Origin of the sequence: Siphonobacter sp. BAB-5385 (genome assembly GCF_002261125.1) — a bacterium.
Classification (GTDB): Bacteria; Bacteroidota; Bacteroidia; order Cytophagales; family Spirosomataceae; genus Siphonobacter.
This window is the reverse complement of sequence record NZ_NMPS01000021.1, coordinates 1-57,671: the sequence shown is the minus strand read 5'-3', so window position 1 is coordinate 57,671 and position 57,671 is coordinate 1. Positions and strand designations below refer to the sequence as shown.

Sequence of the window (57,671 nt, the reverse complement as noted above, 5' to 3'; positions counted from 1 at the left end):
CAGGGTGTGCTTGCCCGCGTAGCCACAGAAAATTTTATGTTCGAACAAGAGGGTGTCCCGGATTTTATCGACGGGCTGTTCAAATTCGATACCGATCATCAAACCGCGACCGCGTAACTCCTTGATCCCGCTGATACCTTTGAGTTGCTCAAACAGGTAGGCTCCCTGCTTTTCGGCGTTTTCGATCAGGTTCTCGTTTTTCATAATGTCGAGCACCGCAACCGCCGCCGCACAGGCCAGGTGGTTACCTCCAAAGGTTGTACCCAGCATACCGAATTTGGCGTGGAATTTGGGTGAAATCAGTACGCTGCCAATCGGAAAGCCGTTACCCATTCCTTTTGCCGTGGTAATCAGATCAGGTTCTACACCCGTAAACTGGTGGGAGAAGAACTTACCCGTCCGCCCGTACCCGCACTGTACGGAATCCAGGATGAGTACGGAACCGAACTGATCGCATAACTGGCGAGCAGCCTGCAGGAATTCCGTGGAAGTCACGTGAATACCACCGACGCCCTGAATGCCTTCCACAATTACCGCACAGATTTCTTCGCTCATGTTGGCTTTCAAAGCCTCCACATTATTGAAGGGGATGAACGTAACGTGCGAATTATCGTTAATGGGAGCGACAATGGAAGGGTTATCTGTAACCGCTACAGCTCCGGACGTACGACCATGGAAAGCCGCTTTAAAAGCGATTACTTTCTTACGTCCGTTGTAGAAAGAAGCCAGTTTCAGAGCATTTTCGTTGGCCTCAGCCCCCGAATTCACCAGAAACAGGGAATAATCCGGGTAACCGGAAAGGGCCCCCAGCTTCTCGCCTAATTCCTTTTGTAAGGGAATCTGTACGGAATTGGAGTAAAATCCAATTTGTGAAAGCTGACGCTTCAGGGCTTCTACGTAATACGGATGTGAATGACCCACCGAAATGACGGCGTGGCCGCCGTACAAATCCAGGTACTGATCCCCTTTTTTATCCCACAAATAACTACCCTGAGCTTTCACAGGCTCGATGTCGTAGAGCGGGTAAACATTGAATGGATTCATGCTTTGTTATTTTTATGGTTTCAGGTTTGAGAAAGTTCGAGGTTTGAGACATTTCAAATCTGATACTGATCTGTATCTAATCCTTAACCTTATTCAAACTTTATACGTATTCAAACCTGAAACTCTTCAAACACTTTCAAACTTCCTAAAAACCGACTGATTTCAGATTCAGACCGGCTTTTTCATCCAGTCCAAACATCAGATTCATATTTTGTACAGCTTGACCGGAAGCCCCTTTCGTCAGGTTATCGATGATACTGGTGACCAGCAATTGTCCTTCGTGTACTTCCAGATGAATCAGACCTTTGTTGGTATTCACGACCTGTTTCACATCGATACTCGCCGGACTCACGTGCGTAAAAGGATGCGTGGCGTAGTAATCGGTATAGAGCTTCGTCGCCTCTTCCAGCGTACCCGCAAAATCCGTATACACATTGGCCATGATACCCCGCGTGAAGTTGCCCCGGTACGGAATAAAGTTGATTTTCTGCGTGAAATCAGCCTGTCCCTTTCGCAGTACCATCCCGATTTCGGTCAGGTGCTGGTGCGTAAAGGCTTTGTAGATACTCATGTTGTTATTCCGCCAGCTGAAGTGACTCGTCGCACTGAGCGATTGTCCGGCTCCCGTACTGCCGGTTACGGCGGATACGTGTACCTCGTCCTTCAGCAAACCAGCCTGGGCCAGCGGCAACAGAGCCAATTCGATACTGGTCGCAAAGCAACCCGGATTGGCAACCTTCCGAGCCTGACGAATCACCTCGCGTTGCAGTTCGGGCAAGCCGTATACGAAGCCGTTGGACTCGTCCCGGAAATCCGTACTCAAATCAATGATCCGTACGTTTTCAAAATCGGGATTTGCAGCCAGGAACTTCTTCGATTCGCCGTGTCCCGAACACAGAAATACGACGTCTACATCCGTATGAAAGTGTTCCGCAAACGTTAAATCCGTGTCACCGAACAAATCCGTGTGCGTAGACGCTACGGGTTTGCCCGCCTGACTATTTGAATGAGCGTAAGCAATGGTTGCTTCGGGGTGATGAATCAGAATGCGAAGCAATTCGCCCCCCGTATAACCAGCCGCTCCAATAATGCCAATCTTCATGAATAGTAGTTCGGTAGTAGTTGATTGTTGTTCGTTACTAGTTTTCAGTTTGTAGTCTACCGTTTTCAGTTTTTCTTGAACTTTCCTCTACAAACCACTAACAACAACCAACCATCCACCTTATTTATCGTTCAATTCAGTGATTTTACGGTGAATCATGGTCTGATTCGAGGCAATTTTCGAGAAGCCACGTACGTCATCGCCACTCCAGGCATTGTTCATTTCACCGTAGCTGCCGAAGACATTACTCATCAGATCATAGGGCGACTCGATACCCGTCACGAAGAAGCGGTACGGCTGCAACTGGACGTTTACTTTGCCCGTTACGTGCTCCTGCGTGCTTTGCAGGAAGGTTTCCAGATCCCGCATGGCTGGCTCCAGGAATTGGCCTTTGTGCAACAGGGTACCGTAGTTACCCGAAAGCATTTCCTTGAAATAGATCTGCTGCTCGGTCAGTACGTGTTTTTCCAGAGCGTGGTGAGCTTTGATGATGATCAGGGGAGCGGCAGCCTCAAAACCAACCCGTCCCTTGATTCCGATAATCGTATCACCCACGTGAATGTCCCGACCTACGGCGAAGGGAGCGGCTACTTCCTGTAATTTCCGAATGGCATCCACTGGATTTTCAAACGTTTCGCCGTTCACACCTTTCAATTCACCGTGTACAAAATCCAGCGTCAGGGATTCCATATCCTGCCGCTGCAATTGGGTCGGCCAGGCTTCTTCGGGTAAAAATCCATCGGAGGTCAACGTTTCCTTGCCCCCTACCGACGTTCCCCACAACCCTTTGTTGATGGAGTACGCGGACTTCGTCCAGTCACGTTGTACGCCTTTTTCTTTCAGGTACTCAATCTCTGCCTCCCGGCTCAGTCGCAGGTCGCGAATGGGCGTGATGATTTCCACGTCCGGTACCACAATCCGGAATACCATATCAAAGCGAACCTGATCGTTTCCGGCTCCGGTACTGCCGTGAGCAACTGCTTTCGCTCCAATTTGCTTGGCGTATTCGGCTACGGCCAGTGCCTGAAATACCCGCTCGGCACTTACCGACAAGGGATACGTATTGTTTTTCAGTACGTTTCCGAATACCAGATATTTCAGACAGTTGTCGTAATAGTCGTTCACTACGTCGAGCGTAGCGTGACTGGCTACCCCTAATTCATAGGCGTTCCGTTCTACGGTCTGGAGTTCCGACAGCGTAAAGCCACCCGTATCAACCAGTACGGAGTGCACTTCATAACCCTGATCATCCGACAGGTATTTTACACAGAAAGAGGTGTCCAGACCACCACTATACGCCAATACAACTTTGGGTTTACTCATTTTTTTGAATGTAGACAGTGGATTGCAGATGCGAGTCCGCGTTCCTGGTTATGGAAAGGGCAGAAATTGAGATCAATTTCCATCCGAAAGACACTTAAAAAAAGCGGGAAGGAATCGCTTCCCACCCGCCAAAATTATAACGAACGAAGAACAGTTACCCAGTAACCGTCAATAAATCCTAGAGAACGGGCTCCTCTATTTCTTCTTTTTCGTGATGCCTCAACAGCAGCCGTTGTTTGATCTTGTTCCAACGCTCGTAGATTTTCGCATTTTTCAGGAAATTCCACTTCGTCTTTTTCTCTTTTTCTTTCTCCCAGGAAGGATCGAACATCATGCCCGTGCAAAGGCAGTGCTTACGACCTGTACGGCTGAGCACGTCAAAATTCACGCAGGATGAACAGCCTTTCCAGAAGGCTTCATCTACGGGTAATTCGCTAAAGGTAGTTGGTTTGTAACCTAGCTCCGAGTTGATCTTCATCACGGCCAGACTCGTGGTAATGCCAATAATCCGGGCGTTCGGGTATTTAGTACGCGAAAGTTCAAAGGCTTTTTCCTTGATCATTTTCGCAATACCACTTTTGCGGTGATCGGGGTGGACGATTAATCCTGAGTTAGCCACAAATTTGCCGTGATCCCAGGTTTCGATGTAGCAGAAACCCACCCACTCGCCCTTACGGGTCATGGCAACAATGGCTTTTCCTTCCTCCATCTTGCGGCGGAGGTACTCAGGCGACCGCTTCGCAATACCAGTACCGCGTTGCTTGGCACTTTCTTCCATGTGCCAGCAAATTTCTTCAGCTAGGTACAGATGCTCTTTCGAGGCAACCTGGACTTTATATTCGTTCATTTGATTACTTAAACAGGAAACTCGTGTTGAATGAAAGTACACTGACTGTTTGTCAGACAGCCTTGCTTAACGACTCATACAACCAATACTGGAAGAAAATAGTGTGCCGGACGGCCAAAAATCACAGGCGTACCGGCCTCCGTCGTTCCGGCCTGAAGAATGGCCGCCGCGGTGGCTGGGTAGCGAAAAAAGGCTCGATGATGGCCCGTGATTTCATTTCCTTTAGAAGAGATGTTTCTGAAAACGATGCAAAGTTTAGAAAAAACTAATTACTTCACACCAATATTATCAATTTTTTATTTATTTTCCCTATAACCGCTGGTTAGGCCGAAGTAGTTCGGTAGGTGGGTTAAATTTTTTATAGATCGGATATGACGAATCTGACAGCAGAGGATCTTATCTACGGTTACATGAATGGCATTTTCCCGATGGCGGACGCGGATGGAACCCTGTATTGGTATTCACCGGAGCCGCGGGCCACTATTCCCATTGATACGTACAAACCCGCCAAGTCCCTACGACCCATTTTGAACAAAAATACCTTTTCCATTCGGATCAATTCGGATTTTGAAGGCGTCATGCGGGGCTGTGCCCGTACGCGGGCGGATGGGGAAGGCACCTGGATTTCCGAAGAAATCATTCAGGCCTATACCGATCTTCATCGCCTGGGTTTTGCTCACTCCGTCGAAGCCTACGTGGACAATGAACTCGCGGGTGGCTTGTACGGGGTGTCGATTGGTGGGGCGTTTTTTGGGGAATCCATGTTCTACAACGCTCCCAATGCGTCGAAAGTAGCCTTTCATTACCTGATCGAACGCTTACGCGAACGTCAGTACTACTTACTTGATACGCAGTTTATCAATGATAATGTGAAGCGGTACGGAGCCATTGAAATACCCCGGGCGGAGTACATGTTCCGACTCCGAATCGCGTTGGATCAGCGTTGCCGATTTAGTGACAATGCTCCTATGCCTTTCATTCCTTCGTTTCGCACGAATATTCCCTGAAAGAGAAACCCCGCCTGCTACGCGGGGTTTCTCTTTTCATAGGAACGCTTTAGGCAGGGAATCTTCCGTCTAACCTTATTTTCCATTAATCCCGCCGGGTCACATCACTGCCGCCCGATTTTCGAACCGATACGGTTTTTGCTCCACCCGCGTAATAAACATCACTTCCGCCACTCGCCTCTGCCGAAATCTCTTTAGTGGCGTATACGTGAGCATCCGAGCCTCCCGACGCCTTTACGCGTACGACGTCAGCTTTAAATCCCGTAGCCTTGACATCCGACCCACCACTGGCGGAGACGTCAAATACCTGAGCACTGCCGGATAAATCGGCATCGGAACCGCCGCCCGCTGAAATTGAAAAATGATTGGCTTTCAAATCCATACGAGCATCCGATCCACCGCCAAGATCTACGGATAAATCTCCTACGTTCAGCGTCCCCTGGGTGTACACGTCTGAGCCACCACCCGCCCGCAATTTTTCGAGCGTTTTGAAGGATACATACGCCTTTACCGAACGGTTTTTACCCCAGTTGCCCATGCCTGACTCCCGATTGATTCGCAACACCAGTACGCCCTCTTTCACTTCGGAGACGACTTCGTCTTCTTCCACGCCTTTCGCTTCCAGACGCAGACTTTCAGCGGAGCTTTGGGTAAGGTACAGATCAATCCCGTGGCTGACCTGAATGCCATTAAATCCGCTTGCGGGACGGGTTTTCTGCCAATTCTGGGCCTGTACCTGATACGAAAAGGCCAAAGCGGCCATACTGGTGAGTAAAGTAAATCTCTTCATTAGTAGCGTTCGTTTTAGTAAAGGATGCAGGAAGTTCGTAAAATGTTGCACAAAAATGCCCCCACCTTCGTAAAAGCGGGGGCTGGTTCAAGTTTTGGTTAAGGGAGTTGTTTACTTATTTGACCATCACTACGGTGCCGTTTACCAGGTACGTAGCTTTATCAGTCTTGACGTTGTATACGTTGTCAACCGAACGAATGGCCGATTGCGTCAGGAATACATCGTAGGGTTTAAGCACGTTGGTCTGGGCATCACGGTGATAGAGCGTATCGCCCACTTTCACTTCGCTCATGCGTTTGACGCCGCTGGTCGTCAGTACGGGGTGATTGGCCGTAGCTTCCAGGCTCACCGATTCCCACTGCGTAGATTGAGAAGCCGTCAGTTTAGCTGCCGGATCCATCAAGGTCAAACGAGTCAGGGCAAACGACTGATTGGCGTGAATATCCAGTTTCTCTACCGTAGCCGTTTCCAGTACGTTCGTAGTGGCATTGTAGCTCTGAATCTGGTCGCCCGCTGTAATCGTAGCAATAGCTTTTGTGGTACCGTTGGCCAGGGTCACTAACGCATCCGCTGGGAAGCAGTACTCAATTTTCTGTCCTTCCTGAGCGGCGGCTGGAGCACCCCCTACCCCTGATTTCGTCAGGGCAAAGGCGATGCAGGAAGAAAGGCCCTTCATGGCTTCTTCGCCGTACTTCAGGTCATCGATGTATTTGCCCCATACTTCGCCCGTAGCATCCGGACTGGGTAACGGAAAGGCTTTCAGCTTACCATCTTTGGGCGTCGTGTAAATCGCGTACATGCCCAGCTCGGACATTTTCTCCGTTTCGAAGAGTTTGTACAGGTATACCCGACGTTCGGTACCGTCCGAAAACTTAAAGACGAAAGGATCACCCGAACGGTCCAGAATAAAATTACCCGCTTTCACGTACGTGTCCTTTTCGAGGTTCTTAACTGCTATTTTCTTGGCAGCCTCGTATTCAGCAGCCGTAATGGGACGTTTCTCGGAATCTTGGGCCCAGCTACCCGTAGCTACCAGAGCAGCCAATCCTAAAGTCAGGAATAATTTCTTCATGGTGAAATTTAGTTTGCAGTCTACAGTTTTCTGTTGTCAGTTTGTAGTTTTCCGTTGTCAGTCAATAGTTTGCAATAGATAGCCTGTATTTTATACTTTATATCTAACTAGCAACAATCAACTACGAACCAACACCCCTTACCCCGCCGATACCCGCTTGTGCAACAATTCCACCGCGTACCGGGCTGATTCGAAAGCTCCGGCCATCCAGGCGGGCAGGTTACTGGCGTGTTCTCCAGCGAAGTAAATATCATCATCGTTTTTCGTCATCGTAGCGTACAGGCGTTGACGGGCGGCATCCGAATAAATGCCCCAGCCTCCTTTGGAGTACGGAATCTTATGCCAGGCTAGCGAGAACGCATTTTCAAACTCATCCTTGTACTGCGGGTGAATCCGGGAACCTTGCTCGAAAGCCAGTTTTTGGCGATCCGCAATAGAAAGCTCACCTACTTTCTTGGCTAATCCGTGGAAGTTGTACATGCCTTTCAATACGCCTTTTGGTCCCAGCATACCGTGTGCGGGATAGAAAATTTGCGTAATATCCATGTTGGTTTTCGTGATACCCCCAAAAATCTGGTCGTCTTCTTCCCAGAAACGCCGCTTGAATTGCATCCCGATTTTGCAGGTTTCCATGTACGGAACAAAATCCGCCACCCGCTGTACATCCCCGGAAAGATCCGAAGGAATCCCTTTCAGAATGGGTAAGGGTAAGGCACAAATACAATAGTCGCCTTTTACTTCATGTTTCTGGCCCGTCTTCTTGTCGAGATACACAATCCGTACGCCGGGGTTCGTCTTCCGGATTTCCTGGATTTCACAGGACCGTTTCACCTTATCACCCACCACTTTTTCGAAGGCTTTCGGAATCATATCCATCCCGCCGACGGGTTGCAGTAACACGGGCTGCTGATTAAATGTGTATTCGCCGACATTCGCAAAAGCCGGATGCGTAAGCCCCGATTCCACGATGTCCTTCAGGGCATAGGGCTTGGCAATGGTTCCTCCCCGCATGCCCGCTCCCGGAGCCACCTCGTAGCCGTGTCGCTCAGAGCCTTTATATTTTTTGTTAATGTCCAGATCGCCCTCTTCCCGTAGCCAGGCCACGTAGCGATCGACATCTTCTTTCGACATTTCTAAATCCAGTGCCTGTTGGTCGATGGCTTTCGCCACCAGTTCCGTCAGGTAGCCCCGCATATCCGCGTGAATTTCGCGGGCTCGTACTCGTTTGTTGGCCAGGGCTCCGCGGTTACTCTCCGAATACTGAAACCCGGCTTCGTTGAGATTACCGAAGATTTCAACGGGTATTTTCAATTCCCGGCAATATTGAACCGTGAGGTGGTGATGGTGAGGAATGCGGGCCGCACCGGCATTGAGGTAGTACCCTTCGTCGAACTGGCAGATTTGTTTTTCACCCCCTAGTTCAGTCTCGGTGGTTCCTTTCCGGATGGTCCAGATTCGGCCCCCTACCCGTTCGCGGGCTTCCAGTACGACACAGTCGTAGCCCAGCTTTCCCAGTTCATAGGCGGAAGCAAGTCCAGCCAGTCCGGCTCCGAGGATAATAACTTTTTTACCGTTCGGCTTTTCATTGCGGGCTAAGTCAAACGTCTTGGCCGGGGCTTCTGGAAAAAAACCCAAAGCCATCATCGCCAGGTAGCTGTTACCCGACTTTTCAATAAAATCTCTTCTGGTCATAGGGGAAAGAAAGGTTAGGACTTAAAAATAGTATCCGCCCGGTACGCAGCCCATGATCAAAATCAGCGTTTGCGTTGATCCAATCGTTTAAACGTACCGGGCGATTAGTCCTCACCAGGGTCAGGACACTACTTTAGTAAATGAATCCGTAAAGGCTTTCATTTCATCCATGGTTCCGATTGAAACCCGGCACCAGTGCTGTCCGTCGAAGAACCAGTTTCGTACCATTACGCCTTCCTGCATGAGTTTTCCGGTCAGTTCCGTACCCTTCATATTGACCGGAAAGAGCATAAAGTTGGCGTACGAAGGAATGACCTTGTAGCCGGCTTTTGTCAGGAAATCAGCCGTATACTTTTTCGATTCATTCGTTTTATCAAGTACCATTTTCGTATTCTCGGCATCCGAGAAAGCAGCCATGGCTCCCATGATGGTAGGCAGCGTAAGGCCAAAGCCGTTCATCGTATACTTGGAAATATCCTGCAACAGTTCGGGTTTACCCAGAGCGTACCCTAAACGCATTCCCGCAAACGCATACAGTTTAGAGAGCGTCCGTAGCACGATTACGTTTTTGCCTTCCTTGATTTTATCGACCATACAATCCGTTTTCGGATTGGTGGCGTAATCGATGTAGGCTTCATCTACCAGTACGGTAACTTTCGGTGAAACCTCGTCGATGAACTTCCGCAGTTTATCCGCGGGCAACATATTGCCCGTCGGGTTGTTGGGGTTACAGATGTAGACCAGGCTGTGTTTGGCGGGATCGATTTTCTTCGCCATTGCATCCAGGTCATACTGATAATCCGCCGTAAGCTTTACCTTTTCCATGGGGTAACGCTCGTCATTACTCGAGATGTAGCAGGGGTCGCCCACCATGATCGTACCCTTCTGAGCAAAGTGCATCAAGCTGGCATTCAGCAATTCCGTCGAACCACAGCCTAGTTTAATATAGCTTTTGGAAGCTCCACCCCAACCGCCGCCGCCGGCGGGACTTTGGGGCATGGGGATACCGTCTTTCTCAGAAATCGCTTTGTATAAGTCCATCGTAGCCCGCATCGCATACCGGTTGGCTTCGGTTAGGGAGCTATTGACGGCCGTTTTCGTTTTTGCCGAAAGGCCCCAGGGGTTTTCGTTGGCACTCAGACGGGCTTTTACCGCTGCTGGCGGCATGGAGTCTGCCAGCATAGCCGCCCGAAATTCGTGGGACAGGTCCATGTACAATTCATTCCGGGCTGCCGGATCGGCATAGGCCTTTTGCAGAAGAGCGGGTAATGCGGTTGCTCCAACCGTCAAGGCAGCGGAGTTTTTGAGCCAGTTACGACGATTCATCTTTCGTAAACGTTTGATGGTTTTGTGGTATGCGAGCGACCTGAATGGGACTTTAGAAAGAAGTAGTAGAAAATTTTACCATGCTTCTAATTTAATGAAAAAAATTTTCCCTTTCTGGGCATAAAATTAATTATTCTTTGGGATGTATGCAACTAGCCACTACTATCTATTTTTTCTATTTTATAATTTTTATCGACCAAAATAGCCTTTTTGAAAACCTATTTTTAATCATTTTAAAAAAATTAACCAGTAAAAAGACATTTTTAAAACCTTAAAATTGAAAAACCTACAAAATAGACATAGTAACCAGATTGAGTACCAAATCCCTACCTTTGCCGTCAGTATGAAGCCTATCTTAGTCATTAAATTTGGTACGGCCAGTCTCACCAAAGTAAACGGTGAGATCAATGAGGCCACGATTCTGGAAATTGCCCGTCAGGCCGCTCAGCTTCACGATCAGTATCGGATGGTACTGGTTTCTTCGGGAGCTGTGGGTGCCGGTAAAGCCTATCTGCAGAATTATCGGGGTGAACTCTCGCAACGTAAAGCGGCAGCCGCCATTGGCAATCCCCTCCTGTTGGGTTTGTACACGAAATATTTTGGTGCCTTCGGGATTCCGGTCGCCCAAAGTCTGTGCGAGCGAAGCCACTTTGCCAACCGCTCGCAGTTTCTGCAACTCAAGCAAACCTACGAGACCCTTTGGGAAAACGGCGTCATTCCGGTTGCCAACGAAAACGACGTAGTATCGGACCTGGAGTTAAAGTTCTCGGATAACGACGAACTGGCGACATTACTCGCCGCCGGACTCGGAGCCGATACGCTGCTGTTCAGTACCTCCGTAGGCGGTTTACTCGATCACGACGGAGCCATCGTTCCCCGCGTCGAACATATTGATGAAAGCATACTGGGCCTGGCCGATACCTCCAAAACGGCCGTTGGGCTGGGTGGTATGGTTTCCAAACTCAGCTTCGCCAAACGGGCCGTACGCATGGGCATCCGGGTGGTCATTTTTGGGATTCATACACCAGAAGGTATTCTCAACGCTCTGAAAGAAGAAACGGGTACCGTTTTCACCCCCGAAAAGGTATCCCTGAAAGCCCGCCATAAATGGTTAGGCACGGGTAGCCTCATCGCCGGGCAGCTACGCATTGATGCCGGAGCCGTAAAGGCCCTACGCGATCGGCGGAGTTTACTGGCCGTGGGTATTCAGGAGGTTACGGGAGAGTTTGATCGCGGCGAGGTCATTGAAATCCGGGATGAAGCAGCTCAGGTAATCGCCGTAGCTAAAGCCCGGGAATCTTCGCGGGTTGTGGCAGAAAACCTAAAAACCCAGAATTTTGAAGTCGCTCACGCTGACGATATTGTTTTACTGTAAGGAATCCGTTTGCTGATTCCTACGCCTTAACTCCTTTTTTGCGATATGTCTGCTTCGGATTCCGAAATTCTTTCCATCGTTCCACAACTGGCGGCTACGCACGCGGCGGCTCCGGCCCTGCGTCGACTGACGGACGCTCAGAAAGCCGCTCTGCTCCATCGACTGGCGGAGGTTTTGCTTGCCCATACGGCCGCAATTCAAGCCGAGAATCAAAAGGACCTGGAACGCATGCCACAAAGCGACCCGAAATGGGATCGGTTGCTGCTGACGGAAAAAAGAATCGAAAATCTGGCTCAAAGCGTGCTGGATGTAGCCCAACTAACCGATCCGACGAATCAGATTTTACTGGAACGTACCTTACCTAACGGCCTGCACCTAAAGAAAATCGCGGTACCGATGGGCGTAGTAGGTGTTATTTACGAATCACGCCCCAACGTTACGATCGATGTAACCGCCCTTTGCCTTCGTTCGGGGAATGCCGTAGTTCTTCGCGGGGGCAGCGATGCCTGGCATACGAACCAGTATTTGGTAGGGCTGGTGCATCAGGTATTAGAGGAGCACAACGTTCCAGTTGAAATCATTACGCTGTTACCCACCGATCGCGAGCTGATGAAAGAACTCCTGACGGCCACCCGTTACGTGGACATCATCATTCCGCGGGGTTCGGAGCAACTCATTCAGTTTGTACGTCAGCATTCGCTGGTACCCACTATTGAAACCGGAGCGGGTGTTGTTCATACCTATGTGCAGGAGGAAGCCGATCTGGAAAAGGCCCGCGATATTGTCGTAAACGCCCGCGTATCCCGTCCTTCGGTTTGTAACTCGCTCGATGGTTTACTCGTCGATCAGGGTATTGCTTCGGCCTTCTTACCGATGCTTTGTCAGGATTTCGAAAAATGGAATGTCGAGATCTACGCCGACCCGGCTGCGTATTACGTGCTGGAAAAAACGGGCTATCCGCAACTATACCACGCTCAGGACGAAGATTTTGGTAAAGAATGGCTCGATTATAAAATTACTATCAAGGTAGTAACGGGACTGGACGAAGCTCTGGAGCACATTCGCACGTACTCGTCGCGTCACTCGGAGGCCATTGTTTCGGAAAACCCGGACGTCTGCCGCCGTTTTCTGGAAGAGGTAGATGCTGCCGCCGTATACGCCAACGCCTCTACCCGCTTTACTGATGGGGGTGAATTTGGCCTGGGTGCTGAAATTGGCATCAGTACGCAGAAGCTGCACGCTCGCGGCCCCTTTGCTCTGGAAAAGCTGGTTACCGAAAAATGGATGATCGAAGGCACTGGCCAAGTTCGCTGGTAACACCTTCTTCTACCAAACGCGGCGGCTGGTTATGACCAGTCGCCGCGTTTCGTTTTCAGACAAAGGTTATATTTTTTGACTTGGGTATCAGAGAGCATCCAGATTGGAGCCTTCTTCCTCCTGCAGTTTGTCCCGGGTATCTTTATACGCTTCTTCGATGGAATGTGATTTGCGTAAGTCACTGGCTTTTCGCGTCAGATCGGCCAGTGTTTCGTAGTGCTTGCACAACACGTCGAGTTCATCCTGATTCAGACTTTCTACTCCTACCAGTCGGTTACTCGCTCCCTTGGTCGCGGCAATGAGTTCATTCAGTTTCAATTGGATCGATACTGAATCTTTATTTTGTGCTTTCTGGATGACGAACACCATCAGAAACGTGACAATCGTGGTAGAGGTATTAATGACCAGTTGCCAGGTTTCGGAGTAATGAAAAAATGGCCCGCTAATGGCCCAAACAAGGACAACACCCAGAGCAATTAGAAAAGCCCATACGCTACCCGTGGCTTTCGTTACCCAGGATGAAAATTTTTCAAATGGCGTTTGCTCGTGCGATAGCGGGAGCGGACTCAGGGCGGGGGATTGCTTTTTCATGACGTTTGGGGCTATCGAGGTCTTGAATTGATCTCGGTTGATAAGCTTCGTAAAAAAATAAGCCGCCTGAACGCAAAAGAGCCTCCTTCGATGAAAGGAGGCTCTTTTTTAATTTCGTTTTTATCTAAATGTTCAAATAGCGTAACAAAAGATCCAGTCGATCGCGGTCCGTCGTATCGAGTGCTTCCGTCGTAAAAACTGAATCAATGACGTAATTATACCGTTCAAAGGTAGCAATGACCGCTTTGATATCGCGGCGATTCAGCTTTAGCGTCAATTTACCCGGACGATCCGTCTCATAATCCCCACTGTGGAAATAACTACTCACTATTTTCACATCATTCGATTCAATCAGCCGACTCACTTCACTCATGGAGTAGTCCCGATCTTCCACTTGCAACACCAGTACCGCTCCCTCTTCCTGCGTACCTAGTTCGCTTGCAAACCGCCGTAGCAACTCATTCACCGAAATACTACCGGCAAATTGCTGTTCTTCGTCTACCACGGGTAACACTTCCAGCTGATACAATTGGGCAGTACGTAGCAAGTCGTACAAGTGTTGATAAGGTTGTACGGTTACCGTTGCGTATTCGGGTTCTAATTCAGCCAGTGAATCTTCTTCGTCAGCGTTCATTAAACGCTCTTCCGAAAGAATGCCAACGTACGTTTCCCCTTCGGCTAAGGCCAGCTGGGGTATACGGAATTCCTGCATCCAATCCAAGGCTTTTCCCACGGTGTCCGTTGGCCGTAATGTCGGCAATAAGGGGTCAATCAGTTCTTCAGCAAGCATAAGGCCATGGGTTATTGACTAGTGAATGCGATGGTCCGGTTTACTCAATACGTTACTCGTTTAGATACGTCGACAGATGGAAGAGAGCAGTAATTAGTTTTCTACGAGTACCAGTTCCTTGGTACGTTTCAAAAATCCGGCCAGAATCTGGTTGAATTCTTCCGGGTGCTCCATCATCGGAGCATGACAGCATTTATCGATAAAGTACAACTCCGTATTTGGAATCAGACGATCAAATTCGTGAGCTACCGTTGGAGGCGTAATGGTATCATTTAATCCCCAGATGAGCAACGTCGGTACCTGAATCTGCGACAAATCTTTGCCCACGTTGTTGCGTTGAGCCGACTTGGCAATCTGTACGATACTCATACATTTGGGAATGCTGTTCGTAATCTCAAAACACTCCTCGATCAGTTCGGGTGTAGCCACGTTCGGATCGTAGAAGGTATAGGAAACCCGCTCGCGGATGTACTCGTAACTACCGCGTTTGGGATAACTACCACCCATTGCATTTTCAAACAATCCAGAGCTACCCGTCAGCACCAGCCGCTTCACATTCTCGGGATTTTTGATGGTATACAACAAAGCAATATGGCCACCCAGAGAGTTCCCTACCAGCGTAAGGTCGGTAAGCTTACGATCCTGTACGAATTTTTCGACAAAGGCCGTTAATCCTTCCACACCGGCTTCCCGCGGGGGCATTTCATAAACAGGCATCAGCGGAATAATCACCCGATACTGATCTCTGAATGTATTAATGACCGCATCCCAGTTGGACAAGGCTCCGAACAGGCCATGAAGCATCATGACAATCTCGCCTTGCCCTTCGTCGATAAACTGATAGCCGTCTTCTTGTTTAATTGAATAGTTCATTTCACGGATTAAGACAATCGTTGAGGCAAAATAAAGCAATTTTTCTTTGAAAGATTCAAAACGAAGAAACTGCTTTTTTTCGTATTCTATCGAAAATAGCCAATTCGTCTGGGAATGACAAAAAGATTGAATCGTAGATTTGTTAAATTTTAGGGTAAAATTCTCCCTTTTCGCTTATGCAACTTCCTGATTCCCTGCTTTCTTCCTTAGAAGAAGAAAGCGGTTTTAATAAAAAAAATTCCTGGAGGCTCACGAAAAGCCGGCTCCGGTCTCGATTCGTATTAATCCGGTAAAAAAAATAAGCCCTCCCGCTGGGGCCACGTCCGTACCCTGGACTGACCTGGGCTTTTACTTGCCCGAACGGCCCGTCTTTACCCTCGATCCCCTGTTTCACGCCGGTACCTACTACGTTCAGGAAGCCAGCTCGATGTTTCTGGAAGCCTTTTTCCGGCAAGTCATGGAAGAAGAACCGCTGCGGGTACTCGACCTGTGTGCGGCTCCGGGCGGCAAGAGTACACTCCTTTCCAGTCTGCTCAGCGACGACTCACTGCTGATATCGAATGAAGTCATCCGGCCCCGTTCGGGCGTACTGGCCGATAATCTGACCAAATGGGGTCGCATTCATTCCTTTGTCACCAATAACGATCCCCGTGACTTCCAGCGTCTGCCGGGCTTCTTTGATATTGTCGTGGTAGATGCCCCCTGTTCGGGTTCGGGCCTGTTTCGCAAAGATGCGGCGGCTATTACCGAGTGGTCGGAAGAAAACGTGGCCCTGTGTTCGCAGCGTCAGCAACGTATTCTGGCCGACGTATGGCCCACGCTACGCGAAGGTGGGGTACTGATTTATTCCACCTGCTCCTACTCCAGCGAAGAAAATGAGCAGGTACTCGACTGGCTGAGCTCATCGTTTGCCTGTACTTCCATTCCTTTTGCGGGTTCGTACGAGGGGATTGTCGAAGTACGTACCGAACAGGATAATTACGGCTATCGCTTCTGGCCTGACCGGGTGGAGGGCGAAGGTTTCTTCATCGCGGCCTTTCAGAAAACGGAAGATCAGGAAGATTACGCCTTTCGGACTACTTCGGGTGGAAAGAATAAAAACCGCCGGACTGAAACGGCTGCCTTTACGCCCTGGGTGGACGATTTGGCTTCGTACGCATGGATCGAGAAAAACGGTGATTACTTTCTGATCAACCCCGAACATCGTCCGGAGTTCGAGGTAATCAGTCAGAATCTGTACTTACGGAAGGCGGGCATACGTTTAGGGAAGCTAGCCGGACCAGACCTGATCCCGGATCACGAACTGGCTTTAAGTACTGTGCTTTCCTCCGACGTTCCACGACTTGAGGTATCACGGGAGGATGCTTTACGCTTTCTAAAACGCGAAGATTTTGCGTATGAAACGTCTCAGAAAGGCTGGCATCTGGTTTCATACCAGGGGCACGGCTTGGGCTGGGTGAAGGTATTGCCTAATCGGCTAAATAATTACCTGCCCAAGGACTGGCGAATTCTGATGGATATTCGGGAGAATTAAATCGACCTTTATCTCCACAAAAAATCCCGTCAGTTCGTAGCTGACGGGATTTTTGATTATAGTAAAAAGCTATACGCTTTGGCCCTTTTTCACGTACAGAGCCAAATGTCGGTAACGCACAAATAGCGTAACGGTCAGGAAAATCATTCCGTAGGTTCCTTTCCAGAATAGAATCTCCAGCATCACACCCGCCACCAGAAAGACCATGGCCGCGATGAAATAGTACATCAGCCAGCGAGGTTTCCGCGACAGTAATAACAGAGCGGGAATATTGAACGGATTCGTAATGAACATGCTGTAGTTCCAGTCGGTAATGCCATGTTGGGTACCGAACCAGAGCAGTGTATGGATAATACCGAAAAGTCCCGTAATGAAGAGAAGGCTACGGTCGAACGTCCCCCCGGCTTTGATTTGTTTCCGGCGTAAGATCAAAATCAGCAAGGGCGAGGCCATGACCAGCCAGAACGCCGCAATCCAGAGGAGACTGGTTGGTTGGGGTTCGGCTTTGAACAGCGTATTGGTTCGCAGGACCAGTTTTTCTTTTCTGCCATCGGGACGTACGATCTGGGCCCGGTCGAAAAGTCGCAACAAGTTATTGGGAATGTACGCGGCCTGTTGCATCGTCGTAATGCGATCGATGGGATAACCCAACGCCAGGTTCAGTCCTACGCGGGACCAGGGGCTGTCGGTCAGGTAATCATTCATCCAGTCCCGGTACGATCGGCCGACTAAAAAGGCATCCGTCGAATCGTAGCGGATGCTGCCCTGAGCGGCTTCGTATACCTTATCCCGGGGCCGCGTCGAGCAGTTGTCGTAATACGGTCGGTACTGGTAGGTTTTATTCTGGGGCAAAGCGTTGAACTCCATCAGTTCAAACAACCGCTGTTTCTGCTCAGGGGTAAAGTTCAGTACCTGTTCTACGACGCCCCGGTTTTCCGATTTCCAGTACTCCAGCTGGCTGTATCGCGGGTCGGGATAATCCAGCGGCCCGGACGACAGTTGGTACGGCAGATTTCCCCGCAGGAAGTTCCAGTAAAACCCAGACGCCCGGAAATCGAAGGTTCCGTAGTTATAGACCTGATCCAGGCCCAGTACCGGGTCATAAATCCAGATGGCCGTGTGTCCGAAAAAGGTATAGATGTCGGTACCCGGACCCACCGTTAGCAAACTTACCTTCGCCTGTGGACTCAGTACCTGAGCCCTGGCAAGAAATGAAAAACTGAGTAAACAAAGAAGAAGCAGACGACGCAAAACCATGGTGCAGGATTTGGGGCAAACGTATAAAAGAACTTATTTTTCCAGTCCGGCCACAATCAGTACAAACTCGCCTTTCACGCGGTCGGCGTGTTGGGTGTAATGCTGGATGAGTTCGGTCAGGGTACCGCGTACGGTTTCTTCAAATACTTTGGTCAGTTCCCGGGAAATCGAAGCCGGTCGCTCGGGTCCGAATGCTTCGGCCAGTTGTTCAAGCGTTTTGACAATCCGGTGCGGTGACTCGTAGAAAACCATCGTCCGCTCCTCTTCCACCAAACTTTTAATTCGCGTCTGACGGCCTTTTTTCTGGGGCAGGAAGCCTTCGAACGTAAATCGGTCCGTAGGCAAACCGGAGTTGACCAGAGCCGGTACAAATGCCGTTGCTCCGGGCAGGCATTCCACGTCAAGACCATTTTGAGGCATTCACGCACCAGTAAAAAGCCGGGATCGGAAATGCCGGGCGTACCCGCGTCCGAAACCAGAGCCAGCGTTTTTCCCGATTGAATCATCTTCACTACGCCCCCCGCCGACGCGTGTTCATTGTGGGAATGGTGGGCCATCAACGGCTTTTGGATGCCCAGGTGTTTGAGCAACTGCCCGGTCGTGCGGGTATCTTCCGCCAGAATGGCGTCCACACTTTGCAGTACTTTCATCGACCGCAGCGTAATATCATCCAAGTTGCCAATCGGCGTAGGAACCAGGTAAAGTTTCATGGGAAAATTTTCCGTTTTCAATGTACTGTTTTCAGTCTGCTCGTTCGCTCTCACTCTGCACCTCTAGAGGGTATTGCCCAATCCGTGAGGATGTAGTGAATTGAACCCTCCTGCCTTTCAGGACGGTTTCACTCCTTGGACAACGAACATGACTAGCAACGCTTACAACAATTGATCAATTTCTTTGGCCATCTGGCGGTCTTTCTCTGTCACCACATGCCCTGCGTCGTGCGAAGTCAGTGCGATGGTCACCTGGTTGTAGGCGTTAGACCAGTCGGGATGATGATTATGCTTTTCGGCAATAAATGCAACCCGGGTCATAAAGGCAAAAGCTTCGGAAAAATCGTTGAATTCAAAGCTTCGCTGCAGCTGATTTTCTTTTTCTTCCCACATGACTAACCAATGATTTTAGGACAAACATACAGGCTCCTGACCGGGCTTTCCCAGCAAGGTGGCCTAATTTTTTAGATAGTCTGTCTCAGAAAATACATTTGCCAACCCTCAACACTTGAGTCAAAAGACGATCTTTAACCCTTTAAACTATCAGTACCATGGATGAATACACCACCGAAACCGAGGCTATCAACGCGTTAGCAGCCAAGGGTTTCACGGAAAGCTTCAGTATTGAAAATGGAGCCCTGAATTATGCGTCATTAGGGATGGTTCTACACCCCGAAGATTTTGAAGTCGTAGAAGCGTATCGTTTTGAAGGCATTACCGATCCAGGTGATATGTCAGCGGTATACGCGATTGAATCGAAAGATGGCAAAAAAGGTGTACTGGTGATGGCTTATGGTCCTTACTCAGAACCCCTCTCCGCCGATTTGATTCAAAAACTGGACATGCGAAAAGGAGCTTTGGGCGGCAGTGATGCCATTGGTCAATAATGACACCGTGCCTATAAACGAAAAAGGAGCCTCATGAGGCTCCTTTTTTTTGCATAGCCTGGGGCTAAACGGGCAATTCTTCAGAAGAATGTAATTTCCGCAAATCCAGCTCTCCCTCCCATTTGGATACGACAGCCGTAGCTACGGCATTGCCAATCACGGAGGTAGCAGAACGCCCCATATCCAGAATCTGATCGATGCCCAGTAGTAAGGCCAAACCCTCGATGGGCAAATCAAACATCGTCATGGTTCCGGCGATGATTACCAGCGAAGCACGGGGTACACCCGCAATTCCTTTGCTACTCAGCATTAACGTAGCCAGCATAGTGATCTGCTGAACCGTAGACAGATCCTTGCCGTACGCCTGAGCAATAAAGGCCGTGGCAAAAGTCATATACATCATCGAACCGTCGAGATTGAAAGAATAGCCCAGCGGCAGTACGAAGCTGATGATCTTTTCTGAACAACCGTATTTCTTCAACGCCTCAATGGTTTGCGGCATGGAAGCCTCGGAACTTGCTGTACTGAACGTCAGCAGAGCTGGATCTTTGATCAGACCTAAAAGCTTAAAATACGGAATTTTATTCACCAGACAGATGATCCAGAGCACGACGAATACGAAGAAGGCCAGTCCCAGGAAGAAACTAAAAATCAGATACGCGTATCCGGCAAAGATGCCCAGACCCTCGGTGGCTACTACCGCAGCGATGGCCCCAAAAACGCCAAATGGTGCGAAATTCATAACGTAGGAAACAATCTTGAACATCACGTGCGACACGGCATCCAGACCTTTCACCACGACCTTACCCGCGTCACCAATGGCAGCAGTGGCAATACCGAAGAAAATGGAAAAGACTACAATCTGCAGAATTTCATTGCCCGCCATTGACTCGATGATACTCTGCGGGAAAATGTGGTACATGAACGATTCCAGCGAAAATTTCTTCGCTTCAATACCCGTATCGGTGCCCGTTGCCGGCAAGGGCAACTGCATAACTTTTCCGGGTTTTAGTATATTCACTACGGCCAGACCCGTCAACAGCGAAAGCACCGTAGCAAAGAGGAAGTAACCCAGCGTTTTGCCGCCAATCCGGCCTACCATTTTAAAATCGCCCAGTTTGGCAATCCCTACCACCAGCATGGAGAAGACCAGCGGTCCAATAATCATCTTAATCATCCGCAGAAAAACCTTGCTGATGATTTGCAGGTTTTTGCTCCAGGTAGCCAGGGTTTCCTGATCGGCCGGGCTGCCCGAATCGTAGGACATATGTACAATGTAACCCACGAGAACGCCTAACACTAAACCGATAAAAATTCGCCAGGTAATGGAAAGTTTCATAAAGAAAATTCAGGTAAAACAACGATGGAGTCTTCGCCCACTGGGTAAAGATAGCGGGTCCGACAGCCAGAATTTATCAGAGTAAACGGGTATTTTTCGCAAAAAGTACAAAAAACTCGTCAAACGGAAGCCCTTTTTAGACCAATTCGTTTGAAAGTTACCCGCTTTCTCGTAGAATTGAGACATGATTTCAGTCCACTTTCTTCACTGACCTTATTCACTGTTGTATGCCTGAAAAATTACCATTGGAAGCACAGCTGGAAGGTTTCTTTTTGCGAACCTTACCGACCATTCCCTTCAACGTTAAGGAAATTTTCGTACAGATCATGCCCTGGCTGGCCCTGATCAATGGGATACTGGGGCTGGCTTCGGTCATTCCCGCTTATCAGAACTCGTTTGCCCGTTCTTATGGGATGACCTCATCCGTATACCTCGATGTGATTGGAAACATCATCGAGTCGATCCTGATGCTCTTGGCATTTAGTCCACTGCGTATAAATCGCCGCAAAGGCTGGAATTATCTGTACTTCTCTGTACTGGTTGCCGTTATTTTTAATGTTCTGTCAGCCTTACTTAATATGCCCTGGGGTACGGGCGGACTCATTTTTGCCCTCGTTTTCGCAGCCGTTGAACTCTGGATTCTCTTTCAGATTCGCGAACGCTATTATTAATTACTTGCCTGTGTGCGTACGAAATCAGCCCCTGCTCACGTGGATTCAGGGGCTGATTTGTGTTTTATGCCGTTTGTGTAGTTTCTCGCAGCGAACCTTTTGCAATCGTGCAGTTTTGTAAGTATCCTTTGACCATCCACAACGTTCCCTTGGGAATTGTATATCTTACATTCATTTCTCCGCTTGTCCATCAACTTACGATCCGAATGAGTCAACCCTTACTCGAAGCCCGTCATGTGGTAAAACGTTACGCGAACCACACGGCTCTTAACGATGTATCGCTTTCCATTCCACAAGGCTGCATTTTTGGTTTACTGGGTCCAAACGGGGCCGGAAAAACGTCACTCATCCGTATCATCAATCAGATCACGGCTCCCGATGAAGGGGAAATTCTGCTGCATGGTGAATCCCTGCAACCCAAACACATTGCCGACATTGGTTACCTGCCGGAGGAACGCGGCCTGTACAAGAAAATGAAGGTGGGTGATCAGTTGATTTACCTGGCCCGCCTGAAAGGTCTTTCGCAACGCGAAGCCACGGAACGACTCAAGCAATGGTTCATCAAGTTCGACATTCGCGACTGGTGGGACAAAAAGGTGGAAGACCTCTCGAAAGGCATGGCTCAGAAATGTCAGTTCATTGCCACCATCGTTCACGATCCTAAACTGATCATTCTCGATGAACCTTTTTCGGGTTTCGATCCGATCAACGCCAATTTGCTCAAAGATGAGATTCTGGAATTGAAAGCGAAGGGGGCGACCATCATCTTCTCCACGCACCGCATGGAATCCGTGGAGGAATTGTGCGATCAGATTGCTCTGATCAACCGTTCGCAGGTCGTGCTGAAGGGTGACAAACGAGCCATCAAGCGGCAATTCATGGATCAGACCTACACGATTGAGTACCTGGGTTCTCTGGCACTATCGGAGCATTACGAGCTAATCTCCTCTACCGAAGTGGAGCCGGGCGTATACCGCTCACAGGTTCGTATCTTGCCGGGAGGACACGTCAACGACTTACTCACCCAGTTGATTGCTCAGGTAGAACTCAAGCAATTCAGTGAGCATGTGCCTTCGTTCAATGACATTTTTATTCAAGTCGTGGGTGAAACGCCAACCCAAGCCTTAATTCCTTAACCGATCCTGTTATTATGAATAAGATTTTATTAATCCTCCAGCGAGAATACCTGACCCGGGTTCGGAAAAAATCCTTCTGGATTACAACGCTACTTACCCCCATTCTGATTACGGCCATTTATGCCATTCCGGCTCTCTTGTTTTTTGCGGGTAGCGACCAAAAGACTGTTGAAATTATTGATGAATCAGGACTGTTTCAGCAACGCTTTAAAAATGGAAAAGATTACCAGTTTGCTTTCAAAAAAACGCCTCTTGCCAAAGCCAAAACCGATTTAAAAAGCAGCAAGGTAGCTGCCCTGGTATTCATTCCCCGCGACATCATTGATCATCCGAATGGCTTGCAGATTTTCTCCGAAAAGAACGTAAGTCTGAGTCTGGAGAACGATATCGAAAGCATTGTACAAAACGAAGTACGGAACCAGCGGCTCAAGCGGGCGGGTATTGACACCCAAGTCATTGAAGACAACCGGGTAAATGTCAACGCCGAAACCTATAGTCTGGAAGAAGGGGAAGAAAAATCCAGTCATGCGGGCGTAGCTATGGGTTTGGGCTATGTCGTATCCATCCTGCTGTATTTCATTGTCTTCATTTCAGGATCGCAGGTAATGAATGGGGTCATCGAAGAAAAGAGCAACCGGATTGTGGAAGTGATTGTCTCTTCGGTACGTCCTTCGGAACTCATGCTCGGGAAAATCCTGGGTGTGGGACTGGTCGGCTTAACGCAATTTTTACTATGGATTGTACTCACGGTTTCGATTTCGGGCGTAACCTCTACCCTGCTTAAATCCAAACTGGAAGCGAAAGCGAAAACCGAACTCAGCAGCAAGGCTAGTCAGCAGCAGGTCGAAGCCGCCGTCAAGCAAATGAGCGAAGCCGGGCCGGGCTCGAAAGTGATGGGCCTCATGGATTCCATGGGTACCCTGCCCTGGGTAAAAATTCTGAGTCTGTTTTTATTCTATTACCTGGGAGGCTATTTGTTCTATAGCTCGCTGTTTGCGGCCGTAGGTTCGGCCGTCGAGAGTCCGCAGGAAGGGCAGCAACTCATTTTCCCGGTTACCATTCCGCTCATCATCAGTATGATGCTCATGAACTTTGTCGTGAACGAACCCGACAGTAAAGTAGCTTTCTGGGCGTCCATTATTCCCTTTACCTCACCCATTAACATGATGGCCCGCGTACCGTTTGGGGTAGAATGGTGGGAATTGGGCCTATCGATGGTCTTACTGGTCGTTGGCTTTGTGTTTACCACCTGGCTGGCTTCGCGTATTTACCGGGTGGGTATTCTGATGTACGGGAAGAAAGTAACTCTGAAGGAGCTATCAAAATGGGTGTTTTATAAAGCTTAAGCTGGTCTGCTTGACGAATTTTTCGTTCGTTATCTGAGGTTGTTGCAGATGGATCTTTGACGATCCATCCGTCAGAGCAATCCGCTAAAACCCTTCTGTACCGGGACGAAATGTACGCTTTCAGTAAATATCTTTTCCGAAAAGGCTAAAGCCTGAAAAAGAATCCTAGCGGGTAAGGTCTTTACACTCTGCTGGTTACTGACCCGCAAATGTCGGTATAAACCTTACTTCTCAAGGGAGCTTAACAGATTTTAACGCCTCCTACCCCCTGGGTCGGAGGCTTTTTGCTATTTTTGGCTGATCTTTTCCCTACAACCATCACCCGAATTAGATTATTTAGCATAAAACTACTTCATGAAAAATTTCCAGCGGATCAATAACCTACTGGGTTGGAGTGTCTTCGCCATTGCTTTATTCACCTACGCTATGACCGTCGAAGAGACGGCCAGTTTCTGGGATTGTGGTGAGTTCATTGCCTGTGCATTCAAATTACAAGTCCCGCACCCACCGGGAGCCCCCATCTTTTTGCTGATTGGCCGGATGTTCTCGCTGCTGGCCGGTAGCGATGTAACCCGGGTCGCCTACTGGGTAAACATGATGTCCGTACTGGCGAGTGCCTTTACGATTCTGTTCATGTTCTGGACGTTAACGATGCTGGGACGCAAAATCGTAGCGAAGTCGGCGGATACTCTTACGCTTGGCGAGTCTATTGGTGTACTGGGTGCCGGATTAGTCGGTTCATTGATTTATACCTTTAGCGATACGTTCTGGTTTTCCGCCGTGGAGGCCGAGGTATATGCCATGTCATCGTTCTTTACTGCTTTGGTATTCTGGGCGATGTATCGCTGGGAACTTATTGAAGATGAATCAAAAGCCAATCGCTGGATCATTTTAATTGCCTATCTGACGGGTCTTTCCATCGGTATTCACTTGCTGAACCTGGTAACCTTGCCCGCTCTGGCTTTGATCTACTATTTTAAAAAGAAACAGGATCCAACGCTGATTGGTGGCATTATTGCATTGGTTATTGGCGTAGTCATTCTGGGAATCATCAACGCCGGTATCATTCCGGGTATTCCCGCCATGGCCTTTTCGATCGAAAACTTTTCGTTAACTCCTTCGGACTGCCTTACAACTCGGGTGTTATTTTCTTCGTTATCGTGTTTTTCGGAGCCGTCATTTATGGGGTCTGGTTTGCTCAGAAAAAGAAAAATCCCGTGTTGAGTACGGCCTTGCTTTCGCTAGCCTTCGTACTGATTGGATACCTCTCCTATACCCAGGCTCTGGTACGGGCGAACTACAATCCGCCCATCAATGAGAACAATCCCTCGGATGCCATCAATTACCTGAGCTACCTGCGTCGGGAACAGTATGGCAGTCGCTCGCTGACGTACGGACCACTCTTTACGGCTCGCGTTACAGACATCCGCCGTGGCGATCCGATGTACAAAATGGAAGGGGGTCAGTATAAAATTTACGACTACAAACCCGAGTACGTTTGGGAAAAAGACCAGCAGATGGTATTGCCCCGTTTATGGTCGCAACAGCCTGGTCACGCTCAGCTGTATGCCTCAATTCTGGGCCTCCCCCGCGATCCCAGCGATCAGTCCCGGTTCGTAAAACCCACCTTTGGACAGAACATTGGTTATATGTTCAGCCGCCAGATGGGCTTTATGTACATGCGATACTTCATGTGGAATTTCGCGGGTCGGGAAAGTGACTACGAATGGGCGGACTGGATGCCTCGTCTTAGTAACAAGGCGGCTCTACCCGAAAGCATCAAGAATAATAAAGCTCACGATAATTTCTATTTCCTGCCCTTAATTCTGGGGCTGCTGGGCTTCTTTATCCAGTTTACCAAACGCGAAAAAGACTGGCTTGTCGTGGCGATCAGCTTCCTCATGACGGGTCTGGCATTGGTGGTGTTCCTGAACTCCCCCCCTACCGAACCCCGCGAACGGGATTACATTTACGTAGGTTCGTTCTATTTCTTTGCTCTCTGGGCGGGATTAGGCGTACTGGCCTTGCAGCAGTTCCTGAGCAAAGTTTCCAAGAATACGGTTACTGCCGGCGTACTCGCCAGCGTGCTTTCCCTGGGTGTACCCGTGATGATGGGTACGAAGAGCTGGGACAACCACGATCGTTCGAACCGCTGGCACTCGGTAGACTTTGCCAAGAACATGCTGAGTTCCTGTGCTCCCAATGCCATTTTGTTCACGGGTGGGGACAACGACACCTTCCCGCTCTGGTACGTACAGGAAGTGGAAGGGTTCCGCACCGACGTTCGGGTGTGTAACCTTTCGCTGCTGGGTACGGACTGGTACATTGATCAGATGAAGCGGCAGACGTACGAATCCAAACCGCTGCCGATTACACTCGAAATGGACAACTTCCGGACGGGTATTAACGATCAGATTCCGTTCTCGGAAAACCCGAACGTGAAAGACGGTATTGACCTCCAGGAATACATTCAGCTGGTGAAACAAAACAATCCCGCAATTCAGGTGCAGACGACTTTGGGACAGATGAACGTATTACCTTCGTCCATCTTCTCGCTGAAGCTGGATACGACGAAAATTCGTCAATCCGGCCTGGTTTCCAAAGAGTTTGAATCCTTACTGCCTGGCGACCGGATGAACTGGAATTTCGGTCAGAACGACATCACGAAACCCGAACTGATTCAGCTTGACATCATTGCTCATAATAATTTTGAACGTCCGGTATACTTCGCGTCTACGCTGGGTTCGCAGAGTTACCTGGGTCTGAAGGAATTTTTGCAACTCGAAGGATACGCCTACCGCCTCATGCCGTTCAAAGTGCCCGGTGCCCGCGATGGCTTTGTTAACTCTGACATTATGTACAAAAACATGATGACGAAAATGGCCTGGCGGGAAATGAACAATCCGAACGTGTACTACGACGAAACCTACCGGGGAGCCCCGACGGTATCGGCCCGGATTGCATTCTACCGACTCGCTACGCAACTGATTCAGGAAGGCAAACTGGCTGAGGCGAAAACAGTACTGAATCGCTGCCTGGAAGCCATTCCGGATAAAGCCATTCCCTACGATCAGATTTCGGTAAGTTTCATCGGACCACTGATTTCCGTAGGCGAAAAAGCGAAAGCCCTGCAAATGGCGGAACTGATCATGAAACGGTCCGACGAAAACCTGAACTACTACATTGAATCCAATGGCGACAGCCAGGATATTCGGGTCAACCTGTATCAGATGAATCTGGTTGTCCAGCAATTGCACGATGCCAAACTCGAAGCAGAGGCTAACAAATACGAAGCCATTTTCAACCGTCAGTATCAACGTTTGGGCAATCGCCTCGACGATGGTAGCGGAGCTGAATAATTGCTTTGTTCCCAACGAGAAGCCCGTCTTACAAGACGGGCTTTTTTGTGTTTTTAGCCTAGGCGAAAGGTGCCAAAAGAGGATCCTTCTCCTTATCAAACCTCAATCTAATTGCCTTCAAACCAAGTTTTTACGAAAAAGTACCCGCAAGTCCTGAACGGACCGACCCGTAAATACACTCACAATCTGGTCAAGATTTTCAAACAAGGGTTGGGAGAATGGAATTTTCTAGTTATCTTAGAATGTTCCTTAACATGAAAACCAATAGACGTACCCAACTTTAGTATAGTATCGATTCGTACACCAAAGCTTGCTTTGTCACGCATCAAACCGGGATTACGTTTGCCATTACACCCGTTGCCTTATGATGGAACAACCTGAATTCGACGACCGCCCGGAAGCCACCCATGACTCTGTGAAGCGATTCGAAAAAATGTTGCAGAACCGGGAGGATTCGTTCTTCGATCTGGATACGTATGAACAAATCGTCGAACATTATTTAGAAGAGGGAAAATTAGAAGATGCTTTAAAAGCCTGCGAATACGGTTTATCTCAGTATCCTTACTCGTTGGAATTGATGCTGAATCAGGCCCAGATTATGGCCAATTTTCAACGGTACGACGAAGCCCTGGATTTGCTCGAACGTGCCGCCCTTTTCAATCCCCACGACTTAGATATTTTTTACTTACGCAGCACCGTGTATGGGCTTATCGGCGACTATGAGCATGCCATCGAGATGCTCAAGGAAGTCCTCGATTACGCCGAGGAAAAAGATGAAGTGCATTACCACCTGGGACTGGCTTACCAGCAGTGGGGGAAATTTGAAGAAGCCATTGAGCATTATCAGCAAGCCGTACACGGTGACCTGAGTAACGAAAATGCTCTGTATGAACTAGCCAACTGCCTGGACCAGCTGGGCAAGCTTGAAGAGAGTCTGCCGTATTACCTGGCTTTTACCGACCGCGATCCTTCTTCGTACAACGCCTGGTATAATCTGGGTATCGCCTATTCAAAGCTTGAACGCTACGAGGAAGCTGCCGAAGCCTATGAGTATGCCACGTACCTGAAGAAAAACTTCGCGTCAGCGTACTATAACCTCGGGAATACGTACATGAATCTGGAGCGGTATCAGGAAGCTCAGGAGGCATACGAAAAAACGCTCAAGTGCGAAGAACCGACCCCCGAGACGATCTGCTGCCTGGCGGCCAGTCTGGAAAAACAGCTGAACTACGAAGAGGCCATCAAACATTACAAAGAATCCATTCAGCTCGACCCGCTTTGGGACGAAGGCTGGTACGGGGTCGGTGTATGTTTGTACGAAATGAACAAGTGGTTTCAGGCCCTGCATTTTTTGCGGAAAGCTTTAAACCTTAACAAAAAGAATGCGGACTACTGGCTGGCCGTTGCCGAAACCGAACAGCGGATTGGCAATGCCATTTCTTCCGAAGAAGCATACCGGGCTGGCGTAGAAGTAGCCCCCGAAGACGTAGAAATATGGGTAAAATGGTCGATTCTGTATTATGAACAGGGCGATTTTGAACGAGCGACTGACATCATCATGCAGGCTCTGGATGAATGCCCCGATGAAGCAGAATTATACTACCAGCTTACAGTTTACCTGATTCACGCCGGTAAGTTCCGGGAAGCCTTCTTGTATCTGGAAACGGCTCTGACACTCAATTATGACATGCACATTATGTTGTTTGAGTACTTCACGAATCTGGAAACCCAGAAAGCACTGTATAAGATCATTGAGCAGTACAAAAAAGAATAAGATTTTTGTTCTTAAACGCAAAAGACCCGGCCTACAACCGGGTCTTTTTTTATGCAGTCTTCTAGCAGAACAATCCCTATTCTATCTACTTCCAGTGGAAAATGAGGCTGACTACAAAGTGAAAAGAATTCAAGGCTCCTTCATACTACTAAGCCAGTATTTCGACTGCTACTCTGATTTAACTCAAAACGACCCAAAATAGACAAAATATACACACAATTTATTCGATAATTCCTCTGGTTTGATTATTTTATATAACCAAAAGTTAATATATTCACACAAATATCAGAGCCATGAATTTTAATCGAGCGAGCGAAAAGTTGCAAATTTTAGCCGATGCTGCCAAGTATGACGTATCCTGTGCGTCCAGCGGTGGTAATCGGAAAAATACCAACAAAGGATTAGGCGACAGTAAGGCCAATGGCATTTGCCACAGCTTTACGGAAGATGGCCGCTGCGTTTCGCTGCTCAAAATTCTACTGACCAATCACTGTATTTACGATTGTGCCTTCTGCGTTTCCCGGAAAAGCAATGACATTCAGCGGGCAGCCTTTACGGTAGAGGAAGTCGTAGAACTCACCATTAATTTTTACCGTAGAAATTACATTGAAGGCCTGTTCCTGAGTTCTGGTATTTTCAAGAATGCCGATTATACGATGGAACGTCTGCTTCGAATTGTAAAAAAACTACGGCTGGAGGAACGTTTCAATGGGTACATTCACCTGAAAACGATTCCCGGAGCCAGTGAAGAACTGATTCAGGAAGCCGGTCTGTACGCTGACCGGATGAGTATCAATCTGGAGATGCCCACGGAGGCGGGTTTGAAAACGGTAGCCCCCGAGAAAAGCCACGAAGACGTTAAAAAACCCCTGCATTTCGTCAACCAGCACATTCAGGCATATAACAGCGACCGGAAACTTATTCTTTCGACGCCCAAGTTTGTACCCGCGGGTCAGAGTACGCAGATGGTCGTTGGAGCTACGCCCGAGTCGGACCTGGAAATTATGGCTACGGCCGATCAGTTCTACAAAGCCTATAATCTGAAACGAGTGTATTACTCCGGTTATGTCCCCATTCGGCAGGATTCGTTGTTACCGAGTATTGGAACGCCCCCACCCATGGTACGCGAGAATCGACTCTATCAGACCGACTGGCTTATGCGGTTTTATGGCTTTCGCGTGGATGAAATTCTTGACGATACGCATCCCAACCTGGATCCGGAGATTGATCCTAAACTAAGCTGGGCTCTTCGCAATCTGCACGTGTTTCCCGTTGATATCAACACGGCTGATTACCAGCTTATTCTGCGGGTTCCGGGCATTGGTGTGGGTTCAGCTAAAAAAATCATTGCGGCCCGACAGTTTGGTAAACTCCGTACGTATCAGTTACAAAACCTGGGTATTGCTTATAACCGGGCTAAGTACTTCGTTCGGTGTGCGGATTCTCCGTTTGCTTCCAAAGACTGGCAGGCGACCCAGATCAGGCATTTTATTCTCTCTTCAAGCCAGCATAAACGGCAGTCTCCCCAGCAGCTAACTCTTTTCTAGATGGAAATCTACGTATTCGACGACACTTTCGAAGGTTTTCTGACGCTGATCTTCGACTGGTATAATCGAAAGCCGGGTTCCATTACCGTTAGCTCAACCAAACAGTATCACCCACAAGCGTTTAGCCAGACGTATTTCGTAGTCACGGATTCAGAGAAGGCTACGCGGGTCGCTACGGGACTTCGGAAGCGATTGTCTAAAGAAGCCTGGCGAGCCCTTTACTGCACCTTCTTATCCGAACGCCCTGAGGGCTATGAGCATCTGTTTGGGTTTGCAGTTTACGTATTTAGTGGCATAGTACAGGCCGAAAGCAATTATGGCAACGAGCACGTGCTTTTTGTACATCAGATGGCCCGTAAAGTCGAGCGGGAAAAACATCATATGGAAGCTTTCATACGTTTTCAGCAAACGCAGGATGGCATGTACTACGCTCCGATCGAGCCCAAATACAATGTTTTGCCTTTACTGGCTGGCCATTTTCGTGATCGTTACGCGGATCAGGCCTGGGTTATTTACGATCACGTACGCAGGTACGGGTTGTATTACGATCTTCATAGTCTTCAACTGATCACACTGGATTTCCAGCAGGGAACCAACCTCGAAACGCCAGCCCGCATTTCGGAAGATCATCACGAAGAAATGTATCAGTTACTCTGGAAAGATTACTTCAGGAGTACCAATATTCCGGCCCGTCGAAATTTGAAACTTCACGTCCGAAACTTACCCCGTCGCTTTTGGAAATATCTAACTGAAAAACAGGTGTTTGATTAGTTTCTTTATTGTAACTCATTAGAGATAATTACCTACGTTATATTGTATTATCCATCAGATTTTAAAAAAGTCTTATCTTGCCAGCAGGAAACACATTACGCTTTTCCTAGTTAATACCTTTAACCCAACTCTTTCGTTTAGGATATCTTTCCAAAGAAATCTTTAGTATTCTTATGGATTTAAAAACAACGCCGTCTTCCTCGCAGAAAACGCTGGTTTATCTTGTTTGTGGCGTACTGGTTTTCCTCTACCTCTTTTTGCAGTATTATTATATTTCTCCCTATCCTTTTGGTGATGATTTGCCCAGCATTTATCGATTCTTATTAGAAGTACAACAGGCAGATTCATTCGGTGAAAAATTGAAATTAATTTTCACAAACGGTTTCGTTGAACATAAGCTCTTATTTTTTAGCCTTTTTATCACGTCCCTGTACGGACTTATTGGGAAAATATCCTTACCCTTATTTGCGTTGGGTGCGGGCGTAGTCTGGTGTAGCATTTTCTTTTTTTACAAATACTGGCTTCCCTTCATCCGGGTATCGTCGTACTGGTTAGTAGCCATCGCACTGGTTCTCCTGTCCTTTGCTCCGTATCAGGCTATCTTCTGGACTATGGCCGCGTTACAGCATTTTTCTGTCACGTTCCTCTGCTTTTTAACTATTTATCTTCTTTGTAAGCCAGCGAAGCACAACCTAACTTTTTTTCTGCTGGCTACGTTAAGCGGTTTTTTTTGCACTTACTCTTCCGGTAATGGAATGGCCGTTTGGCCCGCGGGTTTTCTGGCTCTGGCTCTACAAAGAGAAATTAAATTTTCACTTGGCTGGCTACTCAGTTCGGCGGCTGGCATTGGCTCCTATCTGTATAGCATTGCCCTGAACGAAACGCCCTCGGGGAGTAAGCTTTCGCACGTATTCGAAGCGTTATCCACCAAAATCGTCAATTTCATCGCTGGGCTGGCGGGAGCTTCGTACTTTAAAAACGACTCTCTGGATTTTTCGGATGGTGAGCCGCCTCTTTCCTTCACTTACTTTTCTATTTACCTGGGTTTGCTACTTCTGGTTTTATTTCTGCTCGGCTTCATTCAGGCGTATCGGAAGCAAAACCGGGGACTGATTGCGGTTATTTCGGTTTCCGCTTTTATCGTCATTACTTTCGCATTTGTTGCTTTTGGCAGGGCTTCTTCGCAGGAATTATTTGTCATCTTTAAAAGCCGTTATTACACCTATTCGGTTATCGCCATCGCCAATGGTCTGTTTTGTCTAGCGTACCTGTCCCGGGAATTTCGTTACCAGAAAGCGGTGCTTTATGTAGGTATGGCGTATAGTGTTTTCTTCTGGGGATGCTGGCTATTTAACTCCTACACCAACCTGTTAAATCAGCGAAATATCTTAGACCTTGGCTATCTGAATTTCACGAAAACCGGACAATGGATTTGTTACCAGCCCACCTTCTTTTACGAGCGATTTTACAATACGTTTTTTTCTGAACACCAGGATAAACTTGTACAGTTACCTACGACAGATCTCCACACCGCCTTTCAAAATAAGCAAGTAACGGATGCGGTTTTTTCCCCCTGTTCAAACGTACGCATGCAAGTGATGCACAACAAGCCGGGTTTCGTCAATATGCGGCTCTACAACGGTGAAGCACCGGCCATTCATAATCGAAAAGAAGGATATGCCATTGCAATGGTCTCGCAACAGGACACCTTTCTTTTGTATACGACGCTTTTACGAAATTCCGTTAAAAAACTCCTGACGACCGGTCAGCCTACCCGCAAAGGCTATACGCTTGATATTCAGCTCCGCCAGAATAGCTTCCCCAAAGGATCGTACGAGCTGCATCAGTTTTATTTCAAAAACAAAGAGGGCTTTTATAATCCAAGAAACGAAGGTACCATCACACTTTAAACTCAGGCCCTTATTACTTCCAGCAATTGTTCGGTCCGAATATCCCGGGCACATTTAAAGTGTCCTTGCGGACAGGACTTGTATCCGTGAATACCACAGGGCCGACAAGCTAAGGCTTCAGGCACCTCTATCACCTGCGAACGCTCAGCTAAGGGTCCAAATCCGAACATCGGCACGGTTGAACAAAAGATGGCGGCTGTGGGAGCATTCACGGCCGAACACAGGTGCATAGGTCCGGAGTCGTTCACGTAGTTCATCACGGCTCCCTGCATTAAAGCAGCGGATTCCAGCAGACTCAGTGTACCGGCCAGATTCTGTACCTGACTGCGGCCGGCAGCCTGCTGAATGCGTTCGGTCAAATCCTTATCCCCCGGTCCGCCCAGCAAATACACGTGCAGAGAAGCCGGTAGTTGTTGAATCAGATCCACCCATTTTTCTTCGGGATACTGTTTGGTAAACCATACCGACGACGGAGCCAGACAAACGTAAGGCGTTTGGGTTGGGAAGGAAAGCGTTGGCGGATAGAGCCGGGGACGGAATACGCGTTCATCGGTAAACCAGGCAATTAAATCCGTGTTTCGTTCGACTTCGTGCGGACCGTCGAACCGGTGTTTAATTTTGCGGGTGAAAAGAAAACTCAGGGGATTTTTGTCAAACCCTACCGTTGTTTCGGCTCCGGAAAAAGCCGTCAGAAATCCCGTCGTGGCAAATCGCTGCACGTTGATAACGTAGGTATACTGCCGTGAACGAATGCTTCGCAGCAGTTTCCAGAGACTTGCGTATTTGCCTTCTTTTTTATCCCATACCAGCGTTTCGTGCAGATACGGGTGGTTTTTCAGTAAGCTTTCATTGCCCCGCCGTACCAGAAAATCAATTTCGGCCTGCGGGTAATGATGGTGAAGCTTTTCGAGTAAAGAAGTCGCCAGAATTGCATCCCCAATAAAAGCCGTTTGAATAACCAGAATCTTCATCCGGCAAAGGTCGCGAAGAAATCGGCAAAGCCCATAAGCGTACTTTGGAATTTCGGTTTCCGATCTCCCGCCGGACTATCATTAGTTTTTGATTTTCAACTGCTTAGGATTTCCGCATTATATTTGTAAATGGAATACATTTTACCTAAATTTTAATCCGTTCAGGACCTGGATGCACTGAAAATTTTCGGTTGTCCGAACGGATTTTAAAAAAGTTATATCAACATTTTGCTGCATTCTCCGTTACTTTTGAGTATCGAAACTCCGCTAAACTCTTCTTTTCGAACGCTTGTATGCTTACAGTGAAGAGATGTTGGAATGAAAGAAAGGCTTTCCTTTCGCGGCGAAACGTGCACTGATTATCGATGGAAGACTACCAATTACATACCATGCCTAACGGCATACGGGTGGTACACAAACAACTTACGCATACGCAGATTGCCCACGTGGGCATCATGCTCGACATTGGTTCACGCGATGAACAGCCACACCAGCAGGGACTGGCTCACTTCTGGGAGCACATGGCCTTCAAGGGCACCGACCGTCGCAGTAACCTACAGATCATCAACCGCCTGGAAAATGTCGGGGGTGAGCTGAATGCGTACACAACGAAGGAAAAAATCTGTTTTCATGCCTCCGTTCTGACCGAGCATTTTGATAAGGCTCTGGACTTGCTGGCGGACATTACCTTTCATTCCGTCTTTCCGGAGAAACAGATTGAACGCGAACGGAACGTAATTCTGGAAGAAATTTCCATGTATTACGACTCGCCGGAGGATGCTATTCAGGATGATTTTGACGGACTCATTTTTGAAGGCCATCAGCTCGGAGCGAACATTCTTGGCGATGCCGAAAGTCTCAAACGGTATAAAAAAGAAGATTTTCAGACCTTCATCGCCCAAAATCTGGATACGGAGAAAATTGTGGTATCGTCGGTAAGCAAGCTGCCTTTCAAAAAGGTAGTAGACCTGGCCGAACGCTTACTCAAGGATATTCCGGCCAGCAAAACCAACCGGGTACGTCAGGCTCCTACGTTCTACCGACCTCAAACGCAGGAAATGAGTCGTAACATGACTCAGGCCCAAATTGCGGTAGGTCGGCAATCGTACGCCCTCAACGATGAAAAACGGCTCCCCTTCTTTGTACTGGTGAACCTGCTCGGTGGTCCGGGTATGAATTCCCGGCTCAATTTGTCCGTACGGGAAAAATACGGTTTGGTATATGGTATCGACGCCCAGTATACGCCGTTTACGGATACCGGTTACTTCGGTATTTATTTTGGCACGGAGCCACGTCAGCTTAACAAAACCTTTTCCCTCATTCATAAGGAACTCAAAATCTTACGGGAAAAGCAGCTGACCAGTCATCAGCTACACGTGACGAAGCAGCAATTAATGGGCCAGCTGGCCATGTCCGAAGAAGGTAACATGAGCTACATGCTGATGATGGCTAAAAGTCTGCTCGACATGAATCGAATTGAGTCGCTCGAGCACCTCTTTGGGCACATAAAAGCCATTACTTCCCAGCAACTCTGGGATCTGGCGAACGAGATGTTTACGATCGACCAGTTCAGCTACCTGAGCTTCCTGCCTGAGAATTGATTTACGAAAGTTGAGAAAGCTCAGGCGGATTTCAGCAACTATCGTTAACTTGTGAAAAGGTTTACCTATTCGATTGATACTTAGTTTATGCATTTTATAGTTCCAGAAATAGAGGCTTATGCGGAAGCTCATACCAGTCCGGAGCCCTCATTACTGAAACGGCTGAATCGTCAGACGCACGTCAAAATCCTGCATCCCCGGATGCTATCGGGTCATTTTCAGGGCCGTATGCTTTCCATGATTTCCTGGATGATCCGGCCGCGTGTGGTACTGGAAATTGGAACGTACACCGGCTATTCAGCTCTGTGTTTTGCCGAAGGACTTGCCGAAGGCGGAAAAGTGATCACCATTGACATCAAAGCCGAACTGGAACCCTTCGTTCGGGAATTCCTGAACGAATCGGATTACAAGGATCAGATTGACTACCGGATTGGCAACGCCCGTGAAGTCATTCCTACGCTCGACGAAACCTTTGATCTCGTATTCATTGATGCCGACAAACCCAGCTATGCAACGTATTACGATTTGACCATCGACCGGGTTCGTTCCGGCGGCTGGATCATCGCTGATAATGTACTCTGGAGCGGGAAAGTGGCTCAGGCGGGAGCTAAAGTAGACAAAGACACCCAATGTCTGCTCGACTTTAATGCCAGGGTACAGCAAGACGACCGCGTCGAAAACGTTTTATTACCGATTCGGGATGGATTGATGGTCGTTCGCAAAAAATAATTTTCCATTTTTACCCCATTAAATTTCCCTCCGAATCTTCCATCCATCGTAAGTCATCGCTTAACCATATCAACCATGATTAAAGGTATCATTACTGTTGCATTTAGTTTAGCCGTGAACGTTTCTGCTTCTGCTCAACTCTTTCAGGTGCCTTCCCGAGTGACGTTCAGCAACCTAAACGTAAATTTAGAACCCGGTGCCCGCGACATCGTACAGACCGATGTCTACGCCCTGCTGGCCAACCGTACCACCATCAATACCCGTCTGGATCGGGCAGTGCTCTATTTCCCGATTATTGAGAATATTCTTTCGGAAGAAAACGTACCCAACGATTTCAAATATCTGGTGTTGCAGGAAAGTGGCCTGGCTGCCGATGCGGTGTCTACATCCAATGCGGTTGGTTTCTGGCAGTTTAAGAAAGAAACGGCTACGGACTACGGCTTACGAGTGGATGACGAAATTGACGAGCGTAAAAATATTCACGCTGCTACCCGAGCCGCTGCCCGTTATCTCAAAAAAACAACGCAACGCTTAACAACTGGATTTCGACGCTCTACTCCTATTATCTGGGCCTGGGTGGCATTCGTACCCTGGTACCTGCTTCTTGGAATGGAGCCCGGGAAATTACGCTCGACGAAAAAACGGACCGGTACATTCTCCGTTGCCTGGCTCATAAGCTGGTTTACGAAAACGAATTACGCGGGTACCGTTCGGCCCAAACGCCTTTTTACGAATACAAAGCCAGCGGTGGTAAAAGCTTTACGCAAATCGCCGACCAACTGGGGGTAGATGAGGTAGAACTCCGTCGCTATAACCGTTGGGTGGGTGGCTCTAAAATCCCGCAGGACCGCGACTACGTCATGCTCGTCGTGGTGAATAATCCTTCACAGCCCGGAGTGGCTTCGGCACAAGCGGGCCCCGCTACGGTCGCTCAACAGAGCAATACAGCCAGCCGTCCGACTACGACCGCCGTTCGCCGGACGAAAATTAAAGAACCGGAATTCCCGGTATTACGCCGCATTACGCCGACGAGCCGTCGCCAGTCCAACGGCCCCATTTTCTACGAAATCAACGGGAAAGATGGTATTCTGGCTCAGGAAGGTGATACGTACCAGAAGATTGCGGAACGGGCTGATATTCGTCCCAGTCGCTTCCTGACCCGAAACGACATGGAGGAAAGCGATGCGATTCAGGCGGGCAAGGTGTATTACATCCAGAAAAAAAACAAGAAAGCCGCGGTTGCCTATCATACGCTACAACACGGACAAACACTCTGGGACGTTTCGCAGATGTATGGCATTCGTCTGTCGTTTTTACTGAGAAAAAACCGGATCAAATCGGAGTCCGAAGCCGTTCAGCCGGGCCGTGTTTTGTGGTTACAGAAAACCCGTCCCTGCAAAACAGCCATCGAGGTAGTACCGCTGCCCGATCCGGAACAACCCAAAGAAGCAGAACAACCAGCCATCGAAGTAGCTGCAAAACCCGATACAACGACCACCCGACCGCCCGAAGTAACCGTTAGCGTACCAACCACCACTACGCCGCCCCAGCGAAACTCGGGTCGGGTGGTACTGGTCGATGAAAACGGTCAGGTGGTATCCGGTAACCCTTCCGCGAACCCCTCGGCACCAGTGAATCGGCCTCCCGTCACGACAACACCGGCCACACGTCCGGCCACGCGTGAACCTCAGGTAGCTACTACGCCACGTCCGGCTCCTTCGCGGAACACGTATCCCGTTACGCCCGGTGAAACGGATGCTCCGGCTCCCACTACTCCTTCGCGTCAGCCCGTTACGCGTACGGAAAGCAAAGGAAACTATCACGTTGTAGAACCTGGGGAGACTTTTTACGGTATTGCCCGGAAGTATGACCTCAAACCCAGCGACCTACGGGATCTGAACGGAATGACTTCGTATCCTGTACTGAAAACGGGTGACCGGATTCTGGTGAAAGGTACGCCTGCTGCCACAACTCGCCCCGCAGATAAGCCTGCGGCCGTAGCGGCAACAGTAACCCGACCTGCGGCAGCGGCAACTTCGTACCACACGGTAGAACCGGGTGAAACGTTCTTCGCCATTGCCCGGAAGTACAACCTGACGCCGGAAGAACTTCGTGACATTAATGGCCTGACGGAAATGCCCCGGGTAAATGTCGGCGATCGTTTTGCCGTACGTTCCGGCGTACCTCGTCCCAACCGAAGCAGCAGTTTACCAGCCAATAGTTCCGACAATAGCTGGACGTATCATACTGTAGAACCGGGCGAAACGCTGTTTGGTATTGCCCGGAAATATAAGGTATCCGCGAGTGATCTTCGTCAGTGGAACAACCTGTCAGCCGAGGGAACGATTCAGTCGGGGCAACGTCTGAAAATCAGGAACAAATAATATTTGACGGTTCGAAGGAACGGACCACCCAGTGACACTGTTAATTTTGATAGCGGGAATTTTTTCCCGCTATTCTTTTTTAGTGGACGAACTCCCACAAAAACGAGCATGATACTCATTGATAATACCGTCATTTCGGATGACATCGCAGATCAATATTTCGTCTGCGACCTGCTTAAATGCAAAGGAGCCTGTTGTGTGGAAGGCGACCTCGGTGCTCCCCTGGCTACTGACGAGCTAACCAAACTGGAGGAAGTATACGAACAGGTGAAGCCTTATCTCTCGGAAGATGGCATTAAAGCCGTGGAAGAGCAGGGCTTATACGTGGAAGACTGGGAAGGTGATTATTCAACACCCGTGATCGAAGGCCGTGAATGTGCCTATGCCATTTACGATCAGAAAGGAATTTTGAAATGCGGGATCGAACAGGCGTATCTGGATGGTAAGATTACCTGGAAGAAACCCCTTTCCTGCCACCTCTACCCCATTCGCGTTACGAAGTACGATCAATATGATGCCTTGAATTACGACCGCTGGCACATTTGTTCTCCCGCCTGCGAACACGGAGCTGCCCTGAAAGTACCCGTGTACAAATTCCTGAAAGATCCCCTTATCCGGGCCTATGGCGAAGCGTGGTACGAAGAACTGTGCCGGGAAATTCAGGATAAACTGGAAGCCAACCAAACCAATTAGGTACTCGCTATGGCTTCCGATGCTTTCCAGGATATTTATGAAGTAGTCAAGCTCATTCCACCGGGACGCGTGACCAGTTACGGAGCCATTGCCGAGTACCTGGGTTCGAAGGGCGGTGCCCGATTGGTGGGCTGGGCCATGAATGCCTGTCATACCATTCCCGACGTACCCGCCCACCGTGTGGTTAATCGCAATGGCGTACTGACCGGAAAGCATCATTTCGGTGGTAATCGGATGCAGGAACTCCTCGAAGCCGAAGGCGTCCGAATAAAAAATGACCAGATCCAGGATTTTAAAAACCTGTTCTGGTCACCGAAGGAAGAATTGCTTTAATTCTTCGTTTTCAGTTTGCGGTTTACCGTTTTCAGTTAAGATACGCAGAACAGAAGCCCTAATACGCAAGCAACCCGAACGTGTTGAACATTCGGGTTGCTTTGTTAAAGGTATATGAGAACCTTTAACTGAAAATTGCAAACTGAAAACAGTAAACTGCTTAAACCGCAAAGCTTTCGCCGCAGCCGCAGGTACGTGAAGCATTGGGGTTGTGGAAGACAAAGCCTTTGCCGTTCAGTCCGCCGGAGTATTGTAACTCGGTACCGGCCAGATACAGGATCGATTTCTTGTCGATCATCACGGTTACCCCTTTATCTTCAAAAATCATATCTCCCGCCTGGGGTTCTGAGGCAAAGTTCAGATCATACATCAGGCCTGAACAGCCGCCGCCTTTTACAGCTACGCGTACGCTGAAGTTTTCGGTCAGGCCATCCTGCCGACGCAGTTCTACAATTTTTTCAGCAGCTTCTTGAGATACGGTTACCATAGTTTTATCAATAAAAAGAAGAGATTCTCTTCGATTGTTGGTTTCTTCGGACAAATTTACTCCTGAAATCGGAACAGTGGTTAACCGGAATAGGTTTCTTCAATACCTAAATTTCATTCGTTTACCCGCGTCATTCCGGTTCGTATCCGGCGAATCCTCAAATCTGTACGTTCCTATGCATTACTACAATCACGTCATAGAAACCATCGGTAATACGCCGCTGGTTCGTCTCAATAAAGTCACCAAGGGTATTCCCGGTACTATTCTGGTAAAAGTGGAGTACTTCAATCCCGGCAACTCCGTCAAAGACCGCATTGCCCTGCGGATGATCGAAGACGCGGAAGCGGCGGGCATTCTCAAACCCGGCGGTACCATCATCGAAGGCACTTCGGGCAATACCGGCATGGGACTGGCTCTGGCCGCCGTAGCGAAGGGTTACAAGTGCATCTTTACGATGGCCGACAAGCAGTCGCAGGAGAAAATAAACATTCTGCGGGCTGTGGGAGCGGAAGTCGTAGTATGCCCGACGAACGTGGAGCCGGACGACCCCCGGAGTTATTATTCGGTAGCCAAACGCCTGAACCAGGAAATTCCGAACTCCTTCTACCCCAATCAGTACGACAACCTCTCCAACACGGCGGCTCACTACGATACTACCGGACCGGAAATCTGGACGCAGACGGGCGGCGAAATCACGCACTTTGCCGCAGGTGTAGGTACGGGCGGTACGATTTGTGGTACGGCCAAATTTCTGAAAGAGAAAAACCCGGACGTAGTAACCGTAGGCCTGGATACCTACGGCTCGGTATTCAAGAAGTATAAGGAAACGGGCGAGTTCGACCCGAACGAAATTTACCCATACCTGACCGAGGGTATTGGCGAAGACATACTGCCCAAGAACGTCGATTTCTCGCTGATCGACCACATTCTGAAAGTGACGGATAAAGATGCGGCCATTATGGCCCGTCGGCTCTCGCGGGAAGAAGGTCTGTTTGTGGGCTGGAGCTGCGGTACCGCCGTGTACGGAGCCCTGGAATACGCCCGCGAGCATTTGAAGGAAGACGACGTGATGGTAATCCTACTCCCCGACCACGGCACGCGTTACCTGAACAAAATTTACAACGACAACTGGATGAAAGACCACGGCTTTCTGGAAAGTCGTTCGTTTGCTACGGCTCAGGATCTGATTCGTATTCGTCCGCGTAGTCGCACGCTGATTTCTTTGCCCCAGCAGGCCCGGGTGAGTGAAGCCATCCGCTTACTCAATCGCGACGGTATCAGTCAGATTCCGGTGGTAGACGAGTCCGGTAGCTTTGTGGGCAGTATTTCCGAGTCGACGATTCTTTCCCTGCTGATTCAATCGCCCGACATCAAGGAAGTCCCCGTGCAGGAAATCATGGAGAAGCCTTTCCGCTTCGTGGGTCTGCACGACACCATCGATGTACTGGCCTCGCTCATCGACAAGGATAACAAAGCCCTGCTCGTTCGCGACGAGAGCAACGGCATCCACATCATTACCCAGGCCGATTTGCTCCTGGCGATGACGAACTAGCGTACGACGTACAACCCATTCTGAAAAGGAAGCGAGAATACTCGCTTCCTTTTTTAGTGTTCAGCAACGAGTATCGCCTGGCAAAGGCAAAAATTATCAAAAAAAATCCTGGAGCCGAAGCTTTGAAAATGAAGCATCTACGCGTTAAAACCCATGAAAAGCCCAACCCAAAAGCATTTTTTTTCACGACTCCTCTTGACACAGGCCCTAAAAACCCCTACTTTTGTGCTCACAAACAGAGGGTTGGCGGAGTGGTCGATCGCGGCAGTCTTGAAAACTGTTGACTGTAACAGGTCCGGGGGTTCGAATCCCTCACCCTCTGCAAGTAATCAAACTAGCTTGAAAAAGCTAGTTTTTTTTATGTCTTTACGTTACAGAACATCAAATTTGTCCTTCAAATAAAATATGAATTGAGAGAATGAATGGGCTGGCTGTTTATTCCAGAACTAGAGTATGTACAACTAAAAACGTACAAGGACATTAAAGAATAGTAACCCTTTAAAATCAAGACCCGGAAGGCCATAAAAGGCGACCAAAACAAGTAGATTTGTTGGCCGCCTTCCGGCTGAAGGTGAACGGTTGCTATTAATACTCATGATGGTAACTACTTAAAAAGCGGAAAGGTTGGCAAATTGCCAACCTTTCTTTTATGATTAATTATTCTTTTCACTTGGAAGCAACTTCCTAATTCCTGATTCAATTCTTTTTAATTCCTTTAAATCACTACTCCGTATATGCCCATTAAATTCATTTTTATAGCTATGGAGCCTAACCTTTATACTAGCTAATAAATTTTTCTTCAAAATATTCCAAATATTTCTATCCCTAACTTTTTTTGATACCCTTAATTGAGAGTTCATATATCTTTCTATTCCCTCAAGATGATATTGGGTATAACTACTTTTTATCTCAGCAAAATCCTTTTCACTAAAATTATACTGCTTATTTTCTATTATAGCCTCCAGTTGGCTCATTCCAATATATAAATGCCTGTAGATCAATTCATAAAAATCATCCGAAAACATTCTTATAAAATCCTTATATCCTTTGTAATCTTTTACCTCTGCAATTTCGTCATCATATATCAGAATTCTATCATCAAAATATTCTAACGCTTTTAAATCAAACTTACTTTCTAAATCATTTGCAATGTAGTATACTACTAACTCTCTTACATCAAATCTTTTCTCTTTTAATGTTAGTGTATCAGCCTTAACTTTAAGCTTGTTGTTATTAAACTTTATTTTAGCATTATCCTTATTAAGAATTTTATTTTGTCTTAATATTTTTTCTGATTCTAATTTATTGTACGTTAGTTTTTCGTTTTGAATGTCAATTTTTTGATTCAGTAAACCTAACTCTCCACGTTTATTAGATAGCTCGTTCTTCAAAGAATCTGCTAAATAACTAAGTTTATCTTCTCTCCATTTGAAGTATGGTTGAACGAAAAGCGTATAGCTAAATGCCATAACACTTGCCCCCAACAATATTTTTCCCAAAGTTTCGGCTGTAATTTTCTTATACCACGCTTTTTCTAAATCTTCTCTTTCTCGTCTAATTTTTAAAGACTCCTCTTTTACTTTATTTGCTTCTTGTACTAATTTATTTTTTTCTTCTAATATCTTTTCATTTTCCAATTCAATTTTATGAATCTCTTTTTTGATTTTATCTATTTCTAAATCAGATTTAATTTTATACGATTCGTCTTTATTCTTTTCTTCGTTATCAATAATGTTTTCCATGCTATTAAATCCATTTAAACCAACCACTTCTTATAAAACTATAAAGATAGTAAAATGTCTCTTTGCCAACCAAACCATCAGGATTAACATTAAACATATCTTGAAACTCAATAATTGATTCAATAGTTACGAAATTTATCTCTCCATCTACCTCATCCTTGTCCAATATTCCAAGTTTAAATAAGATATTTTCAATATTGTACAAATAATTAAAGCTAAATCTGTTATAGTAAGATATTTTTTTATCATATTTTTTACTTAAAGTCATTATGTCAAATTCACTATAATGCTTACCTGATTTTGGTTTATAATTATTTTTAATATTAATATCTATAGAATCTAACCATTGATTTAATTTCAATTCTTGATCTATATTTTTCTTATTACCATCTAAATTATTGTCAAGATTATTTGAAGTTATATCACGGTATATTTTTTCATTAAATTCATTATAAATATTTCTACCATTATTGTATTTCTCTAAATATTTATCGGGATCACCAGTAGCTATTTTACCAGTATGTGGATTTACATTACCTGGATAACTATAATTGTTATATGGATTTCCATCTGGTACTGATCTCTGATGAGGTTGTACATAGGTACCATCTTTTCGAAGGTATCCTTTAACATGTACCTGAGAAAAAACCAGAACATGTTGTAATAGAAAGAAGACGAATAAAATATTTCTCATTTGTAAGTATAGATGTGTGGTTACCACTAAATTATAAAAATGTTGGATTAAAATCACTTTAGGCATTCTAATATTTAATCATATGTTAATAGTTAAACCATTAGATATGAACAGGTTATAAAAGTTGCACCTTTTTTTACACAAAAACAAACTCAACATACTGGTTTTCAGAAGATTAAATATATAATAAAATAAAAAAAGATAGAACACCCCTTTTTTCCGCCCGCCCTATAACATTTTGGAAATTTCCATTTTTGATTTTCTCGAATTGCTGAATTGAGATTTCGGGCTGGGTCGGTCGGTCGGCGGGGTGGGTACCCCTTGAAAAGTTGGCGGGCCGACCAAGCCGCCACGTGGTCGGTTCTACGTCGCGGCTCAGTCGGCCCGGTCGGTTCAGTCGGCTAAGTCTGGAGCCCATTAAAGGAAATCTATGTCGAACCCGCTCTCACTGTAGCCAGTGCCGCCCCTGTACTTCCATATGACGTAGTAGTCCACGGTATCGCTCAGGTGCGTGGCGTTCTCCTGCTCGATGCTGGCCACCTTCTCGCTTCCCTTGTTCTTGGTGTAGTCGGCCTTAATTGGTGCGAACAACTTCTGTAATTGGCACACTTTTTACCCCATCCATCCCACCAACCCTTAAAAACAAATCCTTATGTCTACTCCGACCCTGGAATTACAGTTTCCGAGCGTGTTCTTTACCTATGGTAGCATGGACAAGCCGACGAATAATACACTCAGTATCCCGGCTGACTTAGCCGTACCCGATGCTTCACTCGTGAATTCAACACGATCCGTGCGGCTAAAGGACTATGTGTCGTCCGTAAAACTACAGGAGTTTATCAAACGCCACGAGAAATACGTGGTTACGGGTGGTACTTCCCTGGAAGATGCCCTTACCGACGGCGAGTTTACAGTGGTATCGGTCGAGCCTCAGAAATGTACGCTTCAGTACATCAACCAATAAGAAAAAGCCTCTCTGCCCGCAGGGAGGCTTTTTTAGCTAGTTACGTTCGTAATAAACGGCGAAGTAGATCAAGGGTTGATTACTTGGGTACGGGCGAAACTTCCCAACTCAACCCTTCTGCTTACGCGATTCCTACGCTTTCCTTTCGTACGCTATATGCCTAGCTTGCTTCGCTACGGAATGCGTCCGTGACTGACGAGTACTCACCGCTTTTCTTTCCGCTTCTGTCAAAAAAAAGCTCGGCCCGGTTTCTTTCTTTGCTAATTAGCTATATGTTTGCTAAACTGAATATATGCTACTTATGACTGCTCCCAATTGTCCTCGCTGTGATTCGTCGAATGTTACCAAATCGGGTATAATCAAAGATCGCCAACGGTACCATTGCAAAGCCTGTCAGTACCATTTTACGGTCGATAAACTGGGAAAGGGCATCAGTACCTACTACGTAATCAAGGCGTTACAGTTGTACATCGAGGGCGTGAGTTACCGCGAAATCGAACGATTGCTGGGGGTGAGTCACGTATCGGTTATGAACTGGGTGAAGAAATACCAGATCAAAATTCCCAAGAATTCAGAGTACCGCCCCACCTATAAGATTCTGAACCATAAGGAAATAGCTGAGTATTTTGCCAATCGCGATAACTTGCGGAGTTCCGGCGTTATCGTCACCGAACTCGGCGATAAATTCATGGTCATTCGCTGGGAACGCTTTAAAGATTAATTCTTTTCCTGCTTCCTTCTCTTACCTATGCTGCTTTAGCAAAAACTATTTTTTTCCTCTTTCCTCCTAGCGATTTCCGTCGATTTGCCCGAACTATACAAAATAAACCCGTCATAATCCCATTTATGTAAACAACACTGAAAGGGAGGTATGATTCCAACCCGGGTCAAAATCTTTTATTTTCAGTACCTCTCCTCTAAACCTATTGTATTGCTTATGCCTGAGACCCTTGCTCCCGCTTCGGTCACCAGTCCGCGTACGTTGCGAAGCGTCATTGCGGCCTCTTCGGTTGGTACGCTGATCGAATGGTACGATTTCTACATTTTCGGCAGCCTGTCGGCTATTATCTCGACCCAATTTTTTCCCAAAGACAATCCTACGGCGGCTCTGCTCTCGGCTCTGGCGGTATTCGCGGCGGGCTTCATCGTACGTCCGTTCGGGGCTTTGGTCTTCGGACGTCTGGGCGACATCGTGGGCCGGAAGTATACCTTCATGGTGACCCTCCTGCTCATGGGTGGTTCTACGTTTCTGATCGGACTGATTCCGGGTTACGAAAGCTGGGGTATGCTTTCGCCGCTGCTGGTACTACTCTTACGGCTGATTCAGGGCCTGGCCCTGGGCGGGGAATATGGCGGAGCGGCTACCTACGTGGCCGAATACGCTCCGCCAGGCCGCCGGGGTTACTTCACCAGCTGGATTCAGACGACGGCCACGCTGGGCCTTTTCGTATCGCTGGCGGTCATTGTGGCTACCCGAAAAATATTGGGCGTCGAGGATTTTGAAAGTTGGGGCTGGCGAATTCCTTTTCTCGTTTCGATTGTACTTGTAGGAACATCGGTATTTATTCGACTGAAAATGAACGAGTCACCCGTTTTTGCCAAACTTAAATCGGAGGGCAAAGTCTCCAAAAACCCCCTGGCGGAATCCTTTGGCAAACGCGAAAATCTGAAGATGGTACTGCTGGCTCTACTCGGAGCAACGGCGGGTCAGGGCGTGGTCTGGTATACGGGACAGTTCTACGCTTTGTCGTTCATTCAGAAAGTGGGTCACGTTGATTTTGAGCAATCCAGCGAAATCGTAGCGATTGCTCTGGCCTTGGCTACGGGCGGCTTTGTGCTTTTTGGCTGGCTCTCGGATCGCTGGGGTCGAAAGGTCATCATTCTCGGCGGTATGGCCCTGGCCGTTCTCACCTACCGTCCGCTGTACCAGCAGATGTACGCTTTGACGGATATAGCCGCCAAAACCGAAGTTTCCACGCAGACCTCCATCCAGAACCAGACGACCTCTCAGGTGATTTCTTACACCGATGGATCGCAGGTACAGAGAACGTCGCTAAACAATTCACAAGGAACTGAGGTTAAATACGTGCTAACCCTGGGAAATGCGGGGTACTGGACGATGGTACTCCTGATCTGGATTCAGGTACTCTATGTGACCATGGTATACGGACCCATTGCCGCTTTTCTGGTGGAAATGTTCCCTACCCGTATTCGCTATACGTCGATGTCCTTACCGTACCACATTGGTAATGGCATCTTTGGGGGACTCACTCCTTTTCTGGCCGTGGCACTGGTCGAAAAAGCTACGGTCAATCAGGAACCACAAGCCTACCTGGCCGGCCTCTGGTACCCAATAATAGTCGCCGCCATTTGTTTTATTATTGGATTTATTTATCTATCTTCAAGAAGTCGTATCCAACAATAATTCTCTAAAACCGTCAAAAAAAGTATGAATAGTCTGAAAAAAGTACTCGGTTTCTGCTGGATTGCTCTGGGGCTGTACATTGGTTATGACCGTATTGTAGACAGCCTGCATAAGATTGCCAGTCCGCAGCTCGATGACCGAATTTTTGGATGGGTCGTATTGCTGGTCCTTACGCCCATCATTGTCGCTGGCCTGATCCTGTTTGGGTATTATTCCCTCAAGGGCGAGTACGACGAGCAGACGAATTGAACGCATGCATCGAACACCTCGATGAAAACTCCGAACATGAGCGGCGGGCGAATAGCGTCCGCCGCTTTTTTGTACGAAACGTCCTCATTCAAAAATCCCACTTTTGTACCGTCTCTGGCGTTCTCGTACTATTTTTGAGCAAAAGAACGGAACCCCATGAACGAACGGCTTCGGGGGCAATATCTGGTCATCGTCAGTATCCTGTTTGCTCTCATTCTTAATTTTCCGCTGCTTTCCTTATTCAATAAACCCATTCTCTGGATGGGTATCCCCCTGCTCTACTGGTATGTGTTTACCTGCTGGCTGGGACTGGTAGGCCTGATGTACTGGTACTGGACCCGACAAAATCATGAATAGTGGCTGGGTAGTGACGGTCTCGGTGATGTACCTGGGACTACTTTTTGGCATTGCGTACTGGGCCGAACGTAGCCACCGCACCCGCCGCTGGGTGTCTAACCCCTGGGTGTATTCGCTTTCGCTGGGCGTCTACTGCTCGGCCTGGGCCTATTACGGGTCGGTGGGAAGGGCCTTTACCAATGGCGTTGAGTTTTTATCGACGTACCTGGGACCGACGCTGACGGCTCCGCTCTGGTGGATCATTCTACGGAAAATCATTCGGATCTGTAAGGTACAACGCATCGCGACGCTTTCGGATTTCGTGGCTTCGCGGTACGGAAAATCGGCAAACTTGGGGGCATTGGTGGCCTTTTTCTGCCTGATTGGCATCGTTCCCTACATTTCGCTCCAGCTAAAAGCCATTTCTACCAGCTTTGCCGTACTGGCAGAACTCCCCCGTACCGAAGAACTCACCAGCGACCTAACGCTGTACCTCGCCATTGGTCTGGGCATTTTCGTGATGCTGTTTGGTACCCGAAAAATTGAGGCAACCGAACAGCACGAAGGCATGGTCACGGCCATTGCCGCCGAGTCGCTGGTGAAAATGGTGGCTTTCCTGTTCGTAGGCATTTACGTTACGTTCGGCGTTTTCAATGGGTTTGGTGACATTTTCACGCAGGCTTCGCATAAGCCTGCCTTACGCAAACTTTTTACCATCGACCCCAACGGCGGCTATGGCACCTGGTTCTGGCACGTCCTCTTGTCCACGCTGAATATTCTGTTGTTACCCCGTCAGTTTCAGGTGTCAGTTGTGGAGAATACGGATGAACGTCACCTCAACCGAGCCATCTGGACCTTCCCGCTGTACATGATGGTCATAAACCTGTTTGTACTGCCCATTGCGTTTGGCGGGGCCTTACTCTTTCAAAACCAGACGGTCAATGCCGACAATTACGTACTGGCCATTCCGCTGTATTTCGACAAGGAATGGCTGGCTCTGATTACTTACCTGGGCGGCTTTTCGGCGGCTACGGGCATGGTGATCGTAGAAACCATCGCTCTGAGTACCATGCTCAGTAACAGCGTCCTGATGCCTTACGTCCTGACGCAACCGACGCTTCGCCGCAAGATCGGGCCAAACCTGGGTCGTTTTCTAATCGGTGCCCGGCGGATTAGTATCCTGCTTTTGCTCGTCGCGGCGTATCTGTATTACTCCAAACTCGCCGGGCGATACCCACTGGTATCCATCGGGCAGGTATCGTTTACGGCGGTGGCTCAGCTGGCTCCGGCGGTACTGGGGGGTATTTTCTGGAAACAGGGCAACCGTTACGGAGCGACCGTCGGACTGATTCTGGGTTTCTCCGTATGGTTTTATACCCTGGTGATTCCTATGTTAGCCGAGGCTGGTTTCTTTCCGCTGAGTCTGAATACGGTGGGCCCCTGGGGCCTTGAATTGCTGAAACCCTCCGCTTTGTTTGGACTGGAAGGCTTCGACCGCATTTCCCATGCTTTGTTCTGGAGCTTATCGATCAACGTGCTTTCGTACGTACTGCTCTCGATTCGCCTGCCACAGACGTCCATGGAGCACAATCAGGCGATCCTGTTCGTGGATATTTTCAAGTACTCGGAAGTCATCGAAAGCTCCACAATCTGGCGGGGTACGGCCTACATTCCGGATTTACAAAGCTTACTGAGTCAGTTTTTTGGGAAGGAACGAACGACGCAATTGCTCGAACGCTTTGCCAATGAAAACGAGATCAACCTGAACTGGCAACGGGCTTCGCCCCAGTTAGTGAACTACGCCGAAAACCTACTGGCCGGGGTCATTGGCTCAGCTTCGGCCCGCTTGATGGTGGCCTCGGTGACATTGGAAGAAAAAATTTCCGTAGATGAAGTCGTGGAAATCCTGAAGGAATCGCAGGAATTGATTTTGACCAACCGACAGTTACGCCAGCACCAGGCCGAACTCGAACGGGCAACTACCCAGCTTCGCCAAGCCAACGAACAGATGATTCGGACGGATCGGCTCAAGGACGACTTTCTGACGACGGTAACCCACGAGTTGCGTACACCCATTACGTCCATCAAAGCTCTGAGTGAAATCTTGCAGGATAATCCGGAGCTGGATATGGAGCAACGGGATCAGTTTCTTTCGACCATCATTCGCGAATCCGACCGTCTGACGCGGCTCATCAGTCAGGTACTGGATCTGGAGAAATACGAATCGGGGAAACATTTTCTGCGTACCGAATCCGTTCAACTAGTCGAAGTCATTCGTGAAGCCGTCGAAGCCGTCCATCAATTAGCCCTGGAAAAAGACGTTCACCTCGACGTATCTTTGACTGAACCCCTACCGCCCCTGCAAGCCGACCGCGACAAACTGATGCAGGTACTGATTAACCTGCTCTCGAACGCTATTAAGTATACGGAACGTGGTAAAGGGCTGATTCAGGTTTTGCTCCGCCGCTCTGGCGATCAGTACGTGCTAACGGTGGCGGACAATGGTCCCGGTATTGCGAGCGATTACCAGCAACTCATTTTTGACAAGTTTTACCAGGCCGAAAACCAGACCATCCGCAAACCCAAAGGCAGCGGACTAGGGCTGGCGATTACCAAAAAAATCATAGAATTGCACCACGGAAGCATTTCGGTGGAAAGTCAGCCCGGTTCCGGAGCCCGTTTTACAGTGCAAATTCCACTGTTAAAGGAGGTACGGGCGGAACATTAATCCAATTTTCCTGTTGTGGTATATCAATCATCCGGATGAACGCAGACTTGCGTCGTGATGAATTAACGCTCAGTGGTATGATGAAAATCTTAATTGTCGACGATGAACCCGGCATTGTCATGTCCCTGGAATTCCTGATGAAAAAGGAAGGCTATCAGGTATATATTGCCCGCGACGGAGCCGAAGCCCTCGATATTATCCACCAGGAGCAACCGCAACTGGTACTACTCGATATTATGATGCCCAGCGTGGACGGCTATGAAGTCTGTCGGCAGGTCAAAGATTCCGCCCTCCTTCGGCAGACGAAAATTGTCTTCCTCAGTGCCAAAAGTAAAGAGAGTGACATTGAAAAAGGCCTCTCCTACGGAGCCGATCTGTACCTGACCAAACCCTTCTCAACCCGTAACTTAATGGCCAAAGTTCAGGAACTTACGGCCTAAACCTATAGCCTTTCATCTTCCTTTTCCCCAATCGAGTATCAGTAAAATACCTTTTTATCTATAGTATATTAGCGAGAAAAACCGCTTTTGTTTGATCCCTTCCGCGATTGCTTGTACTTTAGCCGCACAGTTCAGGTATTATTTTTAGTCCCTCTAAAATGATTACGAGCCATGAGTGCTATCCCCTTCCAGTTGCGGAGTTTCGACGAGTACAAAGAACTATATAGTAAGTCAGTAAACGACCCGGAAGGCTTCTGGGCCGAGATTGCGTCTAACTTTTACTGGCGGAAGCCCTGGATTAAAACGCTTCAGTGGAATTTTTCAGACCCGGACATTAAGTGGTTTGCGGGTGGTAAACTCAACATTACCGAAAACGCTCTCGACCGTCACCTGGCCGAGCGGGGCGATCAGGTAGCCATTATTTGGGAAGCCAACGATCCCCACGAAGATTCCGTAAAAATCACGTATCGTCAGTTACACCAACGGGTATGCCGCTTTGCCAACGTGCTGAAAAAACAGGGCGTGCAGAAAGGCGATCGCGTGTGTATTTATCTGCCCATGGTGCCCGAGCTGGCGATTGCCGTGCTGGCCTGTGCCCGCATCGGTGCCGTTCACTCGGTGGTTTTTGGCGGTTTTTCTTCGCAATCTATTGCCGATCGGATCAACGATGCCGAGTGTAAAGTAGTGGTAACCTCCGACGGAGCATACCGGGGTTCGAAAGAAATTCCGATGAAAGCTACCGTGGATGACGCTCTGGTGACCTGTCCTTCGGTGGAAACGGTACTCGTTATGACCCGTACCCGCACCCCTGTGTACATGCTCAAGGGCCGCGACCGCTGGTGGGAACAGGAAGAGAAGTACGTGACCAACGAATGCCCCGCTGAAGAGATGGATGCCGAGGATATGCTCTTTATTCTCTACACCTCCGGATCGACGGGCAAACCAAAGGGCGTGGTACATACGACGGGTGGCTATATGGTATACGCTGCGTATACGTTTGCCAACGTTTTCCAGTACCAGCCCGGTGAAATTCACTTCTGCACCGCCGATATTGGCTGGATTACTGGCCACAGTTATATCGTATACGGACCGCTTTGCTGCGGAGCCACTACGCTGCTATTCGAGGGCGTTCCCACTTTCCCCGACGCGGGTCGTCTTTGGGATATTGTCGATAAACATTCCGTTAATATTCTGTATACGGCTCCTACGGCCATTCGTTCGCTGATGAGCTTTGGTTTGCAGTACGTTGAAAACAAAGACCTTTCATCGCTGACCAAGCTTGGCTCCGTGGGTGAACCCATCAACGAAGAAGCCTGGCACTGGTTCCACGATCACATTGGGAAGGGAAAATGCCCTATCGCCGATACCTGGTGGCAAACCGAAACGGGTGGTCTGATGATTTCACCCATTGCTGGCATTACGCCCGAAAAGCCCACGTTTGCTACCCTGCCACTGCCGGGCGTACAACCCATGCTGGTAGACGAAAATGGCAAGGAAATTGAAGGCAACGGCGTATCGGGTAACCTCTGTATCAAGTTCCCCTGGCCGGGTATTCTGCGGACGACTTACGGCGATCACGAACGCTGCAAGCAAACGTATTTCAGTACCTACCCGAACCTGTACTTTACGGGTGACGGTTGTCTGCGGGACGAGGACGGCTATTACCGCATCACGGGTCGTGTCGATGACGTACTGAACGTATCGGGTCACCGCATTGGTACGGCGGAAGTCGAAAATGCCATCAACATGCACCTGGGCGTGGTGGAAAGTGCCGTAGTCGGTTATCCGCACGACGTGAAAGGTCAGGGCATTTACGCGTATATCATTACGGAAGAACCGCTCGATGATGTAGACCTGACCCGCCGGGATATTCTGGCAACCGTATCCCGCGTGATTGGACCCATTGCCAAACCGGATAAAATTCAGTTTGTCAGCGGATTACCCAAGACGCGTTCGGGAAAAATCATGCGACGGATTCTTCGCAAAATTGCCGAAGGCGATACCGGCAACCTCGGTGACACCTCCACCCTGCTCGACCCCAATGTGGTCGAAGAAATCAAAAGTGGAGCCTTGTAATACCTCCCTTTTCAACTTCCCGAAAGCTTCAAAACTTTCGGGAAGTTTTCGTTTAAGACGTTTATAACGCATGTAGCGACTATACCGACAGTTACTATGTTCCGAAACTTCTCTTCACAAGCCCTGGAACGCATGGCCCTGCTGGAAAATCAGGACCGCATGGATCGGACGGATGGAACACCCCGTTCCCGCCGCTTACGCCAGATTAGCAAAGAAACCGGGCAATTTCTGGCTCTGTTAGCGGCCAACGCTCCGTCAGGAGAACTGATCGAAATCGGTACCAGTGCCGGGTACTCCACGCTCTGGCTGGCCCTGGCCGCCCGCGAACGAGGCCAACGGGTGAAAACGTTTGAACTCGACCCGGAAAAGTGCGAGATGGCCCGCGAAACGTTTCGTCTGGCGGGTATGGAGGATTTTATCGAACTCATTCCCGGTGATTTTCTTAGCCTCGGTACCTCCCTGTCCGATATTACTTTTTGCTTTCTGGATGCCGAAAAGAATCTGTACGAGCCCTGTTTTCAGCTCGTGGCTCCTCGCGTAGTCAAAGGTGGATTGATTGTCGCAGATAATGCGATTGATCAATACGAAGGCATTAAACCCATGATGGATCGGGCCTTGGCGGATGAGCAGTGGGACTGTCTGACGGTACCAATTGGCAATGGTGAATTCGTCTGCCGGCGTACGTAATTCTGACTTACCTTTATACTATTCGGGGCAAGGGGTTTTCTACAGGAAGAGACCCCTTGCCCCGCTTCATTTTTTATCCTGCCTTTTGAGTCATAAGGTTTAATCTGCCATACATCTATTCTACGTACCTCTGTTCCCAAAACCGGGGCACCTCACACGTATACGTCCGTATTTTTGAGCATTCGTTCGGTTGCAACTCCTTACCGATCTCCCACATCATTGATTTTTCCCGGTACGAGCACGGGAAAATCCCCCTTAGCACATTTGAAATTTCATCTCATGAAAAAGCTTTTACTTCTTCTCACCTGTCTTCTTGGCCTTCAAACGGCCTGGGCTCAGTTTCCGATGGGGGGCGTTACTCCTCAGCGAAAAGCGATTCCCGGTACAGCCGACGACAACACGCCCAAAGGCAATTCCAAGATTACGGGTTTTGTCGTGGATTCCACCCTTACCAAGGCCGTAGAATTCGCCAGTGTTGCCCTTGTTAACAAAGCAACCAACAAACCCGTAGACGGTACAGTAGCCGACGACAAAGGAAAATTCACCCTGAATCGTGTAGCTGCTGGCGACTACAAACTTCTGATCACCTTCATCGGGTACGAAACCAAAACTGTTGATGGTGTAACCGTTACCAAAGGTCAGGACCTTGATCTGGGGGTGATTAAGCTTTCTTCCAAAACCAAAACGCTGGAGGAAGTCACCGTTACGGGCCAGAAGGAACTCATCGAAGAAAAAGTAGACCGACTGGTGTATAACGCCGAAAAAGACATCATGGCGAAAGGTGGCGACGCCGCCGACGCCTGCGGAAAGTACCCATGCTGACGGTCGATCTGGAAGGAAATCTTTCCCTTCGCGGCAGTCGGAACGTACGGGTTCTGATTAACAACAAGCCCAGTACCATCGTTGCCAGCAGCGTAGCGGATGCTCTCAAGCAAATTCCCGCGGATATGATCAAAACGGTGGAAGTAATTACCTCTCCCTCGGCCAAGTACGATGCGGAAGGATCGGGCGGAATCATCAATATTATCACGAAGAAAAATACGCTACAAGGTCTTAACCTGAACGTAGACGCCGGGGTGGGTAACCGGGGTTCCAACCTATCGCTGAACGGAAACTACCGCAAAGGAAAAATCGGTTTTAACCTGGGTGGCTTTGGCCGGGCTAACTATAACCTGAAACTACAGGGCTTCAACGATCAGACGAACTTCCGAGACAACGGTTCGACACGTACCTACCAGACTACCGACGGGGTCAACAGCGGCCTGTTCGGAAACTACAACCTGGGTTTTGACTACGACATCGCCAAAAATCAATCGCTTACGGCGGGCGTGCGGTACGGTGCCCGGAATATGCTCAATGACCTGAATCTGAATACGCAGTCGTTTATTAATGACGTATTGACGGGTACGGTACGACGGGATGTGGATACCAAAAACCTGTCGGGTACGGTGGATATGAACGTCGATTACCTGCACACCTACAAACCCCAGCAGGAATGGAGCATTTCGACGCAGTACAGCCGCAATGACCTGACCAACAATTTTGACGCGATCGAGCGGAATGCCACGGATGCAATGCTGAACCGGGAGAAAAACATCAACCACAACCTGAACCAGGAAATTACGCTGCAAACGGACTACCAGACGCCCCTCAAGAAAAACCAGATGCTGGAATTCGGAGCCAAGGGAATCATGCGGACCGTAAACAGCGATTACCAGTATCTGTACGGGAATGGTTCAGAGCCGTTGACGCAAAGTACCCGGCAGCCTTCGGGAGCACTGGATTACAACCAGAGTGTGGCGGGTGGCTATGCTTCGTACACGCTGACGACAAAGAATCGGTATACCATCAAGGCCGGTACGCGTTACGAATATACGACGATTGAGGCCAGTACCCGGGAAGGCGGCGACATTAACATTCCTAACTACGGCAACCTGGTACCCAGTTTGAACGTTTCGAAAAGCTTTAAAGGTACAACCTTGAAACTGGGTTATAACCGTCGGATTCAGCGACCCGGTATTCAGCAATTGAATCCGAACATCAATGCGGCGAACCCCCAGAACATTTCTATCGGAAACGCTTCCTTACGTCCTGAATTGACGGACAACGTGGAATTAGGCGTTAGCAAAAACATTAAGAAGTTATTTGTGAATGCCAGCTTCTTCGGCCGTTTTACTGATCAGACCATTACCCAGGTCGTATCGGCTAACGATACACTGGCGGGTGGCGTACTGACTACGTATCAGAACATTGGCAGTGAGCGGGCCGTGGGTACGAACATTTTCGGTAACCTGGCCATTACCTCCAAATGGAACGTCATGTTGTTCTCGAATATTCTCTACTCCAACTTACGCGGCGTGGCCCGGGTTTCGAGTAGTATTTCCGAACCCGTCAGCAACTCCGGTTTTAACGTAGGTGGTGGATTGAATACGCAGATTCAGTTCAAGAATGGATGGGGTGCTCAGGCCTTTGGCTTCCTGCAAGGTTCGCAGGTGCAATTACAGGGCCGTACGGGTGGCTTTGCCTTCTACTCCGCGGGGATTAAGAAAGATTTCAAAAACAAGAAAGGAAGCATTGGTATTGCCGGTGAAAACTTCCTGACCAAGAGCATCAACATTCGTACCGATCGTCGTTCTGCTCAATTCACGCAGTTATCGGACATGCACATTTTCATGCGGGGCATTCGTCTGACCTTTAGCTACAAAATTGGTAAGATGACCATGGATGCTCCCCGCAAAAAAGGCAAATCCGTCAATAACGATGACGTCAAGTCAGGCGGTGACGGCATGCAGGGCGGTGCCCCCGCAACGGGCGGCGGTGCTACCAGCCGGCCCCGGTAACGAATAAAGACTTACGAGTGATTTACTCCGCTATCCCTTTTCGATAGCGGAGTTTTTTTGTTCCATTAATCAAAGCATTAGCTTCCTTGTCCTGATGCTAAGCCTAGTGAATTGGACAATGCACAGATCCAGGTATTAAAACGCCCAGGAGGCTCATTTACCCGAAGCTACAGGTGCTACTCCGTAGCGAATGCTGGAGACAAACTGCCTTTTTTACTGGAAGCAATTGACTCACGTCACAGACGCGAAAGCATGTTCGCCCCGATCATTCCATAACGGTTAAAAATTGGGGCCGAGCGTGGTGTACTGTCAACCCTGAAGGGGTTCAATGTGATTAGCCCCGTATGCAA

The 57,671-nt window shown here is 48.4% G+C and carries 52 protein-coding genes, 1 tRNA gene and 1 pseudogene (1 of these 54 running past the window's edge); 34 read left to right on the top strand and 20 right to left on the bottom strand.

From position 1 onward, the window contains the following. The 4 genes from BWI93_RS01710 to BWI93_RS01695 form a co-directional block, all read right to left on the bottom strand. Nucleotides 1–1,044, bottom strand: partial view of an aspartate aminotransferase family protein gene (locus BWI93_RS01710; RefSeq protein WP_094808438.1) — the 5' portion only. The gene continues 87 nt to the left of window position 1, outside the view; the window shows 1,044 of its 1,131 coding nt (coding positions 1–1,044); its start codon is at nt 1,042–1,044; its stop codon lies off the left edge, out of view. A 145-nt stretch (nt 1,045–1,189) separates the two neighbouring features. Further along, the gene (gene argC, locus BWI93_RS01705; RefSeq protein WP_094808437.1) at nt 1,190–2,146 is read right to left on the bottom strand and encodes an N-acetyl-gamma-glutamyl-phosphate reductase; all 957 of its coding nucleotides are present in this window, start codon (nt 2,144–2,146) and stop codon (nt 1,190–1,192) included. 120 nt (nt 2,147–2,266) lie between these two features. Further along, on the bottom strand, nt 2,267–3,469 hold the full coding sequence (gene argG / locus BWI93_RS01700; protein ID WP_094808436.1) for an argininosuccinate synthase: 1,203 nt from the start codon (nt 3,467–3,469) through the stop codon (nt 2,267–2,269). A 178-nt stretch (nt 3,470–3,647) separates the two neighbouring features. Next, nucleotides 3,648–4,316 (bottom strand): GNAT family N-acetyltransferase, encoded by a 669-nt coding sequence (locus BWI93_RS01695; RefSeq protein WP_094808435.1) that lies wholly within the window; start codon nt 4,314–4,316, stop codon nt 3,648–3,650. A 26-nt stretch (nt 4,317–4,342) separates the two neighbouring features. On the opposite strand from BWI93_RS01695, the gene BWI93_RS27355 reads away from it, so the two are divergent. Both BWI93_RS27355 and aat read left to right on the top strand, forming a co-directional pair. Continuing rightward, nucleotides 4,343–4,585 (top strand): hypothetical protein, encoded by a 243-nt coding sequence (locus tag BWI93_RS27355; RefSeq protein WP_141217315.1) that lies wholly within the window; start codon nt 4,343–4,345, stop codon nt 4,583–4,585. 102 nt (nt 4,586–4,687) lie between these two features. Further along, nucleotides 4,688–5,323: a leucyl/phenylalanyl-tRNA--protein transferase gene (gene aat, locus BWI93_RS01690; RefSeq protein WP_094808434.1), complete on the top strand. Its 636-nt coding sequence runs from the start codon at nt 4,688–4,690 to the stop codon at nt 5,321–5,323. Between the two features lie 85 nt (nt 5,324–5,408). On the opposite strand, the gene BWI93_RS01685 is transcribed toward aat, so the two are convergent. The 4 genes from BWI93_RS01685 to BWI93_RS01670 form a co-directional block, all read right to left on the bottom strand. Further along, a complete protein-coding gene (locus BWI93_RS01685) occupies nt 5,409–6,113 on the bottom strand; it encodes a head GIN domain-containing protein (RefSeq protein ID WP_255157679.1) in 705 nt (234 codons plus the stop codon). A gap of 115 nt (nt 6,114–6,228) precedes the next feature. Further along, nucleotides 6,229–7,185, bottom strand: a complete 957-nt coding sequence (locus BWI93_RS01680; protein ID WP_094808433.1) for a Hint domain-containing protein — start codon at nt 7,183–7,185, stop codon at nt 6,229–6,231. A gap of 138 nt (nt 7,186–7,323) precedes the next feature. After that, a complete protein-coding gene (locus tag BWI93_RS01675) occupies nt 7,324–8,877 on the bottom strand; it encodes a flavin monoamine oxidase family protein (RefSeq protein WP_094808432.1) in 1,554 nt (517 codons plus the stop codon). A 120-nt stretch (nt 8,878–8,997) separates the two neighbouring features. Continuing rightward, the gene (locus BWI93_RS01670; RefSeq protein WP_094808431.1) at nt 8,998–10,203 is read right to left on the bottom strand and encodes a histidinol-phosphate transaminase; all 1,206 of its coding nucleotides are present in this window, start codon (nt 10,201–10,203) and stop codon (nt 8,998–9,000) included. Between the two features lie 343 nt (nt 10,204–10,546). Here BWI93_RS01670 and proB point away from each other — a divergent pair, with 343 nt between their 5' ends. Together proB and BWI93_RS01660 are read left to right on the top strand one after the other, a co-directional pair. Further along, nucleotides 10,547–11,578, top strand: coding sequence for a glutamate 5-kinase (gene proB / locus BWI93_RS01665; RefSeq protein WP_094808447.1), 1,032 nt, complete (start codon nt 10,547–10,549; stop codon nt 11,576–11,578). A 45-nt stretch (nt 11,579–11,623) separates the two neighbouring features. After that, nucleotides 11,624–12,895, top strand: a complete 1,272-nt coding sequence (locus BWI93_RS01660; RefSeq protein ID WP_094808430.1) for a glutamate-5-semialdehyde dehydrogenase — start codon at nt 11,624–11,626, stop codon at nt 12,893–12,895. A gap of 87 nt (nt 12,896–12,982) precedes the next feature. Here the strand turns inward: BWI93_RS01660 and BWI93_RS01655 are convergent, their stop codons facing one another. The 3 genes from BWI93_RS01655 to BWI93_RS01645 all read right to left on the bottom strand — a co-directional run bounded on the left by BWI93_RS01655 (nt 12,983) and on the right by BWI93_RS01645 (nt 15,149). Further along, nucleotides 12,983–13,486: a low affinity iron permease family protein gene (locus BWI93_RS01655; protein ID WP_094808429.1), complete on the bottom strand. Its 504-nt coding sequence runs from the start codon at nt 13,484–13,486 to the stop codon at nt 12,983–12,985. Between the two features lie 124 nt (nt 13,487–13,610). Further along, on the bottom strand, nt 13,611–14,276 hold the full coding sequence (locus tag BWI93_RS01650) for a CBS domain-containing protein (protein WP_094808428.1): 666 nt from the start codon (nt 14,274–14,276) through the stop codon (nt 13,611–13,613). A 93-nt stretch (nt 14,277–14,369) separates the two neighbouring features. Next, complete coding sequence (locus BWI93_RS01645) at nt 14,370–15,149, bottom strand: alpha/beta fold hydrolase (RefSeq protein WP_094808427.1); 780 nt, start codon at nt 15,147–15,149, stop codon at nt 14,370–14,372. Between the two features lie 241 nt (nt 15,150–15,390). On the opposite strand from BWI93_RS01645, the gene BWI93_RS01640 reads away from it, so the two are divergent. Then, the gene (locus tag BWI93_RS01640) at nt 15,391–16,683 is read left to right on the top strand and encodes a hypothetical protein (RefSeq protein ID WP_094808426.1); all 1,293 of its coding nucleotides are present in this window, start codon (nt 15,391–15,393) and stop codon (nt 16,681–16,683) included. Nucleotides 16,684–16,752: 69 nt separating this feature from the next. On the opposite strand, the gene BWI93_RS01635 is transcribed toward BWI93_RS01640, so the two are convergent. From BWI93_RS01635 to BWI93_RS01625, 3 genes and pseudogenes are all read right to left on the bottom strand, one after another. Continuing rightward, the gene (locus BWI93_RS01635; protein WP_176454097.1) at nt 16,753–17,934 is read right to left on the bottom strand and encodes a DUF4105 domain-containing protein; all 1,182 of its coding nucleotides are present in this window, start codon (nt 17,932–17,934) and stop codon (nt 16,753–16,755) included. Between the two features lie 39 nt (nt 17,935–17,973). Beyond that, nucleotides 17,974–18,650 (bottom strand): annotated as a pseudogene (gene rsmI / locus BWI93_RS01630) (16S rRNA (cytidine(1402)-2'-O)-methyltransferase). A 162-nt stretch (nt 18,651–18,812) separates the two neighbouring features. After that, a complete protein-coding gene (locus BWI93_RS01625; RefSeq protein WP_094808424.1) occupies nt 18,813–19,043 on the bottom strand; it encodes a 4a-hydroxytetrahydrobiopterin dehydratase in 231 nt (76 codons plus the stop codon). Between the two features lie 158 nt (nt 19,044–19,201). Between BWI93_RS01625 and BWI93_RS01620 the strand changes: the two genes are divergently transcribed. Further along, nucleotides 19,202–19,537, top strand: a complete 336-nt coding sequence (locus tag BWI93_RS01620) for a hypothetical protein (RefSeq protein WP_094808423.1) — start codon at nt 19,202–19,204, stop codon at nt 19,535–19,537. A 64-nt stretch (nt 19,538–19,601) separates the two neighbouring features. Here BWI93_RS01620 and BWI93_RS01615 read toward each other — a convergent pair whose 3' ends face one another. Next, on the bottom strand, nt 19,602–20,876 hold the full coding sequence (locus BWI93_RS01615) for a dicarboxylate/amino acid:cation symporter (protein WP_094808422.1): 1,275 nt from the start codon (nt 20,874–20,876) through the stop codon (nt 19,602–19,604). Between the two features lie 227 nt (nt 20,877–21,103). Between BWI93_RS01615 and BWI93_RS01610 the strand changes: the two genes are divergently transcribed. From BWI93_RS01610 to BWI93_RS01575, 9 genes are all read left to right on the top strand, one after another. Next, nucleotides 21,104–21,547 carry a hypothetical protein gene (locus BWI93_RS01610; protein ID WP_141217314.1) on the top strand — a complete coding sequence of 148 codons (444 nt, stop codon included), beginning with the start codon at nt 21,104–21,106 and terminating at the stop codon, nt 21,545–21,547. Between the two features lie 206 nt (nt 21,548–21,753). Continuing rightward, on the top strand, nt 21,754–22,683 hold the full coding sequence (locus BWI93_RS01605) for an ABC transporter ATP-binding protein (RefSeq protein ID WP_094808420.1): 930 nt from the start codon (nt 21,754–21,756) through the stop codon (nt 22,681–22,683). 14 nt (nt 22,684–22,697) lie between these two features. Further along, nucleotides 22,698–24,029, top strand: a complete 1,332-nt coding sequence (locus BWI93_RS01600) for an ABC transporter permease (RefSeq protein ID WP_094808419.1) — start codon at nt 22,698–22,700, stop codon at nt 24,027–24,029. A gap of 354 nt (nt 24,030–24,383) precedes the next feature. Further along, nucleotides 24,384–25,253 (top strand): DUF2723 domain-containing protein, encoded by an 870-nt coding sequence (locus tag BWI93_RS29330; RefSeq protein WP_369679080.1) that lies wholly within the window; start codon nt 24,384–24,386, stop codon nt 25,251–25,253. Continuing rightward, nucleotides 25,190–27,388: a DUF2723 domain-containing protein gene (locus BWI93_RS01595; protein WP_369679079.1), complete on the top strand. Its 2,199-nt coding sequence runs from the start codon at nt 25,190–25,192 to the stop codon at nt 27,386–27,388. The genes BWI93_RS29330 and BWI93_RS01595 overlap by 64 nt, the downstream gene beginning before the upstream one ends. 364 nt (nt 27,389–27,752) lie before the next feature. Beyond that, on the top strand, nt 27,753–29,162 hold the full coding sequence (locus BWI93_RS01590; RefSeq protein ID WP_369679078.1) for a tetratricopeptide repeat protein: 1,410 nt from the start codon (nt 27,753–27,755) through the stop codon (nt 29,160–29,162). Between the two features lie 293 nt (nt 29,163–29,455). Continuing rightward, entirely contained in the window at nt 29,456–30,709 is a 1,254-nt protein-coding gene (locus tag BWI93_RS01585; RefSeq protein ID WP_094808418.1) for a putative DNA modification/repair radical SAM protein, read from the top strand. Further along, a complete protein-coding gene (locus BWI93_RS01580; protein WP_094808417.1) occupies nt 30,710–31,480 on the top strand; it encodes a TIGR03915 family putative DNA repair protein in 771 nt (256 codons plus the stop codon). It abuts the gene before it with no gap. Nucleotides 31,481–31,653: 173 nt separating this feature from the next. After that, nucleotides 31,654–33,390 carry a hypothetical protein gene (locus tag BWI93_RS01575; protein ID WP_094808416.1) on the top strand — a complete coding sequence of 579 codons (1,737 nt, stop codon included), beginning with the start codon at nt 31,654–31,656 and terminating at the stop codon, nt 33,388–33,390. A gap of 2 nt (nt 33,391–33,392) precedes the next feature. On the opposite strand, the gene BWI93_RS01570 is transcribed toward BWI93_RS01575, so the two are convergent. Further along, nucleotides 33,393–34,361: a glycosyltransferase family 9 protein gene (locus BWI93_RS01570; RefSeq protein ID WP_094808415.1), complete on the bottom strand. Its 969-nt coding sequence runs from the start codon at nt 34,359–34,361 to the stop codon at nt 33,393–33,395. A 365-nt stretch (nt 34,362–34,726) separates the two neighbouring features. Between BWI93_RS01570 and BWI93_RS01565 the strand changes: the two genes are divergently transcribed. The 6 genes from BWI93_RS01565 (at nt 34,727) to BWI93_RS01540 (ending at nt 40,101) form a co-directional block, all read left to right on the top strand. Beyond that, the gene (locus BWI93_RS01565) at nt 34,727–35,962 is read left to right on the top strand and encodes a pitrilysin family protein (protein WP_094808414.1); all 1,236 of its coding nucleotides are present in this window, start codon (nt 34,727–34,729) and stop codon (nt 35,960–35,962) included. 87 nt (nt 35,963–36,049) lie between these two features. Further along, nucleotides 36,050–36,691: an O-methyltransferase gene (locus tag BWI93_RS01560; RefSeq protein ID WP_094808413.1), complete on the top strand. Its 642-nt coding sequence runs from the start codon at nt 36,050–36,052 to the stop codon at nt 36,689–36,691. Nucleotides 36,692–36,766: 75 nt separating this feature from the next. Further along, entirely contained in the window at nt 36,767–37,480 is a 714-nt protein-coding gene (locus BWI93_RS01555; protein ID WP_094808412.1) for a transglycosylase SLT domain-containing protein, read from the top strand. A 32-nt stretch (nt 37,481–37,512) separates the two neighbouring features. Continuing rightward, on the top strand, nt 37,513–39,075 hold the full coding sequence (locus BWI93_RS01550) for a LysM peptidoglycan-binding domain-containing protein (RefSeq protein ID WP_141217313.1): 1,563 nt from the start codon (nt 37,513–37,515) through the stop codon (nt 39,073–39,075). Nucleotides 39,076–39,183: 108 nt separating this feature from the next. Then, complete coding sequence (locus BWI93_RS01545; protein WP_094808410.1) at nt 39,184–39,768, top strand: DUF3109 family protein; 585 nt, start codon at nt 39,184–39,186, stop codon at nt 39,766–39,768. Nucleotides 39,769–39,777: 9 nt separating this feature from the next. After that, entirely contained in the window at nt 39,778–40,101 is a 324-nt protein-coding gene (locus tag BWI93_RS01540) for an MGMT family protein (RefSeq protein WP_094808409.1), read from the top strand. Nucleotides 40,102–40,261: 160 nt separating this feature from the next. Here the strand turns inward: BWI93_RS01540 and BWI93_RS01535 are convergent, their stop codons facing one another. Continuing rightward, the gene (locus BWI93_RS01535) at nt 40,262–40,588 is read right to left on the bottom strand and encodes an iron-sulfur cluster assembly accessory protein (RefSeq protein WP_094808408.1); all 327 of its coding nucleotides are present in this window, start codon (nt 40,586–40,588) and stop codon (nt 40,262–40,264) included. A 175-nt stretch (nt 40,589–40,763) separates the two neighbouring features. On the opposite strand from BWI93_RS01535, the gene BWI93_RS01530 reads away from it, so the two are divergent. Further along, nucleotides 40,764–42,140 carry a cystathionine beta-synthase gene (locus tag BWI93_RS01530; RefSeq protein WP_094808445.1) on the top strand — a complete coding sequence of 459 codons (1,377 nt, stop codon included), beginning with the start codon at nt 40,764–40,766 and terminating at the stop codon, nt 42,138–42,140. 237 nt (nt 42,141–42,377) lie between these two features. Then, nucleotides 42,378–42,462 (top strand) — tRNA-Ser (locus BWI93_RS01525). Nucleotides 42,463–42,793: 331 nt separating this feature from the next. Here BWI93_RS01525 and BWI93_RS01520 read toward each other — a convergent pair. The 3 genes from BWI93_RS01520 to BWI93_RS27585 all read right to left on the bottom strand — a co-directional run bounded on the left by BWI93_RS01520 (nt 42,794) and on the right by BWI93_RS27585 (nt 45,167). Then, complete coding sequence (locus tag BWI93_RS01520) at nt 42,794–43,882, bottom strand: hypothetical protein (protein ID WP_094808407.1); 1,089 nt, start codon at nt 43,880–43,882, stop codon at nt 42,794–42,796. 4 nt (nt 43,883–43,886) lie between these two features. Beyond that, nucleotides 43,887–44,576 (bottom strand): peptidoglycan-binding protein, encoded by a 690-nt coding sequence (locus BWI93_RS27590; protein ID WP_176454096.1) that lies wholly within the window; start codon nt 44,574–44,576, stop codon nt 43,887–43,889. Nucleotides 44,577–44,993: 417 nt separating this feature from the next. After that, complete coding sequence (locus BWI93_RS27585) at nt 44,994–45,167, bottom strand: hypothetical protein (protein ID WP_176454095.1); 174 nt, start codon at nt 45,165–45,167, stop codon at nt 44,994–44,996. A 61-nt stretch (nt 45,168–45,228) separates the two neighbouring features. Here BWI93_RS27585 and BWI93_RS01510 point away from each other — a divergent pair, with 61 nt between their 5' ends. From BWI93_RS01510 to BWI93_RS01465, 11 genes are all read left to right on the top strand, one after another. After that, nucleotides 45,229–45,540, top strand: a complete 312-nt coding sequence (locus BWI93_RS01510; protein WP_094808406.1) for a hypothetical protein — start codon at nt 45,229–45,231, stop codon at nt 45,538–45,540. A 292-nt stretch (nt 45,541–45,832) separates the two neighbouring features. Then, nucleotides 45,833–46,261, top strand: a complete 429-nt coding sequence (locus BWI93_RS01505) for a helix-turn-helix domain-containing protein (protein ID WP_141217312.1) — start codon at nt 45,833–45,835, stop codon at nt 46,259–46,261. A 216-nt stretch (nt 46,262–46,477) separates the two neighbouring features. After that, a complete protein-coding gene (locus tag BWI93_RS01500) occupies nt 46,478–47,965 on the top strand; it encodes an MFS transporter (protein WP_094808444.1) in 1,488 nt (495 codons plus the stop codon). A gap of 24 nt (nt 47,966–47,989) precedes the next feature. Further along, on the top strand, nt 47,990–48,214 hold the full coding sequence (locus tag BWI93_RS01495; RefSeq protein WP_094808404.1) for a DUF6814 family protein: 225 nt from the start codon (nt 47,990–47,992) through the stop codon (nt 48,212–48,214). Nucleotides 48,215–48,370: 156 nt separating this feature from the next. Then, nucleotides 48,371–48,571, top strand: a complete 201-nt coding sequence (locus BWI93_RS01490; protein ID WP_094808403.1) for a hypothetical protein — start codon at nt 48,371–48,373, stop codon at nt 48,569–48,571. Further along, the gene (locus BWI93_RS01485) at nt 48,564–51,278 is read left to right on the top strand and encodes a sensor histidine kinase (protein ID WP_094808402.1); all 2,715 of its coding nucleotides are present in this window, start codon (nt 48,564–48,566) and stop codon (nt 51,276–51,278) included. The genes BWI93_RS01490 and BWI93_RS01485 overlap by 8 nt, the downstream gene beginning before the upstream one ends. A 77-nt stretch (nt 51,279–51,355) precedes the next feature. Next, entirely contained in the window at nt 51,356–51,718 is a 363-nt protein-coding gene (locus BWI93_RS01480; RefSeq protein ID WP_094808401.1) for a response regulator transcription factor, read from the top strand. Nucleotides 51,719–51,889: 171 nt separating this feature from the next. Beyond that, a complete protein-coding gene (acs, locus tag BWI93_RS01475; protein ID WP_094808400.1) occupies nt 51,890–53,794 on the top strand; it encodes an acetate--CoA ligase in 1,905 nt (634 codons plus the stop codon). Nucleotides 53,795–53,890: 96 nt separating this feature from the next. Beyond that, nucleotides 53,891–54,481: an O-methyltransferase gene (locus BWI93_RS01470; protein WP_094808399.1), complete on the top strand. Its 591-nt coding sequence runs from the start codon at nt 53,891–53,893 to the stop codon at nt 54,479–54,481. A 279-nt stretch (nt 54,482–54,760) separates the two neighbouring features. Continuing rightward, nucleotides 54,761–55,303 (top strand): carboxypeptidase-like regulatory domain-containing protein, encoded by a 543-nt coding sequence (locus BWI93_RS29325; protein ID WP_369679077.1) that lies wholly within the window; start codon nt 54,761–54,763, stop codon nt 55,301–55,303. Beyond that, nucleotides 55,297–57,321: a TonB-dependent receptor gene (locus BWI93_RS01465; RefSeq protein WP_369679076.1), complete on the top strand. Its 2,025-nt coding sequence runs from the start codon at nt 55,297–55,299 to the stop codon at nt 57,319–57,321. The genes BWI93_RS29325 and BWI93_RS01465 overlap by 7 nt, the downstream gene beginning before the upstream one ends. Nucleotides 57,322–57,671 lie beyond the last annotated feature (350 nt).

Excerpts from the sequence above, each read along its gene's own strand:
- BWI93_RS01470 (WP_094808399.1), top strand. The coding sequence starts at position 53,891 with ATGTTCCGAAACTTCTCTTCACAAGCCCTGGAACGCATGGCCCTGCTG.
- aat (WP_094808434.1), top strand. The coding sequence starts at position 4,688 with ATGACGAATCTGACAGCAGAGGATCTTATCTACGGTTACATGAATGGC.
- BWI93_RS01645 (WP_094808427.1), bottom strand. The coding sequence starts at position 15,149 with ATGAACTATTCAATTAAACAAGAAGACGGCTATCAGTTTATCGACGAA.
- BWI93_RS29325 (WP_369679077.1), top strand. The coding sequence starts at position 54,761 with ATGAAAAAGCTTTTACTTCTTCTCACCTGTCTTCTTGGCCTTCAAACG.
- BWI93_RS01695 (WP_094808435.1), bottom strand. The coding sequence starts at position 4,316 with ATGAACGAATATAAAGTCCAGGTTGCCTCGAAAGAGCATCTGTACCTA.
- BWI93_RS01560 (WP_094808413.1), top strand. The coding sequence starts at position 36,050 with ATGCATTTTATAGTTCCAGAAATAGAGGCTTATGCGGAAGCTCATACC.
- BWI93_RS01670 (WP_094808431.1), bottom strand. The coding sequence starts at position 10,203 with ATGAATCGTCGTAACTGGCTCAAAAACTCCGCTGCCTTGACGGTTGGA.
- BWI93_RS29330 (WP_369679080.1), top strand. The coding sequence starts at position 24,384 with ATGAAAAATTTCCAGCGGATCAATAACCTACTGGGTTGGAGTGTCTTC.
- argC (WP_094808437.1), bottom strand. The coding sequence starts at position 2,146 with ATGAAGATTGGCATTATTGGAGCGGCTGGTTATACGGGGGGCGAATTG.
- BWI93_RS01615 (WP_094808422.1), bottom strand. The coding sequence starts at position 20,876 with ATGAAACTTTCCATTACCTGGCGAATTTTTATCGGTTTAGTGTTAGGC.
- BWI93_RS01650 (WP_094808428.1), bottom strand. The coding sequence starts at position 14,276 with ATGCTTGCTGAAGAACTGATTGACCCCTTATTGCCGACATTACGGCCA.
- BWI93_RS01680 (WP_094808433.1), bottom strand. The coding sequence starts at position 7,185 with ATGAAGAAATTATTCCTGACTTTAGGATTGGCTGCTCTGGTAGCTACG.
- BWI93_RS01465 (WP_369679076.1), top strand. The coding sequence starts at position 55,297 with ATGCTGACGGTCGATCTGGAAGGAAATCTTTCCCTTCGCGGCAGTCGG.
- BWI93_RS01530 (WP_094808445.1), top strand. The coding sequence starts at position 40,764 with ATGCATTACTACAATCACGTCATAGAAACCATCGGTAATACGCCGCTG.
- BWI93_RS01480 (WP_094808401.1), top strand. The coding sequence starts at position 51,356 with ATGATGAAAATCTTAATTGTCGACGATGAACCCGGCATTGTCATGTCC.
- BWI93_RS01585 (WP_094808418.1), top strand. The coding sequence starts at position 29,456 with ATGAATTTTAATCGAGCGAGCGAAAAGTTGCAAATTTTAGCCGATGCT.
- BWI93_RS01505 (WP_141217312.1), top strand. The coding sequence starts at position 45,833 with ATGCTACTTATGACTGCTCCCAATTGTCCTCGCTGTGATTCGTCGAAT.
- BWI93_RS01520 (WP_094808407.1), bottom strand. The coding sequence starts at position 43,882 with ATGGAAAACATTATTGATAACGAAGAAAAGAATAAAGACGAATCGTAT.
- BWI93_RS01545 (WP_094808410.1), top strand. The coding sequence starts at position 39,184 with ATGATACTCATTGATAATACCGTCATTTCGGATGACATCGCAGATCAA.
- BWI93_RS01600 (WP_094808419.1), top strand. The coding sequence starts at position 22,698 with ATGAATAAGATTTTATTAATCCTCCAGCGAGAATACCTGACCCGGGTT.
- BWI93_RS01540 (WP_094808409.1), top strand. The coding sequence starts at position 39,778 with ATGGCTTCCGATGCTTTCCAGGATATTTATGAAGTAGTCAAGCTCATT.
- BWI93_RS01490 (WP_094808403.1), top strand. The coding sequence starts at position 48,371 with ATGAACGAACGGCTTCGGGGGCAATATCTGGTCATCGTCAGTATCCTG.
- BWI93_RS01660 (WP_094808430.1), top strand. The coding sequence starts at position 11,624 with ATGTCTGCTTCGGATTCCGAAATTCTTTCCATCGTTCCACAACTGGCG.
- BWI93_RS01510 (WP_094808406.1), top strand. The coding sequence starts at position 45,229 with ATGTCTACTCCGACCCTGGAATTACAGTTTCCGAGCGTGTTCTTTACC.
- BWI93_RS01565 (WP_094808414.1), top strand. The coding sequence starts at position 34,727 with ATGGAAGACTACCAATTACATACCATGCCTAACGGCATACGGGTGGTA.
- BWI93_RS01500 (WP_094808444.1), top strand. The coding sequence starts at position 46,478 with ATGCCTGAGACCCTTGCTCCCGCTTCGGTCACCAGTCCGCGTACGTTG.
- BWI93_RS01625 (WP_094808424.1), bottom strand. The coding sequence starts at position 19,043 with ATGTGGGAAGAAAAAGAAAATCAGCTGCAGCGAAGCTTTGAATTCAAC.
- BWI93_RS01495 (WP_094808404.1), top strand. The coding sequence starts at position 47,990 with ATGAATAGTCTGAAAAAAGTACTCGGTTTCTGCTGGATTGCTCTGGGG.
- argG (WP_094808436.1), bottom strand. The coding sequence starts at position 3,469 with ATGAGTAAACCCAAAGTTGTATTGGCGTATAGTGGTGGTCTGGACACC.
- BWI93_RS01610 (WP_141217314.1), top strand. The coding sequence starts at position 21,104 with ATGCCTGAAAAATTACCATTGGAAGCACAGCTGGAAGGTTTCTTTTTG.
- BWI93_RS01575 (WP_094808416.1), top strand. The coding sequence starts at position 31,654 with ATGGATTTAAAAACAACGCCGTCTTCCTCGCAGAAAACGCTGGTTTAT.
- BWI93_RS01555 (WP_094808412.1), top strand. The coding sequence starts at position 36,767 with ATGATTAAAGGTATCATTACTGTTGCATTTAGTTTAGCCGTGAACGTT.
- BWI93_RS01605 (WP_094808420.1), top strand. The coding sequence starts at position 21,754 with ATGAGTCAACCCTTACTCGAAGCCCGTCATGTGGTAAAACGTTACGCG.
- BWI93_RS27590 (WP_176454096.1), bottom strand. The coding sequence starts at position 44,576 with ATGAGAAATATTTTATTCGTCTTCTTTCTATTACAACATGTTCTGGTT.
- BWI93_RS01590 (WP_369679078.1), top strand. The coding sequence starts at position 27,753 with ATGATGGAACAACCTGAATTCGACGACCGCCCGGAAGCCACCCATGAC.
- BWI93_RS01685 (WP_255157679.1), bottom strand. The coding sequence starts at position 6,113 with ATGAAGAGATTTACTTTACTCACCAGTATGGCCGCTTTGGCCTTTTCG.
- proB (WP_094808447.1), top strand. The coding sequence starts at position 10,547 with ATGAAGCCTATCTTAGTCATTAAATTTGGTACGGCCAGTCTCACCAAA.
- BWI93_RS01620 (WP_094808423.1), top strand. The coding sequence starts at position 19,202 with ATGGATGAATACACCACCGAAACCGAGGCTATCAACGCGTTAGCAGCC.
- BWI93_RS01580 (WP_094808417.1), top strand. The coding sequence starts at position 30,710 with ATGGAAATCTACGTATTCGACGACACTTTCGAAGGTTTTCTGACGCTG.
- BWI93_RS01535 (WP_094808408.1), bottom strand. The coding sequence starts at position 40,588 with ATGGTAACCGTATCTCAAGAAGCTGCTGAAAAAATTGTAGAACTGCGT.
- BWI93_RS01655 (WP_094808429.1), bottom strand. The coding sequence starts at position 13,486 with ATGAAAAAGCAATCCCCCGCCCTGAGTCCGCTCCCGCTATCGCACGAG.
- BWI93_RS01570 (WP_094808415.1), bottom strand. The coding sequence starts at position 34,361 with ATGAAGATTCTGGTTATTCAAACGGCTTTTATTGGGGATGCAATTCTG.
- BWI93_RS01675 (WP_094808432.1), bottom strand. The coding sequence starts at position 8,877 with ATGACCAGAAGAGATTTTATTGAAAAGTCGGGTAACAGCTACCTGGCG.
- BWI93_RS01485 (WP_094808402.1), top strand. The coding sequence starts at position 48,564 with ATGAATAGTGGCTGGGTAGTGACGGTCTCGGTGATGTACCTGGGACTA.
- acs (WP_094808400.1), top strand. The coding sequence starts at position 51,890 with ATGAGTGCTATCCCCTTCCAGTTGCGGAGTTTCGACGAGTACAAAGAA.